56 protein-coding genes and 2 riboswitches (1 of these 58 only partly in view) are annotated in these 57,405 nt (G+C 49.2%); of the genes, 38 read left to right on the plus strand and 18 right to left on the minus strand.

The features are described 5' to 3' along the window. Positions 1-428 precede the first annotated feature (428 nt). From gcvPB to gcvT, 3 genes are read right to left on the minus strand one after another with little or no spacing between them, the layout of a single operon-like run. Complete coding sequence (gene gcvPB, locus AC0YNZ_RS17260) at positions 429-1,886, minus strand: aminomethyl-transferring glycine dehydrogenase subunit GcvPB (protein WP_475827970.1); 1,458 nt, start codon at positions 1,884-1,886, stop codon at positions 429-431. Further along, the gene (gcvPA, locus tag AC0YNZ_RS17265; RefSeq protein ID WP_475827797.1) at positions 1,883-3,235 is read right to left on the minus strand and encodes an aminomethyl-transferring glycine dehydrogenase subunit GcvPA; all 1,353 of its coding nucleotides are present in this window, start codon (positions 3,233-3,235) and stop codon (positions 1,883-1,885) included. Before gcvPA ends, gcvPB begins: the two co-directional genes overlap by 4 nt. Beyond that, positions 3,232-4,341, minus strand: coding sequence for a glycine cleavage system aminomethyltransferase GcvT (gcvT, locus tag AC0YNZ_RS17270; protein ID WP_475827798.1), 1,110 nt, complete (start codon positions 4,339-4,341; stop codon positions 3,232-3,234). Before gcvT ends, gcvPA begins: the two co-directional genes overlap by 4 nt. Positions 4,342-4,430: 89 nt before the next feature. Further along, a riboswitch (glycine riboswitch) is annotated at positions 4,431-4,538 on the minus strand. A gap of 3 nt (positions 4,539-4,541) precedes the next feature. Then, positions 4,542-4,639, minus strand: a riboswitch (glycine riboswitch). A gap of 353 nt (positions 4,640-4,992) precedes the next feature. Between gcvT and gcvH the strand changes: the two genes are divergently transcribed. Further along, entirely contained in the window at positions 4,993-5,382 is a 390-nt protein-coding gene (gene gcvH, locus AC0YNZ_RS17275; protein ID WP_475827799.1) for a glycine cleavage system protein GcvH, read from the plus strand. A gap of 92 nt (positions 5,383-5,474) precedes the next feature. On the opposite strand, the gene AC0YNZ_RS17280 is transcribed toward gcvH, so the two are convergent. The 6 genes from AC0YNZ_RS17280 to AC0YNZ_RS17305 all read right to left on the minus strand — a co-directional run bounded on the left by AC0YNZ_RS17280 (position 5,475) and on the right by AC0YNZ_RS17305 (position 12,565). Beyond that, a complete protein-coding gene (locus AC0YNZ_RS17280) occupies positions 5,475-6,347 on the minus strand; it encodes a tetratricopeptide repeat protein (protein WP_475827800.1) in 873 nt (290 codons plus the stop codon). Positions 6,348-6,374: 27 nt separating this feature from the next. Beyond that, positions 6,375-7,340, minus strand: coding sequence for an ATP-binding protein (locus tag AC0YNZ_RS17285; RefSeq protein WP_475827801.1), 966 nt, complete (start codon positions 7,338-7,340; stop codon positions 6,375-6,377). A gap of 247 nt (positions 7,341-7,587) precedes the next feature. Further along, a complete protein-coding gene (locus AC0YNZ_RS17290) occupies positions 7,588-9,993 on the minus strand; it encodes a beta-propeller domain-containing protein (RefSeq protein WP_475827802.1) in 2,406 nt (801 codons plus the stop codon). A gap of 22 nt (positions 9,994-10,015) precedes the next feature. Next, a complete protein-coding gene (locus AC0YNZ_RS17295) occupies positions 10,016-10,480 on the minus strand; it encodes a hypothetical protein (protein WP_475827803.1) in 465 nt (154 codons plus the stop codon). 118 nt (positions 10,481-10,598) lie between these two features. After that, positions 10,599-11,351, minus strand: coding sequence for a DNA-binding response regulator (locus AC0YNZ_RS17300; protein WP_475827804.1), 753 nt, complete (start codon positions 11,349-11,351; stop codon positions 10,599-10,601). 179 nt (positions 11,352-11,530) lie between these two features. Then, the gene (locus AC0YNZ_RS17305) at positions 11,531-12,565 is read right to left on the minus strand and encodes a SepM family pheromone-processing serine protease (RefSeq protein WP_475827805.1); all 1,035 of its coding nucleotides are present in this window, start codon (positions 12,563-12,565) and stop codon (positions 11,531-11,533) included. Between the two features lie 182 nt (positions 12,566-12,747). On the opposite strand from AC0YNZ_RS17305, the gene mutT reads away from it, so the two are divergent. Next, the gene (mutT, locus tag AC0YNZ_RS17310) at positions 12,748-13,134 is read left to right on the plus strand and encodes an 8-oxo-dGTP diphosphatase MutT (RefSeq protein WP_475827806.1); all 387 of its coding nucleotides are present in this window, start codon (positions 12,748-12,750) and stop codon (positions 13,132-13,134) included. 99 nt (positions 13,135-13,233) lie between these two features. Beyond that, complete coding sequence (locus AC0YNZ_RS17315) at positions 13,234-13,482, plus strand: hypothetical protein (RefSeq protein WP_475827807.1); 249 nt, start codon at positions 13,234-13,236, stop codon at positions 13,480-13,482. A 6-nt stretch (positions 13,483-13,488) separates the two neighbouring features. On the opposite strand, the gene AC0YNZ_RS17320 is transcribed toward AC0YNZ_RS17315, so the two are convergent. Next, positions 13,489-13,674: a hypothetical protein gene (locus AC0YNZ_RS17320; RefSeq protein WP_475827808.1), complete on the minus strand. Its 186-nt coding sequence runs from the start codon at positions 13,672-13,674 to the stop codon at positions 13,489-13,491. A 289-nt stretch (positions 13,675-13,963) separates the two neighbouring features. On the opposite strand from AC0YNZ_RS17320, the gene AC0YNZ_RS17325 reads away from it, so the two are divergent. Continuing rightward, a complete protein-coding gene (locus AC0YNZ_RS17325; RefSeq protein WP_475827809.1) occupies positions 13,964-15,865 on the plus strand; it encodes an ATP-binding protein in 1,902 nt (633 codons plus the stop codon). Between the two features lie 47 nt (positions 15,866-15,912). Here the strand turns inward: AC0YNZ_RS17325 and AC0YNZ_RS17330 are convergent, their stop codons facing one another. Next, positions 15,913-16,155, minus strand: a complete 243-nt coding sequence (locus tag AC0YNZ_RS17330; protein ID WP_475827810.1) for an NHLP leader peptide family RiPP precursor — start codon at positions 16,153-16,155, stop codon at positions 15,913-15,915. A gap of 343 nt (positions 16,156-16,498) precedes the next feature. Here AC0YNZ_RS17330 and AC0YNZ_RS17335 point away from each other — a divergent pair, with 343 nt between their 5' ends. Continuing rightward, a complete protein-coding gene (locus AC0YNZ_RS17335) occupies positions 16,499-18,400 on the plus strand; it encodes an ATP-binding protein (RefSeq protein WP_475827811.1) in 1,902 nt (633 codons plus the stop codon). A gap of 43 nt (positions 18,401-18,443) precedes the next feature. Here the strand turns inward: AC0YNZ_RS17335 and AC0YNZ_RS17340 are convergent, their stop codons facing one another. Both AC0YNZ_RS17340 and AC0YNZ_RS17345 read right to left on the minus strand, forming a co-directional pair. Further along, positions 18,444-18,689, minus strand: coding sequence for an NHLP leader peptide family RiPP precursor (locus AC0YNZ_RS17340; protein ID WP_475827812.1), 246 nt, complete (start codon positions 18,687-18,689; stop codon positions 18,444-18,446). Between the two features lie 100 nt (positions 18,690-18,789). Continuing rightward, positions 18,790-19,734, minus strand: a complete 945-nt coding sequence (locus AC0YNZ_RS17345) for a hypothetical protein (RefSeq protein ID WP_475827813.1) — start codon at positions 19,732-19,734, stop codon at positions 18,790-18,792. Between the two features lie 369 nt (positions 19,735-20,103). On the opposite strand from AC0YNZ_RS17345, the gene AC0YNZ_RS17350 reads away from it, so the two are divergent. The 12 genes from AC0YNZ_RS17350 (at position 20,104) to AC0YNZ_RS17405 (ending at position 32,821) form a co-directional block, all read left to right on the plus strand. Further along, positions 20,104-20,673: a hypothetical protein gene (locus tag AC0YNZ_RS17350; protein WP_475827814.1), complete on the plus strand. Its 570-nt coding sequence runs from the start codon at positions 20,104-20,106 to the stop codon at positions 20,671-20,673. Between the two features lie 82 nt (positions 20,674-20,755). After that, positions 20,756-21,838 (plus strand): Gfo/Idh/MocA family oxidoreductase, encoded by a 1,083-nt coding sequence (locus AC0YNZ_RS17355; protein ID WP_475827815.1) that lies wholly within the window; start codon positions 20,756-20,758, stop codon positions 21,836-21,838. A 96-nt stretch (positions 21,839-21,934) separates the two neighbouring features. Then, the gene (locus AC0YNZ_RS17360) at positions 21,935-22,948 is read left to right on the plus strand and encodes a substrate-binding domain-containing protein (RefSeq protein ID WP_475827816.1); all 1,014 of its coding nucleotides are present in this window, start codon (positions 21,935-21,937) and stop codon (positions 22,946-22,948) included. Between the two features lie 18 nt (positions 22,949-22,966). Further along, a complete protein-coding gene (locus tag AC0YNZ_RS17365) occupies positions 22,967-24,850 on the plus strand; it encodes a cache domain-containing sensor histidine kinase (RefSeq protein WP_475827817.1) in 1,884 nt (627 codons plus the stop codon). A 15-nt stretch (positions 24,851-24,865) separates the two neighbouring features. Further along, positions 24,866-26,086: a response regulator transcription factor gene (locus AC0YNZ_RS17370; protein ID WP_475827818.1), complete on the plus strand. Its 1,221-nt coding sequence runs from the start codon at positions 24,866-24,868 to the stop codon at positions 26,084-26,086. Positions 26,087-26,277: 191 nt separating this feature from the next. Then, positions 26,278-27,354: a multiple monosaccharide ABC transporter substrate-binding protein gene (gene chvE / locus AC0YNZ_RS17375; protein ID WP_475827819.1), complete on the plus strand. Its 1,077-nt coding sequence runs from the start codon at positions 26,278-26,280 to the stop codon at positions 27,352-27,354. Positions 27,355-27,445: 91 nt separating this feature from the next. Beyond that, positions 27,446-28,978 carry a multiple monosaccharide ABC transporter ATP-binding protein gene (gene mmsA, locus AC0YNZ_RS17380; protein ID WP_475827820.1) on the plus strand — a complete coding sequence of 511 codons (1,533 nt, stop codon included), beginning with the start codon at positions 27,446-27,448 and terminating at the stop codon, positions 28,976-28,978. A 5-nt stretch (positions 28,979-28,983) separates the two neighbouring features. Next, a complete protein-coding gene (mmsB, locus tag AC0YNZ_RS17385; RefSeq protein ID WP_475827821.1) occupies positions 28,984-30,147 on the plus strand; it encodes a multiple monosaccharide ABC transporter permease in 1,164 nt (387 codons plus the stop codon). A gap of 118 nt (positions 30,148-30,265) precedes the next feature. Then, positions 30,266-30,565: a lipopolysaccharide assembly protein LapA domain-containing protein gene (locus AC0YNZ_RS17390; protein WP_110772523.1), complete on the plus strand. Its 300-nt coding sequence runs from the start codon at positions 30,266-30,268 to the stop codon at positions 30,563-30,565. Between the two features lie 23 nt (positions 30,566-30,588). Continuing rightward, the gene (locus AC0YNZ_RS17395; protein ID WP_475827822.1) at positions 30,589-31,509 is read left to right on the plus strand and encodes a TRM11 family SAM-dependent methyltransferase; all 921 of its coding nucleotides are present in this window, start codon (positions 30,589-30,591) and stop codon (positions 31,507-31,509) included. Between the two features lie 32 nt (positions 31,510-31,541). Continuing rightward, positions 31,542-31,745 (plus strand): hypothetical protein, encoded by a 204-nt coding sequence (locus AC0YNZ_RS17400; RefSeq protein WP_181426255.1) that lies wholly within the window; start codon positions 31,542-31,544, stop codon positions 31,743-31,745. A 380-nt stretch (positions 31,746-32,125) separates the two neighbouring features. Then, positions 32,126-32,821: a lipase family protein gene (locus AC0YNZ_RS17405; RefSeq protein ID WP_475827823.1), complete on the plus strand. Its 696-nt coding sequence runs from the start codon at positions 32,126-32,128 to the stop codon at positions 32,819-32,821. Between the two features lie 104 nt (positions 32,822-32,925). Here AC0YNZ_RS17405 and AC0YNZ_RS17410 read toward each other — a convergent pair whose 3' ends face one another. After that, entirely contained in the window at positions 32,926-33,741 is an 816-nt protein-coding gene (locus AC0YNZ_RS17410; protein ID WP_475827824.1) for a lipase family protein, read from the minus strand. A 151-nt stretch (positions 33,742-33,892) separates the two neighbouring features. Here AC0YNZ_RS17410 and AC0YNZ_RS17415 point away from each other — a divergent pair, with 151 nt between their 5' ends. Continuing rightward, entirely contained in the window at positions 33,893-34,861 is a 969-nt protein-coding gene (locus tag AC0YNZ_RS17415; protein WP_475827825.1) for a Gfo/Idh/MocA family protein, read from the plus strand. Positions 34,862-35,004: 143 nt separating this feature from the next. Here AC0YNZ_RS17415 and AC0YNZ_RS17420 read toward each other — a convergent pair whose 3' ends face one another. Next, positions 35,005-36,189, minus strand: a complete 1,185-nt coding sequence (locus AC0YNZ_RS17420) for a magnesium transporter CorA family protein (protein WP_475827826.1) — start codon at positions 36,187-36,189, stop codon at positions 35,005-35,007. Between the two features lie 200 nt (positions 36,190-36,389). Here AC0YNZ_RS17420 and AC0YNZ_RS17425 point away from each other — a divergent pair, with 200 nt between their 5' ends. Further along, the gene (locus AC0YNZ_RS17425) at positions 36,390-36,944 is read left to right on the plus strand and encodes a hypothetical protein (RefSeq protein WP_475827827.1); all 555 of its coding nucleotides are present in this window, start codon (positions 36,390-36,392) and stop codon (positions 36,942-36,944) included. Positions 36,945-37,029: 85 nt separating this feature from the next. Here the strand turns inward: AC0YNZ_RS17425 and AC0YNZ_RS17430 are convergent, their stop codons facing one another. Both AC0YNZ_RS17430 and AC0YNZ_RS17435 read right to left on the minus strand, forming a co-directional pair. After that, positions 37,030-38,259 carry an NAD(P)/FAD-dependent oxidoreductase gene (locus AC0YNZ_RS17430; protein WP_475827828.1) on the minus strand — a complete coding sequence of 410 codons (1,230 nt, stop codon included), beginning with the start codon at positions 38,257-38,259 and terminating at the stop codon, positions 37,030-37,032. A 116-nt stretch (positions 38,260-38,375) separates the two neighbouring features. Continuing rightward, positions 38,376-39,245, minus strand: coding sequence for an AraC family transcriptional regulator (locus tag AC0YNZ_RS17435; RefSeq protein ID WP_475827829.1), 870 nt, complete (start codon positions 39,243-39,245; stop codon positions 38,376-38,378). Between the two features lie 203 nt (positions 39,246-39,448). On the opposite strand from AC0YNZ_RS17435, the gene AC0YNZ_RS17440 reads away from it, so the two are divergent. The 4 genes from AC0YNZ_RS17440 to AC0YNZ_RS17455 all read left to right on the plus strand — a co-directional run bounded on the left by AC0YNZ_RS17440 (position 39,449) and on the right by AC0YNZ_RS17455 (position 43,968). Beyond that, entirely contained in the window at positions 39,449-40,621 is a 1,173-nt protein-coding gene (locus AC0YNZ_RS17440; RefSeq protein ID WP_475827830.1) for a galactokinase, read from the plus strand. A gap of 45 nt (positions 40,622-40,666) precedes the next feature. Further along, entirely contained in the window at positions 40,667-41,653 is a 987-nt protein-coding gene (galE, locus tag AC0YNZ_RS17445) for a UDP-glucose 4-epimerase GalE (protein ID WP_475827831.1), read from the plus strand. Between the two features lie 32 nt (positions 41,654-41,685). Then, entirely contained in the window at positions 41,686-43,272 is a 1,587-nt protein-coding gene (locus AC0YNZ_RS17450) for a UDP-glucose--hexose-1-phosphate uridylyltransferase (protein ID WP_475827832.1), read from the plus strand. 243 nt (positions 43,273-43,515) lie between these two features. Further along, positions 43,516-43,968 carry a hypothetical protein gene (locus AC0YNZ_RS17455; protein ID WP_475827833.1) on the plus strand — a complete coding sequence of 151 codons (453 nt, stop codon included), beginning with the start codon at positions 43,516-43,518 and terminating at the stop codon, positions 43,966-43,968. A gap of 118 nt (positions 43,969-44,086) precedes the next feature. On the opposite strand, the gene AC0YNZ_RS17460 is transcribed toward AC0YNZ_RS17455, so the two are convergent. Then, a complete protein-coding gene (locus AC0YNZ_RS17460; RefSeq protein WP_475827834.1) occupies positions 44,087-44,314 on the minus strand; it encodes a DUF1128 domain-containing protein in 228 nt (75 codons plus the stop codon). Positions 44,315-44,504: 190 nt separating this feature from the next. Here AC0YNZ_RS17460 and yyaC point away from each other — a divergent pair, with 190 nt between their 5' ends. From yyaC to AC0YNZ_RS17535, 15 genes are all read left to right on the plus strand, one after another. After that, positions 44,505-45,041, plus strand: a complete 537-nt coding sequence (gene yyaC, locus AC0YNZ_RS17465; RefSeq protein WP_475827835.1) for a spore protease YyaC — start codon at positions 44,505-44,507, stop codon at positions 45,039-45,041. Between the two features lie 15 nt (positions 45,042-45,056). After that, a complete protein-coding gene (locus AC0YNZ_RS17470; protein ID WP_475827836.1) occupies positions 45,057-45,917 on the plus strand; it encodes an alpha/beta fold hydrolase in 861 nt (286 codons plus the stop codon). A 20-nt stretch (positions 45,918-45,937) separates the two neighbouring features. Continuing rightward, the gene (locus AC0YNZ_RS17475; protein ID WP_475827837.1) at positions 45,938-46,582 is read left to right on the plus strand and encodes a DUF6483 family protein; all 645 of its coding nucleotides are present in this window, start codon (positions 45,938-45,940) and stop codon (positions 46,580-46,582) included. Positions 46,583-46,640: 58 nt separating this feature from the next. Beyond that, entirely contained in the window at positions 46,641-47,828 is a 1,188-nt protein-coding gene (locus AC0YNZ_RS17480; protein ID WP_475827838.1) for a class I SAM-dependent methyltransferase, read from the plus strand. 124 nt (positions 47,829-47,952) lie between these two features. Continuing rightward, positions 47,953-49,629 (plus strand): histidine kinase N-terminal 7TM domain-containing diguanylate cyclase, encoded by a 1,677-nt coding sequence (locus tag AC0YNZ_RS17485; protein ID WP_475827971.1) that lies wholly within the window; start codon positions 47,953-47,955, stop codon positions 49,627-49,629. Positions 49,630-49,749: 120 nt separating this feature from the next. Beyond that, the gene (locus AC0YNZ_RS17490) at positions 49,750-50,832 is read left to right on the plus strand and encodes an HD-GYP domain-containing protein (protein WP_475827839.1); all 1,083 of its coding nucleotides are present in this window, start codon (positions 49,750-49,752) and stop codon (positions 50,830-50,832) included. A 101-nt stretch (positions 50,833-50,933) separates the two neighbouring features. Then, entirely contained in the window at positions 50,934-51,287 is a 354-nt protein-coding gene (locus AC0YNZ_RS17495; protein ID WP_475827840.1) for a hypothetical protein, read from the plus strand. 154 nt (positions 51,288-51,441) lie between these two features. Then, positions 51,442-52,311 (plus strand): YitT family protein, encoded by an 870-nt coding sequence (locus AC0YNZ_RS17500; RefSeq protein ID WP_475827841.1) that lies wholly within the window; start codon positions 51,442-51,444, stop codon positions 52,309-52,311. 57 nt (positions 52,312-52,368) lie between these two features. Then, complete coding sequence (thiL, locus tag AC0YNZ_RS17505; RefSeq protein WP_475827972.1) at positions 52,369-53,469, plus strand: thiamine-phosphate kinase; 1,101 nt, start codon at positions 52,369-52,371, stop codon at positions 53,467-53,469. 13 nt (positions 53,470-53,482) lie between these two features. Beyond that, a complete protein-coding gene (tsaE, locus tag AC0YNZ_RS17510) occupies positions 53,483-53,971 on the plus strand; it encodes a tRNA (adenosine(37)-N6)-threonylcarbamoyltransferase complex ATPase subunit type 1 TsaE (protein ID WP_475827842.1) in 489 nt (162 codons plus the stop codon). Next, positions 53,968-54,786, plus strand: a complete 819-nt coding sequence (gene tsaB, locus AC0YNZ_RS17515) for a tRNA (adenosine(37)-N6)-threonylcarbamoyltransferase complex dimerization subunit type 1 TsaB (RefSeq protein WP_475827843.1) — start codon at positions 53,968-53,970, stop codon at positions 54,784-54,786. Before tsaE ends, tsaB begins: the two co-directional genes overlap by 4 nt. Beyond that, positions 54,783-55,271 carry a ribosomal protein S18-alanine N-acetyltransferase gene (rimI, locus tag AC0YNZ_RS17520; RefSeq protein WP_110772549.1) on the plus strand — a complete coding sequence of 163 codons (489 nt, stop codon included), beginning with the start codon at positions 54,783-54,785 and terminating at the stop codon, positions 55,269-55,271. Before tsaB ends, rimI begins: the two co-directional genes overlap by 4 nt. Then, on the plus strand, positions 55,268-56,353 hold the full coding sequence (tsaD, locus tag AC0YNZ_RS17525) for a tRNA (adenosine(37)-N6)-threonylcarbamoyltransferase complex transferase subunit TsaD (protein ID WP_475827844.1): 1,086 nt from the start codon (positions 55,268-55,270) through the stop codon (positions 56,351-56,353). Before rimI ends, tsaD begins: the two co-directional genes overlap by 4 nt. A gap of 728 nt (positions 56,354-57,081) precedes the next feature. Next, entirely contained in the window at positions 57,082-57,327 is a 246-nt protein-coding gene (locus tag AC0YNZ_RS17530) for a hypothetical protein (protein ID WP_475827845.1), read from the plus strand. 52 nt (positions 57,328-57,379) lie between these two features. After that, on the plus strand, positions 57,380-57,405 hold the beginning of the coding sequence (locus tag AC0YNZ_RS17535; RefSeq protein ID WP_475827973.1) for a 2-isopropylmalate synthase. 1,528 nt of this gene lie beyond the right edge of the window; the window shows 26 of its 1,554 coding nt (coding positions 1-26); the start codon lies at positions 57,380-57,382; its stop codon lies off the right edge, out of view.

The following is a 57,405-nucleotide window of genomic DNA, read 5'->3' on the forward strand; positions in this document are numbered from 1 at the left end:
TTTTAGCTCTATTTATGCTGTTATGGTTAGTTTGGGGGAAATAGAGCTATTTTCTAGATCTATTTTTCTTCGTCGGCGTGATTGTGGCCCGTTTGAGGGTACGCGAGTGCACCATAGATCTAGTTTTTAGCTCTATTTATGCTGTTATGGTTAGTTTGGGGGAAATAGAGCTATTTTCTAGATCTATTTTTCTTCGTCGGCGTGATTGTGGCCCGTTTGAGGGTACGCGAGTGCATCATAGAGCTAGTTTTTAGCTCTATTTATGCTGTTTTGGTTAGTTTGGGGGAAATAGAGCTATTTTCTAGCTCTATTTCCAAAGCGGTTCCGCAGGCTACCTGCAGCACTGTCATTTACTGTTGAATTTTACAATCGGCTTGGTGAGCAGCTTACGCTCCAATCGAGCTTAAAGGTGCAGCTATAGTCCGGGCTCAGCCGCAGGTGCAGTTCAGCACCGGCTTACGCGCGGCGCTCGTCTCGTCGAGCCGTTTCACGACGGTCGTGTACGGCGCATTGATGACGAGCTCTGGATTGTTCTCCGCTTCCTGCGCGATTTGGATCATCGCATCGATGAAGCTGTCGAGTGTTTCCTTGCTTTCTGTCTCGGTCGGTTCGATCATGATGCATTCCTCGACGTTAAGCGGGAAGTAGATTGTCGGCGGATGATAGCCAAAGTCGAGCAGCCGCTTGGCGACATCCAGCGTGCGGACGCCGTACTGCTTCAGCTTCCTGCCGGACAGAACAAATTCATGCTTGCAGATGCCCGGATACGCGACCTCATAGTATGGGGCAAGCCGGTGCATCATGTAGTTGGCGTTCAGCACTGCGAGCTCGGATACCCGGCGCAGTCCATCAGGGCCATAGGTGCGGATATACGTGTAAGCGCGGACCAGTATGCCGAAGTTGCCGTAAAAGGCTTTGACGCGGCCGATCGATTGCGGCCGGTCGAAGTCAAAGTAGAAAGTGCCGTCTTCGCGTTTTCCGACAACCGGCTTCGGCAGAAACGGGATGAGCCGGCTCTTCACGCCGACCGGACCTGCCCCGGGACCGCCGCCGCCGTGCGGCGTGCTCATCGTCTTGTGCAAATTCAAATGCACAACGTCAAAGCCCATGTCGCCTGGGCGGGTAATACCCATGATCGCGTTGGAGTTGGCTCCGTCGTAGTAGAGGAGGCCGCCGGCCTCATGAACGATTTCGGCGATTTCCACGATTTTTTCCTCGAACAGGCCGAGCGTGCTCGGGTTCGTCAGCATCAATGCGGCGGTATCGCTGCCTACCGCAGCGCGCAGCGCATCCAGATCAACCATGCCGCTCCCGTCCGATTTGATGGTAATAGTGTCGAATCCGGCAACCGTCGCACTGGCCGGATTCGTTCCGTGAGAGGAATCCGGTACGATCACTTTCTTACGGACCTCGCCCCGGCTTTCATGGTAAGCGCGTATGAGCATTAGACCGGTCCATTCGCCGTGGGCGCCGGCGGCGGGCTGCAGTGTCACCTGGTCCATCCCTGTGAGCGAGGCAATGTCGTTTTGCAGCGTGTACAGCAATTCCAATGCCCCTTGAATGCTTTCTTCAGGCTGATACGGATGGATTTTGGCGAAGCCGGCAAACCGGGCGACGTCCTCGTTTATTTTCGGATTATATTTCATCGTGCAGGAGCCCAGCGGGTAAAAGCCGTTATCGATACCGAAGTTGCGGCGCGATAATTCCGTGTAATGGCGGATGACGTCGACTTCGTACACCTCCGGCAGCTCCGCAGGCTTGCTGCGAAGCAGTTCCGCAGGAATGAGAGCTTCCGCTTCAAGCTCGGGAACGTCGCATTCCGGCAGGGAGTAGGCAATACGCCCGGGTTTGCTTAATTCAAAGATCAACGCCTTCTCGGGTTTCATAGGCATGCCTCCAGTAGACTTACGAATCGGTCAATTTCATCCTTCGTTCTTCGTTCGGTTACGGCAATAAGCATGTGGCCCTTCAACTCGGGATATGCCTCTCCAAGATCGTAGCCTCCGATAAAGCCGGCCTTCAGCAGCTTGGAGTTAACGGCTTTCAAATCCGCGGCTTCAGGCAGCCGCACGACAAATTCATTAAAGAATGGCGAGGCGAAGGCGAGAGTGAAGGAGGCGCTTGCCGCTGCTTGATTCGCCGCATAATGTGACTTGCGCAAATTAAGCAAAGCCGCCTCCTGCATGCCGGCTTTGCCTAAAGTCGACATGTAGACGGAAGCGCACAGCGCCAGCAAAGCTTGGTTGGAGCAAATGTTCGATGTCGCTTTCTCGCGGCGAATATGCTGCTCGCGTGCTTGCAGCGTCAGTACGAAGCCGCGCCTGCCCTCCTGATCGACCGTTTGTCCGACGATCCGGCCCGGAATACGGCGCATGAGCGGCTCCGATACGGCGAAAAATCCGCAGGTCGGTCCGCCCAGCGAAGCGGGAATGCCGAGCGGCTGCGCATCGCCGACAACGACGTCGGCGCCAAGCCCGCCCGGCGATTCCAGCAGTCCGAGCGACATTGGATTTGTACTCAGCACGAGCAAGCCCTTCTTCACGTGTATGAGCGGCTCAACCGCCCGGATGTTCTCCACGCAGCCGAAAAAATTCGGCGTTTGAATCAGCACAGCCGCCGTTTCCTCCGTAATGGCTGCCTCCAGTGCGGCGAGGTCCGTAACGCCGTCTTTATAGCCGATTTCGATCACATCGAGATTTAAGCCATGCGCGGAGGTAATCAAAATTTCGCGCGCTTCCGGATGAACGGTGCGGGAGACGATAATCTGCTTCCGCTTGGTCGCCCCGGCTGCAAGCGCGGCTGCTTCCGCCAAGGCGGTGGCGCCGTCATACATGCTTGCGTTCGCAACTCTCATGCCGGTCAGCTCGCAAATATAAGACTGGAATTCGAATATCGCCTGCAGCTCGCCTTGGCTGATTTCAGGTTGGTAGGGCGTATAAGCGGTATAAAACTCAGAGCGTGAAATGATGTGATTAAGGACGACGGGGATATGATGATCGTACAGGCCCGCTCCCAAAAAGCTGGGATAGCGGTCGGAATCGGCGTTCCGGTCCGCCAACTCTCTCATATGCCTGAGCAGCTCGGGCTCGCCGAGGCGACTGGACATCGGCATCACGCCGGAATAGCGAACAGCTGCCGGAATATCGGTGAACAGCTCTTCAATCGATTCGGCGCCGATTACGGCCAGCATATCGGCTTGATCCTGCTCCGTCACCGGTAAATAACGATGCTTCATGATAGGCCCGCTCCCTTTTTGTAAAATGGCGTCTTCACAATTTTTGCTTTAAGCCGGTTGCCGCGTATTTCTACCCAAACCTCGGTATCCGGGCCCGTATAGGCGATATCGATGAGGGCTAGTCCGAGATTGCGCTTTAACGTCGGCGATTGCGTGCCTGTCGTCACTTCACCGATCAAGGCGCCGTCAGCGTAGACGGGATAATGCGGGCGGGGAATGCCGCGGTCGATTACCTCAAGACCGACCAGCTTGCGCTTCAGCCCTTCGCTCTTCTGCGTGGAAAGCGCTTCGCGTCCGAGGAAGTCGCCTTTATCCAGCTTGACGAAATAGCCAAGGCCCGCTTCCAGCGGCGATATATCTTTGGACAATTCTTGGCCGTACAAAGGGAGCTTGGCTTCGAAACGAAGCGTGTCGCGGGAGCCAAGGCCGGCCGGAATGAGTCCTAATGGCTCGCCTGCAGCGAGCAGCCCTCTCCAAATGACCTCAGCGTCACTGGAAGCGCAGTAGATTTCAAAGCCGTCCTCGCCGGTGTAGCCTGTACGGGAGACGATGGCGGGAACACCGTTTACTGTCGCCTTGTAAATAAAGTGGAACGATGGCAGCGACAGGATTGCGGCATCTGTCACCTTTGCTAAAATCGCGGCTGCTTCGGGGCCTTGAAGCGCTAGAAGCGCCGTCTCGTCCGACCGGTTTTCCAGAACGACATCGCCGATCAGGTGATCCTGCAGCCACTGCAGGTCTTTATCGATATTAGAGGCATTGACAACGAGCATGTATTGATCCGCCGAGAGCTTGTAGACGAGCAGGTCATCGACAACTCCGCCATCCTCGTAGCACATTAACGTATACTGCGCTTGGCCGATGGAAAGCCGGGAAACATCGTTGGTCGTCATACGCTGCAGGAACGTCTCCGCGTATTGTCCGGTTACGAGAAACTCGCCCATATGGGAAACGTCAAATAGTCCGGCGTGCAGGCGAACGGCATGATGCTCCTTTTGAATGCCGTAAAATTGCACCGGAAGCTCCCAGCCGCCGAAGTCGATACAACGCAAGGAAGGGAAGTCCGAGTATAACGGGTAGAGCGGTGTGCGCTTCAATGAACTCATCCTCATCACCCCTTATGGATATTAAAAAGGACAGGCAAAAGGAATCGATATGCGGGCAGAGTGAACCCCGCCGCATAAATATCCTCCTGCTCTGTCCTTTGTACCTGAGAGTTACCTCAACACATGCTGCAATCAATCATGTAATAAGTGTGTGAGTTTCCCCTTTGGTGATCCCATGCCTGGGATTCTCTCCAGAGATGCGTCCGGTAAAGGTCCTTTTGCCTGAGAGATTCACCCGTAAGGGTTTACTCCTTCGGCGTTACCTGTAATGCCTGGTAATCTCTCCCGCTACCATCATCCGCGTATTCAGTTTTTGTTTTACCTATTCTTAATTTCATTATAAACGCCTTAAGCGTAAGGGTGTCAATCATTATTTCGTGAAAATAATATTTTATTGTGAGGTATATTGACATAAATGTGCGGATTGTTTTATGCTCTGGGGGAAGAAAGCAATCGGATAAATGTATGACGATGGATGGGACAGCCCCCAGCTGCCAAGGACAAAGAAAAGACGGATACCTTTTCTCTGTCCTTTTCTCATTTTCAGGAGGTGGTAAGCATAGAGTTTGTTACGGATAGACGCTGAAATGTACGCCGCGAGTCCTTTACGCTATTTCTATGCGAATAAATCAAATGAAAAGAGGCGTTGCAATGAGTGAAATCAGAGAGCAGCTGGTATATAGCGACGAGCATGAATGGGTATTGAGAGTGGAGGGGCAAACCGTACGAATCGGCATTACCGATTATGCGCAAAGCCAGCTGGGCGATATTGTATTCGTTGAATTTCCCGAGGCGGGGACGGTAGTAACAGCGGGCGACAGCGTAGGGACAATCGAATCGGTAAAGACGGTATCCGAGTTGTACTGCCCGGTAACGGGAAAGGTTACGAAGGTGAATGGGCTGCTCGTCGACCAGCCGGAACTTGTAAATGAAGAACCGTACGAAGGCGGCTGGATTATCGAGCTTGAGGCGGACGGAAGTTTGGAGGAAGCGTTCAGCAAGCTGCTAACGGCTGATGCTTACCGGGCTCTTATCGATTAATATTTCGAAAGCAGGAAGAGTATGAAGCCTTTTCATAGATCTCTTGTGATGAAGCGGATAGGTTTAGAAAGAAGAAGGTGCGCGGAGTCCGCTCACCTTCTTCGCGTCCAGCCGAATATTTTGACATGCACAAGCAGTTTGGTTACCCAATGTGTAATGTAGTAGAGCACGATGAATAGGATTACGAGAGGTTTAAACAAAATCCATAGTACAATCCAGCTGATGATAATTTGCCATGGCTTCATTTTTTTCATGAGGTTGCTGGGCATAAGCATAATACGGTAGAGCTTATAGTTTTTCTGAAGGCCTTCGAGAAACTCCTGACGAATTTGCTTGTCATCAGGGTCCAGCCTTATGGCGTTCTTGAGCATGAGCAAATAGTCGTCGTAGTCATTACGTCTCTCCGCTGACCAAGCGAGGTACAAATAAACCAGATCTGACTCCACTTCAAGCCGCAAAGCCTTGTTTGCTAACATTTTGGATTCGGAGAAATTCCGCAGCAGCGCTTCGTTGTAGCTTAAATTTGCCAAATACAATGCATTTTCAGGAGAAATTTCAAGTCCCTTCAGCAATAGATCCCTTGCTTCATCGTACCTTCTTGTTTTATTTAATATATTGGCGTGCAAGAAGAAATAATGCGGCTCATAGGGATCGACACGCTGCCCTTCCTTAATTGCTTCCATAGCAGCCTTCCAGTTTTCCATCGTGTAATAGGTATTGGCCCGTACAAACCAGGCTAGCTCATTTTCCGGGTCGCGCCGAAGCGATTCCTCTGACCAATGTAGTGCTTTATCAAGGCTATCCATATGTAGACAAACATGCGCGAGCAGCGCATAAGCGTACGGATCCTCCGGTGTATCCCGAATGAGCGCCATAGCCTCGTTAGTGGCGTCTGTGTATCTCCGCCAATTCATGAGCTGCTCTATTCTCTCGTAACTTTGACGGCTAGTTTCTTCTTCTATCATGAATAAGGCTACCCCGCTCTTAATGAATTATTTCAAACCGCTTTGCTTCATATAATCCAGAACGATTTGATAGTCTTGGTTGACATCGCTGAACGTTGCATAGTTTTTGGCTGTGGCAAACCAGTCAAGCGTCGTCGCTTTCCGCTGCTTGGACGCTTTCTTCAAATCATCCTGCGAGATCGGCTGAATTTCACCGGTTTCAAGCGTTCTCTCCAGCGCACCTTCTACGGCATCCTTCACGATCTGCTCTAAATCCGCGCCTGAAAAATGCTTTGTTTCTTTAGAAATCCTGCTCAAATCGAGCGAAGAAAGAGGCTTCCCGGCAAGCTTCAGCTTTAAAATGGTTTCGCGTTCCTTCTCTTCCGGCGGCGGGACAAAGATCATATGGTTAAACCGGCCGGGCCTGCGCAGTGCCGAGTCGAGATACCAAGGCGTGTTCGTTGCGCCGATGACAAATACTTGATCATTAAACGTCCGGAGTCCGTCAAGCTCCATCAGAAGCTGATTGACGAGGATGCGGTCATGGTGCTGACGCATCTGATTGCGGCTGCCGCCCATCGCGTCGAGCTCGTCAATAAAGATGACACAAGGCTTGTTCTCGCGGGCCTTCTCAAAAATATCATGCAAATTGTTCTCGCTTTGCCCTACGTACATGCCAAGGATAGCCTGCAGCTCGATATGCATAAAGTTCGCATCAATTTCGCCGGCTACTGCTCTGGCAAGAAAGGTTTTGCCACAGCCGGGAGGCCCATACAGCAGCAGGCTTCCGCCCGCTTCCCTGCCGTAAGCGGCAAACAGCTCAGGCTGCTTCAGCGGCAAAATAAAGTTCATGCGAATTTTTTTCTTTACGTCCTCGAGTCCGCCGACATCGGCAAACGTCTCATCCGGTTTCTCGGATTCTACTAAGTCTTTACCGTTCGCATCAAAATGCAGCACCTTCAGCTTATTGCGCCGGCGGTCTGCAAGCTCATCGCGGTCGTTATGATCCGACATGGTCATCATCCTTCTACATACAATTTTGCTAATAGTGTAACAAATTTCGGTAGTTTATTGGGTGATTTTGTATGAAAACATGAAATATTAGAGCAAATAATGTAGAACAGGGGGTGCAGGGAGGATGTAACGGAACAGCAAAAGAAGCAGAAGAAGCAAAAGATGCAAAAGCAGCAAAAGCAGCAAAAGCAAAAGACCGCCATAAATCTATCTGCCTAGGATAGATTCGGGCGGTCTTATGATTGATTTATTGTACCGCAATCGGCATTGGCATCACCTGCGGGCCATCCGGATACACAGTGCTCTCTTTAGACTTTGCAGGATAGGTGAGCGAGCCGCTTGCCTTTAAGCTCGTCAGATCATTAGCTTTCAGCATGTGATCCGACAGCGTATAAAGCGTATTTCCCGCATAGAGGATGCGCCTTACGGCTTTATTGTAATCAAAGCCGTACTGCCCGCTCTTCGCGAGATCGTCCGCCGACAGATGCGTAATGCGGCCGCGCAGGGTGAAGCCCTTCTTCAGATCAATGCCATATACATAGGCGCCTTGATAAGTGAACTCGCCGTAAGCGGGAGAGTCAGAGGGCTTCAGCTTTTCTTTGTTTTTTATGGTCAGCAGCTCAACCGGGAATGCCAGCAGCCCTTTTTCCTTGGAGAAGAGCAGCGCCTTATGATCCTGCAGCAGTTCGGAATTCGTACCGCGATCACCAATCACCTCTTTAAACTTCTCTTTCGGATGACTAACGTCCGAGACGTCGAACAGGGCGATCTTCATCCCTTGGTAAAAGGCTGTCGTTGCATCGGCGCCCATTCCCTTATTCGGGAGCTCGATAGTTTCCTTGCCGAAGCCGATGATATGGTTCTCGTCATAAGGATGCAAATAGTCGCTGTAGCCGGGAATTTTCAGCTGTCCGAGAACAACGGGCTTAACGGGATTAGCAAGATTAATCGCAAACAACGGATCTACGTTGCGGAAGGTAACCATATAAGCGCGGCTGCCCATGAAGCGGACGGAATAAATGCGCTCACCAGGAGCAAGCCCTTCCAGCTTGCCGACAGTATTCAGTTTCTCATCCAGCACATAGAGGTTATTCGTAGAGCCTGCTTCGCCGTTTGCCCACATATCGCCCTTCGTCAAAGCGATACGGAAGTAGCCCTCATACTCATCCATCGAGAATTGGTTCAAAATCGTACCGGGAACCGTGCCTTCGCCGATATAGACGATGCGTCCCTGATCAAGGCGGAATTTATGAATCTGCGTCTTCTGCTGACCGTCAGCCTCATATTTGGCGATCGCTACGTACAAATGCTTTTCAGAGGCGTAAATCGTCTGGCCTGACCCGAGATAAGCTGATACTTGCAACGGCTGATCAGCAGCATCAAGATCGATCGCGCCGACGAGCATCATATTCGTATCGGGCGATTCGGGGAAATAACGAATAGAAGCAAGCGGCAGCGATTTTTGTTCGCTGGATACCGCCGAATCACGGTACACCGGCTCGAACGAGAGAGCAAGCGGCTGTTCGCTTGCAGCGCCTCCTTCATTTTTACTCATGTCATAGAGCTGGTATGAATAATTGTATTTATTCGTCACGATATACAAGGAGCTGCCGATTTTGCGCGAGGAGCTGTAGCTGCCCTCCTGCTCGGTTTCGCGCACGAGCTTCGGCTTACCCGCCTCATTCAGCTCGTAAATAAACGTCTTCACCGCTGTACGTGTCGGAACAAACAACCTTTTTTCGGCTATTATCCCGGAGGGAGTATCGTCTCCGCCAGTCACGGCGTCATATGGCAGACTGATTTGATGCTGGCCAATGACCACTAAACGCTTGTCATCAACATAAATTTCCTGTGGCGCAAAGCCGTCCTCAGGCGCATATTCAACCGTTGCCGCGAGCTTTGGTTTCGCTGGATTGGCGATATCCGTGATGAGAATGCGCAAGCCGCTAAGTTGATAAATGAAGCGCCCGTCTGTTTTGGCCCAATCGGCTTCATCTACCCCTCCAACCTGTACATTCGTTTGCGAATAGTCACCCTCGTTTTTTGATTCGGCAGAGGTGGGAGCAGCTGATTGGGCGCTGTCTGCTATGCTTTTCTCCTCTACAACTCCATCGAAGTTATTATATTGCCTATTCTGATTGCTAATCGCTTTCACAAGCTGAAGCAGCTTTTCCTCGGAACCGATAGTCGGCAGTTCGAGCGGATCGTCTATTGTAACGGTTCGCTGGGCGGCATCCCATGCTACGACTGCGCCCAGAGCCTCAGAAATCGCGCGAAGCGGCACCATCGTAACGTCGCGATGAAGACGGGCGGGTGCTTCTAATCGAATGCGCTTGCCGTTTGCGGTCATTTCGGCTGAACCGATCGTGAGCGAAGCGGTGCGGTCATCATGCATCAGCGTAATCATTTGCTTGTCGCCCGGCCCTGATTGATAGGTTACCTCTGCCCCCAGCGCTTCCGAAATTTCCCGCAAAGGAACAACCGTTTTGCCATTCTCGATAAAAGCCGGGGTTGATAAAGTCAGCTCCGTTCCCCGCACGACAATGTGAATATCCGGCTGTGCGGCAGCCTCGTTCTTGAATGGTCCCCCGGCAGCGGAAGTTAATAGCAGCATTACAGCCAGCAGCAAAGCAGTAAACGCTTTTCTTCGCATCCATAGCCCCTCCATTTCATCCTTAAGTTTTTTGGTTTCGAACAAGTCCGGTTACCCTCATAAACGAGCGGATTGCTGTAATGGTTGCGTGAAACGGAAGCTTTTTGCGAAAAAATATTACTCGTGCGGCAAGCTCAGCCGCATAACCCGCCAATCCGCCAATCCGCCAACCCGCCAACCTCAAAAGGACAGCTTTCTCAATAATAGATCTAGAAATTAGATCTAATTCTTCGAAACTAACCAAAATGACATAAATAGATCTAAAAACTAGATCTAATACGGCGCACACCACACCAATTCGCCTCAAAAGTACAGCTTTCTCAATAATAGATCTAGAAACTAGATCTAATTCTTCGAAACTAACCAAAATGGCATAAATAGATCTAAAAACTAGATCTAATACGCCGCATATACCAACCTGCCTCAAAAGCGCAGCTTTCTCAATAATTGATCCAGAAACTAGACTTAATTCTTCGAAACTAACCAAAATGACATAAATAGCTCAAAAACTAGATCTAGAAACTAGATCTAGAAACTAGATCAAATATGCTGCTTCCCTCACCAATCGCCCCTTAAATAGCGGCATTCAGTTATGAGTGTTTGGTTTAAAAATGTAATTGAGTAACTTTGGACGTTAAGCGATAGGTGCGAATACGTTTCCCTCCGGATGCTTGTTCAACTAATCCTAGCTGGAACAGCTGCTTTAAATATTTAAGCGCAGTACAGTGACTAACTCCAAGCATCTTCTCGACATCCTTCGGACTGAATGCTGTTACGCTCTCACGGCGCTGTGCCCAACGCAGAAGCTCCCGCGCGGACGAGGGCAATTGCAGATGAAGCGCGTCTGCACGTCCGAGCCCGTATAATTTGCCCAGCAGCTGCTGAATATACTGCTGACATTGTCTTGGTCTTTCCCGGAGATCGTCATAGGAAAAGCGCACTACAATCCAATTGTCCAGGACTAGCTGGTTTTGCCGAAAGCGATCATCCGAAAATTTCCGCCGTGAAGCATTTTTTTGATGCGGCCCAAAACCATCTATTTCAATGGAGATTCGAAAGGGATGGCGAATATAAGCAAAGTCGAGAAACCGGCTGCCATCGCGATAATCATTCACCTCATACTCCGGATGCAAATGTTCAAAGCTGCCTAGCACCTGCCACCAGATATCGATTGCAAAAAGTTGTTCGCCATGATCGTCACGCTCTACAAGCCGTCGTCTTCGCTCACTTGTAGGCTCACGCAGCTCCCTATGCTTTAGTATCCACTCCCTGTAGGCTCGTTCAGCAGTACTCAATTTACCAGCTACCCCCACATCCACGCCAACCAACGCCATCCGATCCACCATCCGATCCGCCATCAGACATCGCGCTCCCATCTTCTGTAAATAAAAAAACACCGCTCACTTCGAACGAATGTCCGAAGAACGAGCGGTGTGCTTCACCTCATACCATTGTAGTTGTGCTGCGAGCAGATGTCATCAGCCCAAACTAACCTTTTACGATGGATCGGCTTTAATATCAACGCGAGCAACTGTCTCTACGCTCCAAGCCTCTCCAAATAATTCACGGCTTCAGCAAGCGTATGAACGGGAACGATCGTAACTTTATAGCCTCTTTTGCGGGCCTCGTCAAAAATATCCTTTTCATTGCTGTCAGAAGCCTTCACATCCGCCGGACAAAAAAATATGTCTACACCAGCAAGCTCGGCAGCAATGATTTTGTCGCGTATGCCGCCGATTTGTCCAACATTGCCGCCCGCGTCGATCGTTCCGGTGCCCGCAATTAACTTGCCATGCGTCAGTTCGCCTTCAGTCAGCTGATCCAATATTTCCAGGGAAAACATGAGCCCTGCGGATGGTCCGCCAATTTCCGATTCCGTATAGGTCACTCTGACCGGCGGATTGATCGTATATTGATCCTCGCTTACAATTCCGATCCGCGGCACAGCTGCATCATCTCCATAAAGCTCAATAGAAAGAGTGAGTCTTTCCTTACCGCGCAGCACGGCCAGCTCCAGCTTATCGCCAATCTTTTTGTTTTTTACGATTACGCTGGCCAGCTCGTTAATTCGCGTCACCGGCTTGCCCTCTGCCTCAACAATTACATCTCCCGGAAAAAGCACTCCAGCTGCCTTGGATTCCGCATAAAGCGCCTGTACGAAAACGCCGGTATACGTCATAGGAACGGGCTTTCCCGCCGCTTCGAGCGATGCGGCGACCGCGTTATTTTGCGAGCTTTTCATCATATGTTCGAGCAGGATTCCGTACTCGGCATCGGTTAGCGTGCCGCGCACCTTTTCGGATTTCCGAATTTCAGTGTCTTTGGCAAACAAGCCGTAAAGCAAGGTTAACGCATTATTTGCTTTTATAGACAGCACGGTTGTAAGGTTGAAGCTGCCTTTCTCGGAGGCATGTCCGTTTTCAACATTTACAAAGTCCGCAAGCTTCTCAATCGTACCAGGCTGATAAATGTAATAGGGCAAGGGGATCAAGGTGAGCACCGCTAAAATAAGGATCAAAGAGAGCAGCGAAATTAGTCTTTTTTTATTGCTGGCATTCGTTTTTCTCGTCATGAAACAAGTCCTCTTTCTGTTTGGGTCGGTTTAGTATAAGATCATTTTAACAGAAGATGGTGATTTGTGAGTAAGAATTTGGAAGGATATGATGATGCAGGGCCAGAATCCTTTGTCAAAATAGCAAGTCGCCGCTGCCGCTAAATGGGTTACTACGTGCATCGTATAGGAGCTGAGCATCATTGATTCGAGTTGCTGCTGCAATTATTGAAAACGAGCAGGGATTATTGCTAATAGCAAGGCGTAAACCGGAGAAGTCACAGGGCGGGCTTTGGGAATTTCCCGGCGGGAAGCTGGAGGAAGGCGAGTCGCCCGAGGCCTGTCTGCGAAGAGAGCTAATGGAAGAGATGGGCATCGAGATCGCTGTACAGAAGCGCTTTGGCGTGAATGAACACAATTATGGCGCGATCCGTATTGAATTGACAGCTTATGAAGCTAAGCTTGTTGCAGGAGAAATTAAATTGATTGATCATGATGAGTATCGGTGGGTTCGAAAAGAGCGGTTAGCCGATTATTCATTCGCACCGGCGGATATTAAGTTTGTTGCTATGCTCATGCAAGGCCAATAAGAGTAACAAGAAGCTGTCCCATGAGGTCGATGACCTGGGGCGGCTTTTTTTATTCCTTAAAATCCATTTGCATGCTGCATATCTACTAAAATATTTCTAATGATCATCGGCATCCTGCTGACTCCCTTATCGCTGGCAAGCTTCGTCTCGAGCGGTGTGACGAGGCGTCATTTCATAGGTGGCGTCAGTATTGTCATTTCAGCATACGCCGCTATTTCAGCACTCATTATGACACTCGGTTACCCGATTGAACAGCTTATTTACGATATGAACGGTTGGCCGCAAGAGCTGCAAAACCCGCATCTGTTTACTTCCTCCTCCCAGCCTGGCTGGATCTTTTTCGAATAGTTCTGCTTATTCTTTGCTTACTTTGGCAGCGGATGGCTCATCGGTTCCGGATTTTATCGCTTTCATTGGGGGGGCGGCATCCTGCTCACGCTGACGGCACTTCTGCCGGCAATGGTGATGGAAGCTGTGTGATCCTCCGATTGGATCGGCAAGCTGCTGCAGACGGCACTTGAGGTTGAACGCGCCCCGCACGCAGTAGTTGTACTGCTTGCGATTATCGTTACGGCACTCGCGGTGGCATCGAACTTCCTAATGATTCGTCATGTGGCCATTAAGAAAAAGACGTTTTAATAGCAAAAGATGGCTGCTCCCCAAGGTCGCGATGATCTTAGGAGCAGCTTTATTTTTTTGGTGCTGCTATCTCATCGTCATATCATTAATTTTTTTTGTAAGCAGGTAATTTCTAGAAGGAGCCGTATCGAAGATTGTCGAAATATAGTAACGTAGAATGATTTGTATTTTTGACATTTTGAGGTGCCCTATGAAAGCTATACCTAAATTCGTAATCGTCCTTGTCTTATCGTTATTTATTGCCATTCCATTTCTAGCCGCGCCTTCCTATGCGTTTACGGATACGCCGACTACCGCGATTACAAAGTGGGAAATGAAGTGGGAGGAGGATTCTAACAATACGGTTCAAAATGTTATTTCCAACGATAAGCCTGATGAGTGGTATTCCTTCTCCTATGAAGACAAATTGCCTGTAAAACCGGCTAATATTCATTCGGCATGGCTCAGATTTCAGCTTCCTGAATTTGATTTAGCAAGGCCGGCGTTGTTAATAAGCAAGCTTACCGCCAAAGACGTCACGATATTTATTGACAATAAACTCGTTTATGAGTCTCATCGGAATTATCCGTATAATAAGAACGAGATTTTACTCTCATTAAGTCCAAATGAATCCAAACAAATGGTATATATTCTTTTGCATACGGATTCCGACTGGCTAGGCTTGAAGAAGCAGATTATTGTAGGTGAAAACCAGATTCTCAGTAAAGACTATCTGAAGAAAGATATACTTGATGTCGTTATTGGGGCGTCGCTTGTATTTGTTTCGCTCGCTATGTTTTTATGCTTCATTTTTTTGAATAAATCTTATTTGGTTGGTTTGAGTTCTCTTTGTGTCGTCATTTTTTCAATCGGACTGATGATTCTCACTCTAACCCCTTATTTACATACCGTTTATAAGGAATATGGACAGGTCATTTACTATCTGTTCGATGTCGGTTCAAATCTATTGATGCCTTCTATTTTTTTCTTTTTTGAGAAAATATTCGGAAGAGGTCCTTTTGGACTTGTTTCCCGATTTAGAAAGCTCCAAGTCGTTATTTCGACGGTGTCTATTTTATGGCTGTTGGCTACTTTTACTTCAGATAAAATCGGAAATCTATACACAACGGCTACAATCTTTACTTTCGGCGGATCGGTCATTATCGGCAATAGCCTACTCATTATTTTTCTTATTAAATATTGCTTGCAAAAAAATAAAGATGCGATTATTTTAACGACAGGATTTGGTATTTTTGCTGTAATTGGTGTCTCAGAAGTGGTTTGGTATTTTATTCAAGATATGAATTACGATCTGTTTTTTTGGAAATGGGGCATTCTTAGTTTTGTGGCATCGCTAATCATCATACTAGCAAGAAGAATATTGCAAAACTACGAGCAGGTTGTGAAATATTCCAAGCAGCTTGAGGTTTTTAATAATGAGCTTCAACGATCTGAGAAAATGGAGATCATCAGCCAATTGGCTGCTTCGGTAGCTCACGAGGTACGCAATCCCTTACAGGTTACAAGAGGTTTTCTCCAACTCCTTCGTGAGAAAACGACGAGCGATAAGGATGAAAGCTTCATGGTGCTGGCGATAGATGAATTAGACCGGGCATCGGAAATAATTACAGACTTTTTAACGTTCGCTAAACCCCAGCTTGAGCAGACGACAATTCTGAATGTTGCGGAGGAGATTCAGAAGATTGAAGGAATACTTGCTCCGTTAGCGATTATGCAAGGCGGAGTTATTAAGGTTGATGTAGCATCCAATTTATATGTACGCGGAAATTCATCTAAACTAAAGCAAGCACTTATAAATATTATCAAGAACAGTATCGAAGCGTTAAATAAAGAAGGGATTATCCATATTCGAGCTTACATGGATGACTCCGATCATGTAGTCATTTGTATAAGAGACAATGGTGAAGGTATGCACGAGGCAGATATAAAAAGACTGGGTGAGCCGTATTATTCCAAGAAAACGAAAGGAACCGGTTTAGGATTAATGGTGACATTCCGAATTATTGAGGTGATGCAGGGTAGAGTTAAGTTTATTAGTAACAAAGGGGTAGGTACGGAGGCAATCATTCATATCCCTTCAGTAAATAAATAGCGCTGGCTGCTCTTGGGTGAGTTGACCAGCGCTTGTTTTTTGTCATTTTATTGCCATGCGGCTCCCTCTGAATTGTTTGCGCTCGTAACCTCTTGAGGGCTCTGTGGAAGGACTAAATAATATTTATTGGCTGATTCTTCTAGTACTTCTACTTCGATTGTATCCGGTACATCAATGCCAAAAGCGTCTTTCACTGCTGCTTTAGGGTCTGCGATAAGCTTTTTCTTGAATTCGGCATCTTCCCATGCTTTTTGAATGATTTGTTCTTGTAACGTTTGCTCTGCGGTCACATTAATCACCCTTCCGAATATGTATAAGTTTACCATAATAAGTGTAACAGGTTTATTCGACAATATCTATATTAAATTCGTATATTCGACAAAAGATAGATTCTATAGCACCTTTCAAAATTATTTAAAATATGAAAGGCGGTTTTATATACCCGCTATTTCTGTCTTTGAATTAAGTCTAATGTCCTGATTTATACTCAATCTTATTATAACTAGTGCGTGAAACTTTGCTTTTGACAAATTTTTTTGAAAATAGGGAAATGTTAGAAGGAGCTAAATCGAAGATTGTCGAAATGTAGTAATGTGGAAGGATTTGCATTTTTGATAATTTGAGGTGTTCCTTATGAAACCGTTATGTAAATTCGCGATAGTCTTTGTCCTCTTTCTATTCATGTCCATTCCATTTGCTGCGTCCATCTATGCGTTATCTGATGCACCGACTACCGCTATTACAGAATGGGAGATGATGTGGGAGGAGGATCCTGACAGTTCGGTTCAGGATGTTTTGTCTAGCAAAGAGAGTGAATGGATCAAGATCGAATATGGGAATAAGTATCCACGAGTGCCGGATGGTATTCAGGCTGCTTGGATAAGATTTGATTTACCGGAGCTGACTTGGTCAGTTCCTGTTTTGTTAATAAATAAGTTATATGCTAAGAATGTGAAAATCTATATAAATGAGCAGAATGTGTTTGAATCTAATCGTGAATATGCTTTTGATCAAAATCATTTTTTACTGCCTTTAGATTCAAGAAATTCTCATACAACAGTGTACATGAAGGTAGACACCTTTACAGACCGCATAGGATTACAGGACCAACTGATAGTTGGAGAATATCAAGTTGTTGCCAAAGATTATATGAAGAGAGATTTGGCTGATGTCATTTTAAGCGCATCGCTCATTTTTATATCAATTTCGATGCTCGTTAGTATGCTTTTTCTCAATAAAACGTTTATTAAAGGCTGGAGTTCATTGGGTACGGTTATTTTATCCATTGGATTAATGATTCTTACTTATTCACCGTTTCTTTATACTAATTTTAGTCAATATGGTCGGATTAGTTATTATTTGTTTGATATTTCTTCCACTCTGTTAATGCCATCACTGTACTTCTTTATTGAAAAAATATTTGGGCGGGGTCCGTACGGTTTAATTACACGTTTTAGAAAAATCCAAGTTGTTTTTGCGATTACTTGCATAGTATGGCTATTCATCAGTTTTAAATGGGAAAGCTTATACGAGCTGTATACATATGTTGCAATATTTTCATTTGGAGTTTCAGTTATAATTGGCAATGGATTATTTATTAGCTCTCTTATTGTGTTTTGTCGAAAAGGTTACAAAGATGCTATTATCATGTCTACTGGACTGATTGTTTTTGCTGCAATAGGCGCAGGAGAAGTTTTATGGTATTTTGCAAGCGGTGGCTTGCATCTAATGTTTTATTGGAAGTTTGGTATACTTGGTTTTTTAACGTCTCTAATTGTTATATTAGTAAGACGTATCTCTCAAAACTACGACCAAGTCGTAAAATATTCTAAGCAGCTAGAAGTGTTCAATAACGAACTTCATCGTTCCGAGAAAATGGATGTGGTCAGTCAACTTGCCGCGTCAGTTGCTCATGAGGTACGTAATCCGTTGCAGGTAACGCGCGGCTTTCTTCAGCTTCTAAGTGCGAGAACAAGTAACGATAAAGATAAGAGTTATATGATACTTGCCATTAATGAGCTTGATCGCGCTTCTGAGATTATTACCGATTTTTTGACTTTTGCTAAACCGCAACTAGAGAATACGACATTGCTGAATATAAAAGAAGAATTACATCAGATCGAAGGTATCATTGTGCCATTGGCGACGATGCAAGGTGGGATAATTAATGTGAAATCTGGTGCTGATTTGTATGTGCGTGGTAACTCATCTAAATTAAAACAAGCACTAATAAATATAATCAAAAATAGTATTGAAGCTCTGGGTGAAGAAGGAGTAATAGATATCCATGCTTATGAGAACCAGGCAGAAAATCAGGTACTGATCCAAGTAAAGGATAATGGTGAAGGGATGAGTGAAGCGGATATAATGAGGTTGGGTGAGCCTTATTATTCTAAGAAGACTAAAGGGACCGGTCTAGGGCTCATGGTCACTTTTCGTATTATTGAAGTAATGCAAGGGAAAATTATGTTCAAAAGTACGAAGGGCGTAGGCACTGAAGTGATCATCTGCTTTCCGGCATCTATAGAGAAATAGCGTTTATGTCTCAAGGCATAAAACGCTATTTTTTTGTATTAAATTATAACCATTTAGGTACATCTACTTGGTTCTCATCTTCAATCTCAGCAGGATTTTGCGGAAGCACCAAATAATATTTATTAGCCGATTCTTCTACTACCTCTACATCGAATGAATCCGGTACATCAACGCCAAAGGCTTCTTTAACGGCTGCTTTCGGATTGGCGAGAAGCTGTTTCTTGAATTCGGCATCTTCCCAAGCTTTTTGAATGATTTGTTCTTTCAACGATTGTTCTGTGGACACCATGTTCACCCTCTCGAATATGTATAAGATTACCATACCCAGTTTATCATGGTCTTTCGACAAATTCTATATAAAATTACAAATATTCGACAATTAACAGAAACTATTCTACCTTCTTTGTTTCATAAGCAGACAAAAAGTACTCAAACCCGCCCTTAAGCAGCTGCTTCCTATTTGTATCTATCATCTCGGCAGCCTGGTTCAAATGATCTAGAAGAAAGGCGTGAAAGTCTAGTATTTCACCAGTGCTAATATCCATAGCTAGCAGCCTCTCATGGTTATCAAAAGCATATTGCACATATTGCGTCATGCATCCTCTAATATAAATAGCATTTTCTGCGTCTTTCTCAGTCAAAGGCTCACCCGAGGCTCGTCCCGCAGCAATCATCGCCAGTAGGCCGTTATAGCTGCCTTCCGCCAAATCTTCCTTCCAGTCCGCGTAGTCGTCAGCCATCTGAAGCGTCATCAGTACGAGATCGATGGCATGCTCAAGCTTATCTATTAATTCATCGCCTCCGGTTAGCAGCAGCGCGCCTGTGCTGGCGATTTTGACGGGACCGGCTTTTCCTGCTGTACGGATAGGTTCATTTACAAAGTAATCGTCGCGGTCCTCATTCATTACGCTATCGGCCCATGTTGTCACATAACGGTGATAATAACTCCAAAATGGCGAATCTGACGGGAATAACTCGCGAAACACGCTGAACATTTCAAGCAGAAGCAGATTGCCCAGTGCGAGCTGATCCTTCCATGTCGATGAAGGCGCGTTGTCCATTACATCATCCTGAATAAAAAAATAGAGCATTCCATATACATTAGCTAATGCCAGACGTTCACACTGCGAATCGCTTATCCCGGACAGTTCTTTCATCCAAAAAGGGAGCAGGCTGCAAATATAGTCTTTGCCGCTTTCATGCTTCACCGGGTTGAATTTGTCTGCATAGGCAAGACCAACGCTATTCAGCGGCCAGGGAAAAGCCGCAATGCGGACTTCGGCCTCCGTGTAAACTTGCTCCAACTGCTTTTTATAACGGTCATACCATTCCATTTCTCTGCCTCCGCCATCATCAGAAAGGATTAAATTACAATACTAAATTGCTTTTTGGAGCATATAAATAGTATACAAACGCTGTGAATCTTTTCCTACTATATCATTTTTCAAACATGAAAATCTTAACATTTTTTTGAGCATTAGGTAAAAAGGGCGAACTACTTATTGAGTAAACAGAAGAAATCCAGTAAAATGAAGTCAGATTACAATATTGAAAAGTTTGGTAGTCTCATCTTTGTCACACTATACTTACAAACTGGACTAAGGTCGGGGATAAACCTATTACCTGAGCAGGTTTAGAATTTAGTTCTCCTGCATTAAAGTTAATACCTAGATGAAAGTTCTTTAATGTGGAGGTAGTACGGCATGAATAGAGATGCAGAAATTTATGTGCTCTTGACGAATACGGGGACTCTATTTTCGAAGACAATAAGATGGTATACGAAGAATATGTTAAATCATGCATCGATAGCTTTTGACAGCGATCTGAATGAGGTATACAGCTTTGGCAGAAAGAATCCGAGCAATCCATTTTTTGCGGGGTTTGTTAAGGAGGACGTGCGCGGCGAGTTTTTCGAGCATTCGACTTGCGCGCTGTACAGATGCACGATCGACCACAGCGCCTATGTAAACATCAGGAATCAGATTCATCATATGGAGAAAAACCGGGATCAATACAAATACAATCTGCTTGGCATGCTTGGTATTATGCTTAATATTGAGATGAAACGGGAATATGCTTACTTTTGCTCACAGTTTGTAGCTTCGGTGTTTGAGCAAAGCGGCGTGAATTTAGTCGATAAGCCGTCGTTGTTCGTAACTCCTGCCGATTTGGAAAAAACAGCATTGCTCGAGTTAGTATACCACGGCAGGCTGCAAGCCTATACAGGCTGCCAAGAGGAAATTAAAGCGACAGGTACATTCCGGACAGCTTAAAGAAGATCTCTCATGGAGAGGTCTTTTTCTTTTTTAAAGAAGCAGTTAGCTCGTATATTACATCTGGGAGGCTGGTTATAACATGTCCATCATCAGTTTTGGTATTGTCGGCGGAGGCTGGCGCGCGGAGTTTTACATACGAATCGCGAAAGCGCTGCCGGAGCGGTTTCACATTCATGCGATGCTCGTTCGGGACGAGGAGAAAGGGCGGGCCATTGAGGCAAAATGGGGCATTCGGACCGTTCGCAATCTGCAGCAATTTACGGCGGAGGCAGCGAACTTAAGCTTTGCAGTCGTATCGGTGCCGCGAACGGCAGCGCCGGATGTGATACGCGAATTAACCGAACGGCGTATTCCCGTTCTTGCGGAGACGCCGCCAGCAGCCGATCTGGCTGCGCTTACCGCGCTCTGCGAATCATTGCCCAAGGACGCTAAAGTACAGGTGGCAGAGCAGTATTTGTATCAGCCGATGCATGCGTCCCGTATTCAAGTTGCCCGCTCAGGCAAGCTGGGAGAGGTGAATCATGCACAGGTTTCGGCCGCTCATGATTATCACGGCATAAGCTTAATTAGACAGCTGCTTGGCGTCGGCTTCGAGGAGGCTGTCATTAGCGGTGAGCAGTTTGAATCAACGATTATGCAGGGTCCAAGCAGACAAGGGGATCCGCTTGAAGAACGAATGGTCCAGTCGGTGCAGCGGATCGCAACGCTTCGTTTTGGCGACAAGCTTGCCGTATATGATTTTACGGGCGATCAGTATTTCTCCTGGATTCGGCGCAGCCGGATACTTGTCAGAGGCACGAGGGGCGAGCTTATGAATTCAGAATTGAACTATTTGAAGGACTATAGAACGCCTGTTTATACGGAGCTTCGCAGAGTGGATACGGGTCATCACGGCAATTTGGAGGGCTACTATCATCGCGGCGTTACCGCGGACGGGGAATGGCTGTACCGCAATCCTGTCGCTCCGGCAAGACTCAGCGATGATGAAATCGCGATAGCTTCATGCTTGCTGCGCATGGGCGAGTACGCCACTGGAAGCGGAGCCTCTTTCTATAGCTTGGCCGAGGCTGCACAGGATCATTATTTGTCGCTCATAATGGGACAAGCGATCGCGTCAGGCCAGTCGCTAAAGACGGAAAAACAAATTTGGATGAAGCCATAAATATAGAGTCATATTATAGATGCTTGTATGTTAAAATAATCGCAGCTCACGAAAGCGGGGCAGCGTTTATTTTTTTATGAAAGGGGTTACACCAGCGTGAAAAAAATACTGCTCATATATGGAATTCTCATCGTAACCTTCATGCTGTTCGTCTTTTATAACCAAAAAATCGGTTACCGCAATGCGGATCCGAACCCATGGGAGCAGATGGATGAAGGGCTGCGCGGCACCATTGACGAGAAATATGTTATGGTCACCTTTCTCTCTGGTATCGAGTATTGGAAAACGGCGATTAAAGGGTTCGAGGATGGCGCACAGGCGCTAAACGTATCGGTCGAGTATCGCGGCGCGACACAGTATGATGTGAATGAGCAGGTAACCGTCCTTGAGCAGGTTATCGCCAAAAAACCGGCAGGCATCGCATTGTCGGTCATGAATGCGAACGCATTGACCGGCTCCATCAATAAAGCAGTCGAGGCTGGCATTCCTGTCGTGCTGTTCGATGCAGGTGCGGACAAGAGCAAGGCGTATTCCTTCCTCGCTACTAACAATTATGATGCAGGGGTTACGGCAGCGCATAAAATGGCCGAGCTCATTGGACATAAAGGCAAAGTTGCTATCGTAACGCAGCCCAACCAATTGAATCATCAGGAACGGACGGTCGGGTTCCAAGAGACGATTTTTAAGCAATATCCGGAAATAGAAGTGGTCGCGATTAAAGACGGCAAGGGAGATCAGCTTGTGTCGGGGCAGATGGCGGCCAAGGTGATGAAGCAGCATCCCGATGTGCAGGGCTTTTTCGTGACAGAGGCGAATGGCGGCGTCGGCGTCGGCAAGATATTCGAGCATAATAACAAAGTAAAGATCATCAGTTTCGATACGGACAAAGGTACGCTGGATATGGTGAAAGAGGGCACGATCTCTGCTACCCTCGCTCAAGGAACGTGGAATATGGGTTACTGGTCCTTGCAGTTTCTGTTCCATCTCCATCACAATATGACGGAGCAGAGCGCCACTGCCGTTATGGGCGGAGCGCCACTGCCGAAATTTGTGGATACGGGCATAACCGTCGTCACGCAGGACAATGTCGACAGCTTCTATGCGAAATAACGGATAGCGTATGTTGAAATGAGAGGATGCCATTTGAAACAGCTGAAATTTTTTCAATTAAATAACTTGCCGATTCGTTACAAGCTGATCATTATGTTTTTGCTTATTTCCATATTGCCCTCAATAGGGCTCGGTCTGCTCATCGACTATACGGTCGAGCGCATTATTGGCAGGCAGGTCAATGAAAATACGCTTCAGCTAATTGGGAAAGTGAATAAGTCGCTGGAGTTTTACGTCAGCAATATGCAAAATATGACATACCTCATTGCTTTTGACCCTGGCGTTCAGCAATTTTTGAAAGGAAATAACAGCGGAGGGTCCGAGGCGGAACAGGAGGACAGCGTCTACAGCATGCATAAATTTTTGCAAGGCTTCACCACGCTGTATTCGGAAGTTGCCGGCGTAATGGTGGTTAATAGTAAAGGCGATTATATAAGCAACGAGCTGTATGCACGCAGTCCGCAGCCTCTGACGGAGGAAAGCTGGTTCAAGGAGGCGGTTGCGGGCAAAGGGATTTATAAAATTCTCGGCAAGCCGGGTCATCGCAATATTACGAGCCATGCGAATTACAAGGAGGACGAAGTGATTTCCGTTGTCCGCGCGATTCTTAATCCGAATACGCAGCAGGTAGAGGGCGTCGTGCTCATTGATTTAAAGCTCAGAGTCATCGCAGAGGCTGTGAAGGATGTAAGACTGGGGAAAACGGGCTATTTGCTGGTCATTGATCATGACGGGGGACATATTTATTCCCCAGCTAAACCTATTATTCGCGATATACCGAAGCAATGGGTGATGGAAGGCAGTACGGGCAATTTCTCGCAAACCGTGGATGGTGAAAAATTGCAAATTATTTACCGGAAATCATCGTTCACCGATTGGACGACGGTCGGCGTGTTTTCATCCAGAGAATCGGCGCTTGAAGTGCAGGAAATCCGCTTCTATGTCATCACTTTCGTATTCTTTCTCTGCTTGCTCAACATCGCGGCTGCCATTTATTTGGCGCATTCGATGTCCAGGCCGATCAATCAGCTGATGTCGTTTATGCAAAAAGCGGAGAACGGCGATCTGACGATCCGGTACTGGGGCGAGCGAGAGGATGAAGTCGGCAAGCTTGGCCGGAGCTTTAATACGATGCTGGCCCAAATGAATAAGCTGCTCAGCTTAACCGAGCTTCAGGGACGGCATAAGCGGGAGGCTGAGCTGCGCAGTCTGCAAGCGCATATTAAGCCCCATTTTTTATACAATACGCTCGATACGATTCATTGGATGGCGCGGAAAAAAGGAGCAGAAGACGTCGCGGAGGTCGTGCAATCGCTATCCAGGCTGTTCCGGATCGGTCTCAGCAAAGGCAATGACATCATTCCGCTTACAGATGAAATCGAGCATATTCAAAGCTATCTCGTTATTCAGAAGACAAGGTACAAGGATAAGCTGAATTATACAGTGGATATCAGTCCGGATGTTGGGCAGCTGTATGTAATCAAGCTGGTGCTTCAGCCTATTGTAGAAAATGCGATTTATCACGGAATTAAGGAACGGAGAGGTCCGGGTCATATCGCGATAAAAGCATATGTGGACGAAGGCTCGCTGCAGTTGTCTGTCAGTGATGACGGCGTCGGAATACCGCCCGAGAAACTGGAGCAGCTGCGGAAGCTGCTGAAGAGCACGGTAGCTTCGCCGAAGCTTTCGGAGCATGATCTTAAGGAACTTAGAGAACGGGAACATCAAGATGTGCTCCGTTCCAAAAAGCTGCAGGAGCAGCAGGGCTACGGCGTTCTAAACGTGCAGGCCAGAATACAGCTGACGTTTGGCGAACGATACGGCATGAGCATAGAGAGCGCGGCGGGTAAAGGTACGACTGTGACGATTGCACTGCCGATTTTGCGGGATATTCATGGGTAGAGAGGCGGATTACAATTGGATGGCCTATTGAAAGTATTAATTGCTGATGATGAGCCGATTATTCGGGAGGGTGTCCGGGATTCGGTCGATTGGACTTCGCTCGGCATGCGCGTGTGCGCGGAGGCGGAGGATGGCGAGGAGGCGCTGGAGCTGGCGCTTCTGCATCAAATTCACGTTGCGCTGGTCGATTTGAACATGCCGATCATGAACGGTATTGCGCTCATGAAGGAGCTGCGGCAGAAGCTGCCGCAATGCCGCATTATTATCATTACGGGCCATGATGAATTCGCTTATGCGCAGGAGGCGATTCGGCTTAGTGTGGATGATTATATTTTGAAGCCGGCTGATGGCGATCAGCTGCGGCAAGTGCTTACCCGGATAAGGCAGGATCTGGAGACGGCTCAGAAGCAGAAGGAGCATTTGCAGCAGGCCTCTAAACAAATCGTAAAAAACTTTCCGCTTATGCGGGAAAGGTTCTGTCTCGAGTGGATTGAAGGCACGCTGACGGAGGACGAGCTGCTGGAACAGCTGCAGTTTTTGCGGCTTCCGGCGGAGTCTCCCGCCCTGCTCAGCGTAATCCGTTGGCCCGAGCTTAATGCGAGCATGCCGCTAAGAAAGGAAAACGACCGGCAGCTCTTTTTATTTGCGATTGAGAACATCGTATCAGAAATGCTTGAGAGCTATGAAAAAGTATTATTTCGCGATCATGCCGACTTAATTGTCATGATTCTGTGGGGAACGGTGCCGGAAGCGCTTATTTCAGATATGCAGCATGCGGTTCAGGCTTACTTGAAAATATTGGTACATGTGTTTACCCAATCGGTTGAGGAAGGTCTGCTGTCTGTTCCTGCCGTCTACCGGCAATGCAAGGCGGGTATTTACAAAGAGACGGTCATGTCTCCGCTCGTACGCCGGGCACAGGACTATATTCGCGAGACGTACATGGATGCGGATATGAGTCTCGAAGCATTCGCGAACCTTATGCAGGTATCGCCCGTTTATATGAGCAGGATCATTAAGCAAGAGCTGGGCACTTCATTTGTCAGCCTTGTGACTCAGCTTCGCATGAACAAAGCGATCCAACTGCTTAATGCGACCGATTTGCCGATCAATGAAATCGCCGAGAAGGTTGGGTACGATACGCAGCATTACTTCAGCACCGCTTTTAAGAAGGCGGTCGGCGTCTCGCCTAACCAATACCGCAAAGGCGCAGCCTTCCAGGAGGATGAGCGTTAAATGTAGAGATAACCCTAAATTTGTATGCCCTGTCGGTGCCTTATCGCACTGATCGGGCATTTTTTTATTTACCTCGATGCAGGTTTAATTTTTATAAAAAAGGTAGCTTTATTGCAAAGACGATAGCCGCCCCCGAATGTATATTAATTAAGCAGAAACAAACTTGTTAGAGACGAAAGGGGACGGCACACATGAAAAAAGGGCTGGCTTTACTTGTTGTAACGGCACTTGTATTCGTACTTTCAGCATGCGGAGCATCAAATAACGGAGGCAGCGGCGACAGCGGCTACGTAGGCATCTCGATGCCAACGAAATCATCCGAGCGCTGGGTAGGCGACGGAGCGAACATGGTGAAGGAGTTCGAAGGGCTCGGCTACAAGACAGACCTTCAGTACGCGGAGGACGTTATTGAAAACCAAGTATCCCAAATTGAAAATATGATTACGAAAGGCGTCGATATTCTCGTTATTGCGCCGATCGACGGCGAGTCGCTGAGTGACGTGCTTGGCAAAGCGAACAAAGAAGGCATTGAGGTTATCGCTTATGACCGTTTGATCAAAAAAACGGAGAATGTCAGCTACTATGCGACGTTCGACAACTTTAAAGTAGGCGTGCAGCAGGCTTCTTATATTGAAGAAAAGCTTGGCCTTAAGGACGGCAAGGGCCCGTTCAACATCGAGCTGTTCGCAGGCTCTCCTGACGACAACAATGCTTACTTCTTCTTCGACGGTGCGATGTCCATTCTTAAGCCTTACATCGATAGCGGCAAGCTGGTCGTCCGGAGTAACCAGACGACGATGGATCAAGTCGCAACGCTCAGATGGGACGGCGCGCTTGCTCAATCCCGTATGGATAACCTGCTGAGCGCAAACTACGCAACGGAGAAGGTACACGCGGTATTGTCGCCATATGACGGCATCAGCATCGGTATTTTGTCCTCCTTGAAAGGGGTTGGCTACGGCTCGGGCAGCAATCCGCTTCCAGTAGTAACCGGTCAAGACGCGGAGCTTGCTTCCGTGAAATCGATCATATCTGACGAGCAGACGCAAACGGTATTTAAAGATACACGTGAGCTTGCGAAGAAAGCGGTAGCGATGGCGGACAGCATTTTGAAAGGCACCGAAGTGGAAGTGAATGACACCAAAACGTACGATAACGGCGTGAAGGTTGTTCCTTCGTTCCTGCTTGAGCCTGTTTCGGTCGACAAAGCGAATTACAAGACAGCACTCGTTGACACGGGTTATTACACCGAAGACCAACTTAAATAATTCGTATTTCAAAGGTGCTCCTGCGATTTAGTGATGGTTGCCCAGACTGTCACTAAGGCGTTTTTATTAACACTAAGGGCGTGATCATGACATGACGACAGGCATCATCCTCGAAATGAAAAATATAACGAAGACGTTTCCGGGCGTCAAAGCGCTGGAAAATGTGAACTTGCAAGTAAAAGAAGGTGAAATTCACGCGCTCATGGGAGAGAACGGCGCAGGCAAGTCAACGCTCATGAAGGTGCTCAGCGGTGTGTATCCGCATGGCTCGTATACGGGCGATATTTTGTACAAAGGACAAGTATGCGAGTTTAAAGATATTTCGCAGAGCGAGCAGCTCGGCATCGTTATCATTCATCAGGAATTGGCGCTGATCCCTCAGCTTTCGATATCGGAAAATATATTTTTGGGCAACGAGCAGTCGAGAAGAGGCATTATCAATTGGAACGACACGGTCATGAAGACGAAGGAATTGCTGCAAACGGTCGGTTTAAATGAATCGCCGGACACGCTCATCTCTTCGATCGGCGTCGGCAAGCAGCAGCTCGTCGAAATTGCGAAGGCGCTTTCGAAGAAAGTGAAGCTGCTGATTCTCGATGAGCCGACAGCCGCGCTGAATGAAGAAGACAGCGAAAATTTGTTGAACCTGCTGCTTGCCTTTAAGAAGCAGGGCATCTCATCCATCATGATTTCGCATAAGCTGAATGAAATTACGAAGGTTGCCGATTCCATTACCATTCTGCGCGACGGTCAAACGATTGAAACACTCGATATGGTGAAGGACCGTATCACGGAGGATCGGATTATTAAAGGGATGGTCGGCCGCGATTTGACGCAGCGCTATCCGGTGCGCGAGCCGAATATTGGAGATACGATTTTTGAAGTGAAAGCGTGGAACGTTTACCATCCAACGCAGCAGGACCGCAAGGTGATCGAGGATGTAAATATGCACATCCGCAAGGGTGAAATCGTTGGAATCGCCGGACTTATGGGCGCCGGACGGACGGAGCTGGCGATGAGCATATTCGGTAAATCCTACGGCAAACGAATAAGCGGAGACGCCCTTTTGAAGGGCAAGAAAGTGCAGCTAAATTCGATCAATCAAGCGATTGACCACGGCATTGCTTATGTGACAGAGGACCGCAAGCATTATGGGCTCATTCTTATCGATGACATTAAACGGAACATTACGTTGACCAGTCTGCACAAAATATCGCGGAATACGGTCGTGAATGCGAACCAGGAAATCGTCGAAGCGGAAAGATTCCGCTCGAAGCTTAATATAAAGACGCCAAGCATTTTGCAGAAGACAGGCAATCTAAGCGGCGGCAATCAGCAAAAGGTCGTGCTCAGTAAGTGGATCTTCTCGGAGCCTGAGGTGCTCATGCTGGATGAACCGACACGGGGCATTGATGTCGGCGCCAAATATGAAATTTATACGATCATTAATCAGCTTGCGTCGGAAGGCAAAGGCGTGCTGATCATTTCATCGGAGCTTCCGGAGCTGCTTGGCATGTGCGATCGCATTTATGTGATGAGCGAGGGCAGGCTGACCGGCGAGGTAACCAGGCAGGAAGCCACGCAGGAGCATCTGATGAAATTAATGACGAAGAGCAGGAGGTAAGGCAGATGGAAGCAATCAGCAAATTGTTCAAAAGCAATATCCGCCAATACGGCATGATTATCGCACTCGTATTAATAATGGTGCTGTTCCAGATTTTAACCGACGGCATTCTGCTGAAGCCGCTCAACATAACGAATCTCATTTTGCAAAACAGTTATATTCTCGTACTCGCAATCGGCATGCTTCTCGTCATCATTACGGGGCATATCGATTTGTCGGTAGGCTCGGTTGCCGCGTTCGTCGGCGCGATCTCAGCGATACTAGTCGTCAATATGCACATTCCTTATCCCATTGCGATCGTCTTATCACTTGTATTCGGTGGTCTGGTGGGCGCTTGGCAAGGCTTCTGGGTCGCTTATATACGAATTCCGTCGTTTATCGTTACGTTAGCGGGAATGCTGTTATTCCGCGGCCTGACGATGGTCGTCTTGAACGGTCAGTCGATATCGCCCTTTCCGGAAGGGTTTCAACGAATCAGCTCCGGCTTCATTCCGGATTGGTTCGGCGGCGGCGACATTCATGTGCTTACGATAATCATAGGGATTATCTTATCGCTCGTGCTTGTATTTACGGAGTGGCGCAACCGGTTAACGCAGCAGCGTTATCAATTCAGTGTAGCGCCGGCGCCGCTGTTCGCGCTGAAGCTGGTCGGAATCGTGGCGATTATCAACTTGTTCACTTATGTACTGGCAGCCTATGAAGGCATTCCGAATATTCTCATCGTCTTATTTGTACTCGTTGTTGTGTATACCTTTGTTATGAATAAGACAGTCATGGGACGTCATATTTATGCGCTTGGCGGCAATGAGAAAGCTGCTAAATTGTCCGGTGTCAAAACGAAGCGGATGACCTTCTGGGTGTTCGTCAATATGGGCGTGCTCGCTGCGCTGTCGGGATTATTGTTCGCGGCAAGGTTGAATGCGGCAACGCCGAAGGCCGGCGTTAACTTTGAGCTGGATGCGATCGCGGCTGTCTTTATCGGAGGCGCTTCGGCAACCGGCGGGATCGGTACGGTTATCGGCGCCATTATCGGCGGACTCGTCATGGGCGTTATGAATAACGGGATGTCGCTTGTCGGCCTCGGCATCGATTGGCAGCAGGGAATTAAAGGCTTGGTGCTGCTGCTCGCGGTAGCGTTCGACATTTATAACAAAAATAAAGCGGCATAATAGAGGACGGGCGTCCGGTTACACGGGCCCCGTCTTTTTTAATTTTATAAAGGATGGCGGGAAGATAGGCGAACCGATGAGGTTTATGGTATGATTTTTGGAAAAGGGAGGGATCGGCGTGAAGGGACAAGGTGTGCTAATATCCGCGTTAGTGTTCGCGCTTCTCATCGCGATTTTTGCCGTTATTAATGTTGAATCGGTGCAGGTAAACTTCTTATTTACGAAGGCGACGCTTCCGCTTATTCTCGTAATTTTGGCATCGACGCTGCTCGGAGGCTTGACGGTAGGCCTGCTTGGTCTGATTCGTCAAATCCGCTTGCAGCGGACGGTCAAGTCGCTTGAGAAGCAGGTGTCCGAGCTGACGGCTGAGGCTGAGCTGCTCGGCATATCGAAGGGAGCAATCCCGCAAGCTGAATAACCCACCCTGAGATAGCGAGGCCAATGATGTTTATTTATACGTATGCAAGCCATGAGGATGAGGCCGCTTTGTGCGGGCTTGAGCTGCAAACGCTGTTTGGGCAAAGGGCCTTTGGCGGCGTCATCAAAAGCTCACATGGGCTTTCGGTTGACCGCAGCCCGTTCGTGAAACGGCGTATCTCGGTCAAGGTGGAGGGAAACAGCCTAGAGGAGCTGGTTTTACAGCTTCCGTCGATCGAGTTGGGCGGCCAAACGTTTAAGGTGTTGTTTACTCCCGGCGACGAGGCGTTCACTTACGAGGAGCAGCGGCAGCTTGAGCGGGCGGCCGGCTCGGCCATTCGCGGCAAGGCGGACATGCGCAGGGCTGAGCGGCTGTTTGGCCTGACAAAGCTGAATGGGCGCTGGTACTTCGGGCCTTGCGAGGAGAACGGCGCCATATGGTTAAAGCATCAGAATAAGCCGCAAAATTATTCGACGGCGCTCCCGACAAGAGCGGCCCGGGCGATCGTTAATGTTGCGGCGGGGCAAGCCCTAGAGCAGCTGCGGCTAATCGATCCGTGCTGCGGAATGGGAACCGTCCTTATTGAAGCGATGTCGATGGGCATCGACATCGAAGGCGTTGATCTTAATCCGCTGGCAGTGAGAGGGGCGCGCGTAAATCTTGCTCATTTTGGCTATCCTGACCGGGTACGGCTTGGGGATATGCGGCTTATTGAAGGGCATTACGAGGCGGCGATCGTCGATATGCCCTACAATTTATGCTCTGTGCTGCCGGATGACGAGCAGCTTGTCATGCTGAAGAGCGTAAGGAAATTGGCGAAGCGGGCGGTTATCGTAACGACAGTACCGCTCATGCGGCAGCTGGGGCTGGCAGACTGGCGGATCACCCACAGTACAACACTGAGTAAAGCCTCTTTTACCAGATATATAAGTGTAGTAGAATAAGAACTATGTAGTGCATGAAACGAGGTGAACCTATGTCTACAATTGATCAAAACGAATCTGCGGAGCAGCCGAAACAGCTGACTCAAGCGGAGAAAGCGAAGCAGCTGCTCGCTCAGAAGAAGCAAGCGAAAGCAGGCGGAGCGCCTGGCCAAACGCACCTATCCACAGGGACGCAGGCACTAAAGAGCCAGAACACGAAGAAAGTAAACAATCAACGTAAAAAAATGGGTGTATAGCTGCAGGAGTCGATTTTTGCATGCAGCATTAGCAATGAGGAAGAGCGCCGGCTGGCAACAGCTGGGCGCTCTTTTGCGTTGGCACATGTAAAGGCCATTCAACGTAAAATAAAAGATGGACGGGGATCATAAAGAGAGAACTTACTTAATGTAACGGAAATTGCGCGCATGTTTGGGATACAAGGTAAATTTACACGGTAATAACAATTATATTTACGAATGAATCCAGCGTCTAACCCACATAATGAATATACGTCGAAATTAGCAAATGTAAGGGCCTAAAAGGCTCGAATGATGTCACACATGAAGTTTTTTACGAAACGGGCTGTGCTTCCAGAGGAAAGCGACTAACGTTTACGTTTATTACGGAGGGATTCGTTATGACGGCGACCAAACCATCACGAATGAGCATCTATTTGCTTGCCGGTGTGGCAACATCCAACAGTATTTTTACCGAATGCAAAGCGAAGCTCGAAAAGTTGTTTCAATTAGACGGCATCGAACCAGTCATCCATGTCATATTTCCTTATGGCGATGCCAGCCGCAGCTTGGTCAGGCAGGTGCTTGAAGTAAAGAGCGATTTGTCTAACCGCTTAAAAGCAGGACGTATCGGCGGGCAGCATGCGCTGGGCAAAATCAAACAGACGCTTACGAATGACCGCATACTGATGATCGGCCATAGCGGAGGCGGAGCGGCAGCATACCAAGCGGCGAAAATGTTGTATGAACAAGACAAAGTTGAAGATTTCCGCATCGTGCAGGTCGGATCGCCGCGAACGCCGATTGATCCTAAGCTGCAGGATCGCGTTAGTTATTTTCATTCTATCGATAGATCAGGCAGGCCCAATGATCCGATTAGCCGAATCGGCACTTGGGGAGGTTGGAGTAAAAACGGATATTCGGTGCCGAGATGGAACCGTATGAAATATGCTCCCGGCTATGTCGAAGGCATACCTACGATCGGCGGGCATGCTGATTATTTTCGCCATACGGAGGACTATGCCGATCAAGAGGCCGTCTGCAACTTGGATAAAACGGTTGACCGCGTGCGCGGCTGGTTAAAAGGTTGGGTATGACTGAAGGTGACTCCAATTAAAAATAGTGAGGATAATCTTGCGCGCCATGAACCAGCTTCATGGAGAATAGGATTTTCCTCACTATTTTTTTGTAATATATGCTGCTAAAGCTCAATCGCCGGACACCAGCCGGGCGGCTCGGAACAGACGGACAAGGCAAAAGCGGGGTCCTCGTTTGCAAGATTAGCGAAATAGCTCGGTAAAATATGGTTGCCGGCAACGGAGCCCATTCGGAACGAACGCTTAACCTCGCCCTTTACGTGCATATAGTAGTAGGTTTGTTTCGTATTTGGCGATTGGTAAACGAGTGTGGGCAGATGAGGGACGATATCAAATTCGTTCTGAAACCGCCAGTGTGTGGCGACCGTTGAATTATAGCTGCTGGCAAATTTGGGATCGCCGACTCGCGGAGCGCCAAATGTATACACGATGGGAGCCGTAAATGCGGAGTTGTTCGCCAGATCGATCGCTGCCAGCGTAGCGAGAGCGCCGCCCAGGCTATGCCCGGTAATGAACAACGGTTTTTCGGGCGGCAGCTGCTTCAATATGTCAAGAATTTGCATGCGCATGGACATGTAAATGTCGGTAAAGCCCTTATGGGTGAGACCGGTATTTTTGACGGGACGGTATGTCGTCTGCTGGGCAATGAAATCGGATACCCAATCAACGGCGGAGCCGCTGCCGCGGAAAGCAAGTACGGAAGCGAGTTCCGAAGTCAGCACAAAGCCGAATCTCTCCATGCTGTTATCGTATGCCTTTGCCTTAAATTCGCTCACTAAGCTGTATCCTCTAGGCACAAGAAACAGTCCGTCCTTGTTATTGTATTGCATATACGTTTGTCCGCAAACCGCAGCTAAAAACAGAGCAGTTCGAAGATCGAGCTCCTGCGCCGCTTGCGTGTTTCTCGTTTTTGCTCCCATATCATCCCTCCGCTCATACGATCCCGGCCATACCGATGTTGTATTGTATGACGGAATGGGCGGATGGGTACCAGCTGATAAAATATGGACTTCACGCTATGACTGCAAGTATAATCGTGAATGTAAGCCCATTCTGAAAGGGGATTCATTCATGTCACTTCAAATAGGTATTGTAGGTACAGGCTGGTTTGGCATGATGCACGCGGAGAAGCTGGCTAAGCGGGATGACGCCCGGGTGGCAGCCTTCGCAGCTACGAGCCGGCAAAAAGCGGATTTGGCAGCACAGCGGTTCGAGGGTGCCCGCGGGTATGATTCGATTCACACGATGCTGGACGACCGCAAGCTTGACGCAGTTTACGTATGCGTACCGCCGTTCGCGCATGGCGAGATTGAGACGGCGCTGCTTGACCGCAGCATTCCTTTTCTGGTGGAAAAGCCGATCGGATTAGACGCACAGCTGCCGTCCGCAGTTTTGAAACGAATTGAAGAGAAGAAGCTGATTACGTCGGTCGGCTATCACTTCCGCTATATGGACGGGACGGATCGCGCAAGGGAGCTGCTGCGCGAGCGCACAGCTTTGATGGCGCTTGGCTACTGGATGGGATCGATGCCGGGCGTTAGCTGGTGGCGCAAAATGGAAGGCTCAGGCGGACAATTCGTCGAGCAGACGACGCACATCGTAGATTTGCTCCGTTATACGGTTGGCGAAGTGAGTGAAGTGTATGCGGCCTACGGCGATCGTTACATGAGCAGTGCGGAGGAAGGCGTATCCGTTCCGGATGTAGGTACGGTTACCTTGAAGCTGGCGGGCGGCGCTGTGGCTACGATTAGCAATACATGCGCAATTCCTGCAGGTGACCGTGCTGGACTACATATTTATACGAATAAAGGCGTGCTTGAGCTGGGCCACAGCGGACTGATCGACGTGGAAGCGGGACGCAAGACGGAATATGCGAATCGAAACGATCCTTACGAGCTGGAGAACGATGCTTTTCTTCATGCGGTCAAGACCGGAGATACATCGCGAATCCGTTCAACCTATGCGGATGCAGTGCTTACGCATCAAGTGACCATCGCGGCGAATGAATCGGCGCGTACAGGGCTGCCTGTAAAACTGTAAGCAGCTGTCATTCCATTATGCATTACTTAAAAAACCGTCCTTCAAGGCTGCTGACCTTGAGGGACGGTTTTTTTGAAATAGAAGAAAGTATTTGCGGGCAATATCCGGGTTATCCGGGTGCTGTATACACTTGCTTCCACTCGTTATTTGCGTTTTCTTTTGGAACGCGTCTGCTCTTGAGGCTGCTCAGCAGAGGGAGGAACTTTGCTTTCCGACAAACTAGCCTTAGTGCGGCGGGATCTGTTCGATCTGGAAAGAGTGTTTCCCGCAACGATCTCTTTCGGGTTGCGTCCATGCAGCAAATCGCCGGTCCAGCCTTTCTTCCATAGCCATATATACAGGAAGATCGTAATGATGGCAATGGCTGTTACCATCGCCGTAAAGCTCCATTTGTATGTTCTGAACGGAAGGCTTTCGAAGTTGACACCCCATATGCCCCCTATGATCGTAGCAGGAAGGAACAACACCGTGAATATCGTGAGCGTCTTCATAATGTCGTTGCCGCGGAAGTTAGAGATGGCGTCATCCATTGAGATAAGGGTATCGATCTCCAGCGCGTAATGCTTGAGCAGCGCATCGATCCTCTCCAGTTTATGCGTAATCCGTTTGAAGCTGTCGGTATCGGTGAGCTGGTTCATGAACGCTTCCTTGGCGGCGCTGTGCAGCTCTCTGACCGGGATGAAGAGATGGCTCCAGTGGAGCAGCTCGTAGCGTCTTTCGAAAATGATGTCGATAAGACCGGTGTTGTTCTTCTTGCGCATCGTCGACTCTAGCTCGCCGAGCCGGTTTTCGAAGCCGTCGAGCCCGGCATGGAAGGTTTCCAGCATAATGCTGAGCATAATAAATAAACCTTCTGGAGCGGTTTCGCAGCTATCGAGCTTTGGAGTATGTTCTATGGATTGAAGCCTTAATGGAAGACGCATATCGTCATGCATCGTAAGGAGCTGCTGATCCGTCAGCCAGAAGTGAAATGGCTGAACGTCCGATTGGTCTTCCGTAACTTGGAGCATGAGCGTTCCGTAGAGACGCTTCTCCGAATGAGCTGTTACTCCAACCGATATGCTGTTTGTCCTTCTGCCCGTGCATTCGTCGACCCAGAAAGCGCATTCCGGAAAAAGCTGCTTCAGCTCATCCGTATGCTGCTCTAGAGCATCCTGTTCGATTTTCGCTATAGCTTTAGTGGCTCTTTGCTCCTCGCGTGATGCAGTTGCTTGTCTTTGCGCATCTTTCCTGCTTGGCAAGGGTTCTTTCCTTAAAGTCTGCCCCTTCAATTGCTGCAGAACATGCCATTCCCATCCTGCGGGATAGCGAAGCATCCGATGAATCATCGCTTTGCCTCCTGCTTGTCCGAATTTCCAATATCTATTTGTCCATCATACCGCGAACTGCAATGTTGCACAACCTGATCGTCGGATTAGATAAATCCGTAGAGGTTTCGTATCTTCAAACCTGCAAAGTTCGACTTATTCCGTCAAAAATAGGGCATACCAAGATTAGCTTGTAACATGAGGCGCAGGAGGGAAATAAGATGGCAAGAAAGATTGGCATATTCGATACTGAACAGCAGGCAATTACGGCTATTGAGCAGCTTGAGCAAGCGGGATTCGTGCAAGGCGAGCTTCAGGTGCTGGCGAAGGATACCGAACATTCAAGGCGCATAGAGGCAGAGAGCGACGTACATGTGGACGAGCTCAGACAGCTTGAAGATACGCCGGACCGGCATGGGGTGGGAAGTCTTGGCATGGCAGTGGCAGCCGGTTTTGCCGGTGCCGGCTTAAATGCCGCATATGGAGTGGCAGGCTATGGAGCAGCGCCCTATGCTGCGGCAGGTTTTCCTTTTGCAGCGGCTGTGCTGCTGAATGAGGATGAGCATAGCAATACGCTGCAAGCGCTGGGGCTTGATGATGATGAAGCGCAGCTGTGCAGTCAGGCGCTGCGCAGCGGATCACTAATTGTTATTGTAGAAACCGATGAAAGCAAATCACTGCTCGATAAGGATGGCGGCCCGGATTTGTCGAGGCTTGGTACGGCTGAGGCCGTCTTTCGTTCGTGTAACGCCTCAGCAATAGCGGACGGAGCCTAGCCGAAGGGCTTAACGGATAGAAATGGAAGAAGCCTCATATATGACGCAGGAGGAGTCCCTGCGGCTTGATGAGGCTTCTTATTTTTTACACATTGGCCAACGATTTGCGGTCAAGCTTTACGATGTAGGTTAACGGATGTTCATCGCCGCGGATGAGATCACGCAGCAGATGGGCTGCGATCATGCTGTACACCGAGCCGTTTCCTCCGTAGCCTAAGCAGTAATAGACGTTTTTCCAAGCGGGATCGGCGCCGATAAAGGGCAAACCGTCCCTCGATTCGCCAAAGGTAGCGCTCCACTCGAATTCAATAGGAGCTTGCAGCTCGGGAAATAACGCTTTGAACTGATTATACAGATTTTCGCTTCGCTTATGCCGCTCTTGCCCGCTGTGCAGAGGCTGCTCGATTTTCTCATCCAGGCCGCCGACGACGATGCGTCCGTCAACCGTCGTGCGCATGTATAAATAGGGACGCGCCGTTTCCCATATCAGAAACCGCTCATGCCAGCTTTGAAGATTTTGCAAAGCGCCGGTGACAAGTGCGAAGGATCGGTTCAATTCCGCTTTGATCAGCTTGCCGCGAAGCTCCTCGGGCTCATAGCCGACGGCATAAACGACATGCTCGGCCTCAATCTCATAGCCATCCGCGGTACGCAGACGATGAAGGCCGCCCGGCAGCGTATCATGCGCCACGATATCGGTTTGCTCATGAATTTCGAGTCCGGCATCGGCAGCGGCGTTTGCTAATCCGTTAACGAATTGATAAGGATTCACCTCGGCATCGCCGTGCGTGACGATAGCGCCCGGTTTCCGGAACGGAAAATGTTTTGCAATATCGTCCGCCGACCAAAATTCAACATCGAGCCCGCAAGCTTTTAACGTCTCGTATTCTTTTTTGAGTTTCGGCAGATCCTGCTCGGAAGATGCATAATAGAGGCTGTTTCTTCTTCTGAAGCCAACATCTGCGGAGAGGGAGTCTGCTGTCATCGCAATCATATTGACGGCATCCTTACATGCCCTGTAGAAGGCTTGCGCATCCCGCTCCCCGATTTGCCTGATTAAATCGCAAAGCATGATGTCGTTTGAAAACTGCAGCAGCCCGGTATTTGCTGACGTGCTGCCGCCTGCTACCTTTCCGCGTTCCAGCACGATGGTCGATAAGCCGCTGCGATTGAAGACGTAGCTGCAAATCGTCCCGGACATGCCTCCTCCTACGATGGCGACCTGCGTTTTTTTGTTTTGCCGCACGGGCGCAAACTCCCGGGTGCTGCCTAGTGTGACCGGCCAATATAGATTGCCGGTATGTAGCTCCTTCATTGGTCATCACTCCCTAGGATAGTATTACCCGAAATTACGAATATGAAGCTGAGGGCAACGGATACTAACGACAGGAATGATTGACTTTATGATGACAACATGGAATTTACAGCTCCCTATTCCCCCAAGCTCCTCATCGCGTCGCGATAAGCTGTAGGGGACTGGCCGTGAAGACGGCGGAATTGCTTGGAGAAGTACAGGGCGTCCTGCAGTCCGACGGAAGCGGCAATTTGTTCGACGGTTAGCTCAGGCCGCTCGCGCAGCATTCGGCGAGCTTTGTCGATACGCAGCTTGAGCAGGAACGTAACGGGCGATACGCCGGTTCTCTGCTTGAACAAGCGAGACAAATACGCTCTGTTGTAGCCGAGCGACTCTGCCATTTGCTCAATGGAGACGGGATGCGCGTACTGCGTCGATAAGTAATGGACGACCTTCTGGAGCAGGCGGTCTCCCTCTGCTTGCGCGGTGCGCAGCGTGCTGCCGCTTAGGGCATGCAGCACGCTTTTGTATTCGGCTAGCAGCAAGTGCAAATAGCCTGCAGCCTTCATATCCGCCGCCGCGCCGCCGCGCCGGAAAGTCTCGTGAATTTGGCGGAACAAGGCGCCCGCCCGCCGTTTATCCTCCGTGAACACGACCTGCTGCGCGGTCTTAAAGCCGGTTTCGGTGACGAGCTCCGCCGCATGCGTGCCATTAAAGGCTACCCAGCGATACCGCCACGGCTCGTCGCTGTCGGATTCATAGCTGATCAGCTGCTCCGGCTCGATCAGAAAGGTGTGGCCGGCGCGCAGCTCATGTCTAGCGCCATCGCAAATAAAAAGGCCTTTGCCCTCCAGCACGATGTGCATCAAATAGAAATCGTAAACCTTCGGCCCAAGCCGGTGAAGCGGCTTCGTCTGGCTCTCGCCGGCAAACAATACGTTAAGAGACGCATTCTCCCCGCCCACGATAACCGGGTTTGAGGCAACCGTATACATATCCTGCGGCATTTTACTTTACACCTGCTTTATATTCGAATGGAAAGATGAGAAATTGTAGGGTTTGCCATATCATAGCATGTCCTGCGAGACTTAGAGAAGTCACATTAGTCCATATAAAAAGCACTTACCGCCATTTTGTTTTAAAACCGGTTACTTTATACTGAAGTTGACAATAAACGATACCAATTTGATAAAAAGGAACGTGATAGCAAATGGCAAACATTGACGCGCTAACACAGCAATTTATACAACAATACGGCGGAGAAGCTGGCGATATCGCTGTATTCCATGCTCCGGGCCGTGTAAACCTGATCGGCGAGCATACGGACTATAATGGCGGTTATGTATTTCCGGCCGCATTAACATTCGGTACGACCTTGCTTATCCGCAAGCGTTCTGATAAACAGCTAGGCCTGGCAACAACAAACTTCCCTTCCTCAAAGCAATTCTCCATCGATGCAATCGTATATGATGAGGCTGACGACTGGATGAACTATCCAAAGGGAATCGTATATGAGCTTCAGCAAAGCGGCATCCAATTCTCGAGCGGCTACGACTTGTTGTACCATGGTGAAATTCCAAACGGCGCGGGCTTATCCTCTTCTGCATCCATTGAGGTCGTAACGGCTTACGCGCTTCAATCGCTTGAAGGTCTCCCGACAGACACGGTGAAAATCGCTTTGCTTTCGCAAAAATCAGAAAATGAGTTTAACGGCGTGCAATGCGGCATCATGGACCAATTTGCTGTGGCGAACGGCAAGAAGGATCATGCGATCCTGCTGATGTGCGATACGCTTGAGTATGAGCTCGTTCCTTTCGAATCAGGCAGCTACAAGCTAGTTATTGGCAATACAAACAAGCGCCGCGGCCTTGTCGACTCTGCTTATAACGAGCGTCGCTCCCAGTGCGAGCAAGCGGTCCAAGATCTACAAGCGGCATTCCCGGAGCTCACGCTGCTTGGACAAATCAACCTGGAGCAATTCAATTCGGCCAAACATTTAATTAAGGACGAAACGGTTCAAAAGCGTGCGCAGCATGTAGTAGAAGAAATCGACCGCGTTCTGCAATCGATTAAGGCGCTGAAGGAAAACGACCTCGTACAATTCGGTCAGTTGATGAACGGATCGCATGATTCGCTGCGCGATCTTTACGAAGTAACGGGTGCAGAGCTTGATGCGATGGTTGAGGCTGCCCGCCAAGTGCCGGGCGTGCTTGGTTCCCGTATGACGGGCGCTGGCTTCGGCGGCTGTACGGTTTCTCTTGTGCACGAGGATAGCGTTGAAACATTTAAGGATGAGGTAGGCCGCAAATATAACGAAGCGACCGGTTTGACGGCTGACTTCTATGTATGCACCATCGGAAACGGCGTAGAACGTCTCGTATAAACAGCATCCGTAAAGCGGTGCCCAAATGGAGAGGGGAAATCATCAATGGCAGTATTAGTAACTGGTGGAGCAGGATATATCGGATCGCATGCCGTAGCGGCATTGCAGGAGCGCGGCGAGGAAATCGTGATCATCGATAATTTGCAGCAGGGACACCGTGCGGCTCTTCTCGGAGGCAAGCTGTACGAGGGCGACCTTCGCGATGCGGCGTTCATGGATACCGTCTTTCAAGAAAACGAGATTGACGCGGTCATTCACTTTGCGGCAAATTCACTTGTCGGCGAGAGTATGAAGGACCCTGGAAAATATTATCACAACAACGTTTTTGGCACGCTATGCCTGCTTGAGAAAATGAACGAATACAATGTTCGCAAAATCGTTTTTTCGTCAACAGCTGCTACTTACGGCGAACCGGAAAACGTGCCGATCGACGAGTACGACCGCACGCTTCCGACCAATGCTTACGGCGAAACGAAGCTGGCGATGGAAAAAATGATGAAATGGTTCGATGTTGCGCATAACATCAAGTTCGTTTCGCTTCGATATTTCAATGCGGCAGGCGCGCATGAGAGCGGAAAAATCGGCGAAGACCACAGCCCGGAAACGCATCTGATTCCGATCGTGCTGCAAGCGGCGCTTGGCCAGAGACCGCATATCTCCGTGTTCGGAGAAGACTATGATACGCCTGACGGTACCTGTATCCGCGACTACATTCATGTAAGCGACCTTGCCGATGCGCATGTGCTTGCGGTTGACCGTCTTCGCGGCGGCGCGGAAAGCTCCGTATACAACCTTGGTAACGGAACGGGCTTTTCGGTAAAACAGGTAATCGATATCGCGCGCGCCGTAACCGGCAAAGAAATTCCTGCCGTGTTCGAGGCTCGCCGCGCCGGAGACCCTGCCGTTCTAGTCGCATCCTCCGATCGCGCCCGCAAGGAGCTTGGCTGGAATCCGAAACGCGACAAGCTGGAGGATATCATTAAGAGCGCTTGGAGCTGGCATGAGGCTAATCCGAATGGCTACAACGACTAACGTCGCCGCATAATCGAAAGGAGCTGCATCACGTGGCAAATGAACAACAAGTGACATCAGCAAACGATGCGCTGATTCTTATAGAACGCTTGCTGCAATTCGCATTGCAGCGCAAGCTGATCGATCAGCTTGATACGCATGCGGCTAGAAACGAGCTGCTGGATCTGTTCCGCTTCACGGAGCCGTACGAAGGCCAGGTAGCGGAGGAATGTCTGGATAGCGCGGTAGAGCTGCTTGAGCCTTTGCTTGATTATGGCTATGCAATCGGTCTAATTCCGGATAACACGACGACTTATCGTGATTTGCTCGATGCCCGCATTATGGGCTTCCTGCTGCCGCGGCCTTCCGAGGCCAGCGCTGCATTCCAGCGTCAGGCGAAGGAGGAAGGACTGAAAGCGGCAACGGATGCCTTTTACAATTTGAGTATCGATTCGAATTACATCCGGATGGACCGCATCCGCAAAAATCAGTATTGGCTGCATGAGACTGAATTCGGCAAGCTCGAAATGACGATCAACTTATCGAAGCCTGAGAAGGATCCGAAGGAAATCGCGCTGCTCAAAACGATGCCGCAGGCGAAGTACCCGAAATGCTTGCTATGCGTAGAAAATATTGGATACGCCGGACGTCCCGATCACCCGGCACGTCAAAACTTGCGCGTATTGCCGCTTACCCTGCAAGAGGAGCAATGGTTTTTTCAATATTCTCCGTACGTGTATTACAACGAGCACAGCATTATATTCAAAGGCGCTCATGAGCCGATGGTTATCTCCCATTCGTCATTTGCGCGGCTGCTCGATTTCGTGGAGCAGTTTCCGCATTATTTCATCGGTTCTAACGCCGATTTGCCGATTGTTGGCGGCTCCATTCTAAGCCACGATCATTTTCAAGGCGGCCGTCACGTATTTCCGATGGAGACTGCCACCACGAATACGCAGTTTGTCGATCCTAAGCTGCCGGGCGTACGCTTTGGCATCGTGAACTGGCCAATGTCTGTCGTTCGGGTTAACGGTACGTCCAAGGCTGACGTACACCGCGCCGCTTGCCGTCTATTGGATGAATGGCGCGCTTACAGCGATGTTTCGGCAGACGTGCTGGCCTTTACCGGGCAAGAGGACGGCACGCTTACGCCGCATAACACGATCACGCCGATCGCGCGGCTGCGGGACAACGGCGAATATGAGGTCGATTTGGTGCTGCGCAACAATCGTACGAGCGGCGAGCATCCGGACGGCATTTTTCATCCGCATCAGCATTTGCATCATATTAAGAAAGAAAATATCGGCTTGATCGAAGTGATGGGTCTTGCGGTATTGCCAGGGCGCCTCAAGGATGAGCTGGAGCAAATTGCGGCCTATTTGACAGGCGAATCGGTTGCTTCCGCCGAGGATCTTCATGCTGCCTCGCATCCCCTCCATAAGCATGCGGAGTGGCTGTTGTCTTTAACCGGGCGCTACGGCACGTCCAATACTTCGGAACAGGCGAAATCGATCGTGGAATCCGAAACGGGCGATAAGTTTTTAGAGGTGTTGAAGGATGCAGGCGTGTACAAGCATACGGCAGACGGAACCGCAGCATTTGAACGGTTCTTAACATCGGTCGGACTTGAGAAAGCATAAATTAGCAGAAGTTAACAGTACCTCCATTTGCGCTGAGCGTTCAGCGGTCGAATGGAGGTTTTCTGCTAGTAAGCGGCTTATTATCAAATGACATAAAATCAAACAACTACATAACCGTTTATGCATTGTGAAATTATATTAATTTGTAAACAGCCAAAATTTATGGTATTTTTTATATTATAAACAAAGCATTTTGAATTATTATTTTATAACTCTATAAACTATTTATCCGGAGGGGTCAAGATGTCCGAAAAAATGCTACCGCTTGACGACTTTTTGCTGCTGAGCACCGATGAACAAGTCGAGAAGCTAAAGCGCTGGAAGATGGATTACACGCTTAAAGATATTCGGGAGGCTTGGAATTTCAAGCATTCCGCGCAATATTACATGCTGCTGAAGAAGCTGCGCATCTATGAAAGAGTAGTAAATAAATCAGATAAATTTTATCCCGTACAAGAGCAGCTGCTGACTAGAGCGAATGCGGGCGGAGATCGGGGCTGGGGAGGCCAGAACGCATTTGCGGACCGGAAGCTGCCCTCGGACAGCTTCGATTACCACTTGAATACGACGCTGAGCGGCCCTGAGCTTGCTGATAAGCTGGAGAGAATTGCGCATTTCCTTAAGGGAGAGCTTAAGGAAGTATCGATTAAGCTGTCTATAGTAGCGGCAGAAGCGGAAGCGGAAGAACAGGAATAACTCATACGCGCAGATAAGAAGAACCGAGCTCGGCGAAGGTGCCAGGCTCGGTTCTTCTTATGTAGAAAAATGAAAATAAATGTCTGATACTGGAATAATTTACTTTAAAAAAAGCACTTTATTGCATGCGCAGCCTGCCAAGCTCGGATACGAGTGCTTCCACCTCGCTGATGCTGAATTTTTCCTTCGATGCAACTACCTCGTACAGATCTTTTATATCCTCATATTTACTGAGGTCGAAGTTGGAAGCCTGCATGGCTGCAGCGGAAGCCATTTTCAGCTTTGTTTTGATGACTTCAATCATAAATTCCACATTTTCTTGCGTTTGCAGCTGTAAATCGTTCATAGGGCGCCTCCTAAATTTTTTGAGAGCCGAAAGCGGCCTCTAGGCTTATTTGTGCTTTTTGCTTTTTTGTAATTGTACCATGTTTCAAATAAGAATAACCATAAATTGAACAGCATCTTGAAATTGGATACAATTAATAGTAGACATGGACAGCAATCGAACACAGGGCAGGTGCAGGGCAACGGAAAAGTTGGCGAAGAGTGAAATCGAACAATTTTTTGAAACGATTGCGGATAGGCATATGAACCGCAGCGGCATTGTGTTTATTTGCATTGGAAGCGACCGGTCTACCGGCGATTCCTTCGGCCCCCTGGTGGGTACAATGCTGCAAGAGAATGGCTGGCCGAATGTGGTCGGCACTTTAGAGAAGCCGTGCGACGCGCATGCCGTTGAGCGCGCGGTACAGGAGATACATAAGGATGCGATCGTGATTGCGATCGATGCTTGTCTTGGCAAGCAGGCTTCGGTCGGCCGCTTCATCGTAACGGAAGGTCCGCTGCAGCCGGGCAAGGCAATCGGCCGCAGGCTGCCGGCAATCGGGCATTACAGCATTGCCGGCGTTGTGAATACAAACGGCCCGAAGGCTTATTGGATGCTGCAAACGACCTCCTTATATCAGGTGATACAGATGGCAAAAGAAGCGGTAAGCGCAATCCATTCCGCATGGAGCAGGCAGACGGATAAGCAGGAAACACGAAATCATCATTCACAAATCCCATATGTATAGAGGAGCGTGCATCAAATGACAAGAGAAAATGCCGGAAAAGGTTACTCGATCGCGCAGCGCAAGCTGTTTTTGGATAATGGCGTTGAGATTGCTTATTATGATTCCCATCCGCATGACGGCGGCGCCGAGGACGGCATTACCGAGACTGTCGTTTTGCTTCACGGCTATTGCGGCAGCTCCGCGTATTGGGAGCATGTCGTGGAAGAGATGGAGCAATCGGTGCGTATAATTGCTCCTGACGCACGGGGACACGGGAGAAGCTCTGCGCCGGGTGAAGAGATCTATTCCATGGAAATGTATGCAGAGGATGTCGCCCATATACTCATCAGGCTGCAGATACATAATGCCGTGCTGCTCGGCCACTCCTTAGGCGGTTACATTACGCTTGCTTTCGCGGAGAAGTACGCGAAGAAGCTTTCTGGCTTTGGCCTTATTCATTCGACAGCGCTCGAAGACAGCGACGCGGCCAAGGAAAACCGGGATAAAGCTGTTGCGGCGCTTGAACAGAACGGCATTGAACCGTTTGTCGGCGGACTTATTCCTAAGCTGTTTGCCCCGGCCAACGTGGAAGCCATGTCAGACGAGGTTGAACGCGGGAAGCAAATCGGCTACGGCACGTCGCTGCAGGGGGCGATCAGTACGGCAAGAGGCATGAAAGCCCGGGTAAACCGCGCGCACATTATTGAGCGCTCTGAGCTTCCCGTGCTGCTCGTTGCCGGTGCGAGCGATAAGGTGATTCCGACGGAGAGTACGTTCGCGGCCGTTAACGATCTAACGGTGAAGGTTGAGCTGGATAGCGCCGGCCACATGGGGATGATTGAGCAGCCGAAAGAGCTTATCGCGGCCATTCTGGGCTTCGTGAAATCTAAGCAGTAGCATGCGGAGAGGAGTGGGGTATGTTTCAGCGCGATTATTTCATGAGAATGATTGAGCAGATGACGGAAGCGGTTGGCCAAATTATGAATATGAGGCAGGCCCGCAAGCACGAGGAGGCGCTTCTTTACATCGATGAGCTGCTGAATAAGCGGTTTCGGCTGAGCAGCAAGCTGATCCGCTCCTTATCGGATGAGGATTTGATGAAGGTAATGACGACGAATGGCATACTGGAAACCGATCACCTGCAGGCCATTGCAGTATTAATGAAGCAGGAGGCTGAGCTGTACAGCGAGCTGGGCCGCAAAGATGAGAGCTACTACGCGCACGTAAAGTCGCTGCATCTGTTTTTGCGGTTATCGCTTGCGGGTGCGGAGCCGACGATCGTGGAGCCGCGCGGGCAAATTAAGGTGCTGCTCGATCGGCTTCGTCCGTATGAGCTGCCTGTGACCGCTAAGCGGCTGTTGATGGAGTGGCATGAGGCGGAAGGGCGTTATGATTTAGCGGAAAATGTAATGTACGAGCTGCTTGACGATAAAGCTTTAAATCCGTCAGAAGCAGTGGACATTTATCGACGAATGCTGCTGCAGCATAATGAACGGCTTGCGGCAGGCGGCTTGCCGCGCGAGGAAATTGAGCAGGGGCTTAAAGCCCTTTTGAAGGAATAAACAAAGTCTCATAGCAAATGCTTAGCTTCAAATACTTTTTAGAAGTGAGAGGTACGTCATGACGGAACAATGGCAGCAAGACATCACTAACTGGATCAGCAACGGAGAACTGCTGCAGGCAACGCTCAGCCAGCCAAAGCGCAAGGACGCTGCGGCGGCGCCAAAGACGGTCATTCGTCCTATCGAACTGAAGAACGGATTGTTTTATCAGTTTGAATATCATTTTACGAACAAGGTTACGCATGATAACGTTACGGGGCCTCAGGCTGCCGAGCGGGTCATCGGCCTGCTTCAGGAAAACTACCGTCAGGCGCTTGTGAAGACGCCAGAGGCCGATGTTCAGCTGCTCTTCAGCAAGAAGGGCAAGGCGGCAATTCTTAAGAAGCCTCCAACGGGGGGATCGCGCCCGGCAAGTCTGCAGCATAACAGGCAAAAGCAGCGCGTGCTCGCAGAGGGCAAAGCGGCGCCATTTCTTGTCGAGCTAGGCATCATGACGCCGGAAGGTCTCGTCCACGCGAAAAAGCAGGATAAATACCGGCAGATCAATCGTTTTCTAGAAATGGTCACCGATGTGCTGGCGTATTTGCCAGTGGACCGGGAGCTTACAATCGTTGATTTTGGCTGCGGAAAATCTTATTTGACGTTCGCGTTGTATCATTTGCTGGCAGTTGAGCAGCAGCGGAAAATCAATATTGTCGGACTTGATTTGAAAGCCGATGTCATTGCGTTCTGCAAGGCGCTCGCGGAGAAACTCGGCTATGACAAGCTGCAGTTTCTTGTAGGGGACATTGCGGAGTATGAAGAGCTGCAGGCTGCCGATATGGTCGTTACGCTGCATGCATGCGATACAGCTACGGATGCCGCGCTTGCCAAGGCGGTTAACTGGGGGGCCTCGGTTATTATGTCGGTGCCATGCTGCCAGCATGAGCTGTTTAAGCAGGTTAGCAGTGACGCGCTTTCGCCGCTTTTATCCCAAGGCTTGCTGAAGGAACGCTTTGCCGCGCTGGCGACCGATGCGGCAAGGGGAAACCTGCTTGAGGTGCTTGGATACAAGGTTCAAATGCTGGAATTTGTAGATCCGGAACATACGCCCAAAAACCTGCTTATACGCGCTGTACGTTCAGAGCAGCAAGGGCTTTCGATGAAGAAATGGGAGCAGTACGAGCAGTTCCGCCAGTTTTTGAACATTTCTCCGTCACTCGAGCATATGCTTTCCGGGCGATGGCCGAGTCGCGCCTCCCAATAAGAAGCGTTAAGCGCGGCTGCTAAACTTTTTAGTTTTTGAAGTTAAGTAATTGTCGATGCAATTAACATTTGCTACAATGGAAGAAGATGGCTGTCAAATGGATGGGTGAACCGTATTGGAATGGATGATCTGGCTGGACTTTAGTATGTTTCTAGTGCTGCTCTGCTTATTTTTTTACGTGATAGCCTCGAGCGCCATTACGGTACTGCATCGTATTTACCTGTCTCTTCATATTGTGTTTATGGTATGGACACTCTCTCAGTTTGTTTCACAGACAACGACTTCCGCTCTCTATAGACTATTCTACCTTTCGGTTTCCTACACAGGGCTTTCGCTGCTTGGAATCGGCTGGTTCGTTTTTGTCGTTTTTCTTACCGGACAGTCTTATGTGATCCGGAAAAGCCGGTTGTTCCTATTGGCGACGCCCGCGCTTATTTCGGTCGCTGCGGTCGTTATTAATCCGAGGGGCATGTTTCTTCGGATAAATGAACAGCTTGACCCGCTTAAGCAGCTTCAGCATGGACCGTTGTACTGGATCATGATTACGCAATTGATCCTTTATATGATCGTCTCGTTTACGATTATGTTTTATAAGCTGCGGGGGGAGAACTCCATCCGGCAGCGGACATTGATTAAGACGGCGTCAAACGGCATGCTTGTGCTGGTCATATTCGCTATCTCGGATTTGATTATCAACGTATTAGTAATCGAACATTTTAATCAATATATTCCGCTTATTTCGGTTGGAATGGCGTTTGCGGCTGTTTATTTAGTGTACGCCATAACGCATAACAAGGTACTCGATATTATACAAACCGTCCAACGGGACGTTATGAATACGATGTCGATGGGCATTATCGTGCTCGATGAGAACGATATTATTATTGAAGTGAATAAAGTGATAAAGCCGATCATTCGACTTCGGATAGGTGACAAATTTAATCCTGCACTACTAAACTCTCAATTCAAGACAGAGACTTCGAGAGAGTTTGCGGCTTTTTTTGAAGCCCAGAGCACGCGTCCGATGGACAGGCTCGAAATAGAGATTGCGCTCCATTATGACAAGTACCGCCACGTTATCGTTCAGTCCGCTCCCATTCTAAATAATAAGAAAACACCTGTCGGGAGGTTGCTCACCTTCCAGGATGTAACGGAGCTAAGATTGCTGGTGGAAGAAACGAATTATCAGAACGAGCTGCTGCAGGATCGGAACCGCGATTTGCTTATTATGCAGGACGAGCTGTTTCAAGCGAATAAGAAGCTGGAGAATATGGCGATTACCGATGGTTTGACAGGCTGCTTTAACCGCCGTTATTTGCTGCATCAATTGGAACACGAAGTCGTGACCAACATTCGTTACGGCATTCCCTTCTCTATTTTTTTATTTGATCTTGATCATTTCAAATCTATCAATGACAATTACGGTCATTTAGTAGGCGATGAAGTGCTTTGCAGCACGGTGGATGCGGTACGGGGCTCGCTTCGGTTTACGGATATTTTGGCGCGCTATGGCGGAGAAGAATTTACGGTGTATTTGCCGCACACGAACCGGGATCATGCCGCGCAAATTGCCGAGAGGCTTAAGGAAGCCGTAGAGCAGAATCAGGTGAATACGGGGCTGGGGGAGCAAACGATATCGGTTACGATAAGCATGGGCGTGATCTCGATCGAGCATTTTGAGCCTTCTGATCTTGCGGATCCGAAAGCTTTCTTGCGGGAGCTGCTTGCTGAGGCGGATGCGGCATTGTATGAAGCGAAGTACAGCGGCCGCAATCGGATCGTCAAACGAAAATTAGCCTAAAAGCCTGAACGTTCAGGCTTTTTTTTAATGCTCCTTGCATAGTCAGTCCGAGATAGTTCTGATAAAATAGAAGCTATCCGGTTACTAGAGCTACAACTATCGAAAGCGGGAACTAATCTAATGAGAAAAGTACAAATTGGAATGGTCAAGCCGGGAGACAAGGTGGCAAAACCCATTTTTCAAGAAAACGGAAACGTGCTCCTGGGAGAAGGGGTTGAGCTAAATGATCGTTACATCGATCGATTGCGCAACTTGGGCATCGATTTTGTGTTCATAGAGGACGGATTGACAGCGGATCTGATTCCAGAGGATACGATCCGGGAAGAAACCCGTAAGCAAGCGGTCGATACCATCTATAAGACGATGAACTCCTTCAAGGATCAGACCGTAACGAAGGGACGAACGATTGCGCCTGATATGGGCCGGAATTTCCGGGCGGTATTCGGGCAAATTATGCAGGACTTGGCGACAAGACCTAATATGCTCGTCAATTTAACCAGCATTCATGCTATGGATGCCTATTTGTTTCAACATTCCTTTAATGTGGCGGTGCTCGCAGGAATTATGGGCATAGCGAAGGGCTTCAACCGCAACCAACTGGAAGAGCTCGGCATCGGCGCGCTTCTCTTCGACATCGGGATGACCAAGGTGCCTGCAAAGCTGCTTACTCACCCGGGCGGCTTATCGGCGGATGAACATACAATCGTTCGAAATCATACCAAGGAAGGATTCGATATATTACGCAAGTATCATGATATATCTATCGTTTCCGTTCACTGCGCACTGCAGCATCACGAACGCTTTAACGGATCGGGCTATCCGCGGGGGCTTAAAGAAAATGAAATACATATGTATGCCCAAATCGTCGGTTTAGCGGATACATTTGATGCGTTGACCTCGCCAAGGCCGCACCGGAAGCGTTATACGGCGAGTGAAGCAATCGAGTTTCTGTTCGCTGCCGGCGGGACCTTTTTTGATCTGGAACTCATTAAGCTCTTTTGTCGACATATATCGATTTATCCGATTTCCACCTCGCTCCTGCTCAGCACCGGTCAGGTCGGCGTCGTATCGGAAAACAACGAGCTGGCTGTCCATCGTCCCCGCGTCCGCATCATTATGGAACCGGATGGAACGCAGCCCGCATCGCCTTATGAGATCGAGCTGAAGGACGAGCTTTTTATCACTATAGTAAAAGAGCTGTAGTTTCGTTTTGATAGAAATAGATGCATTAAGCATAGGAGCTTAACTATACCGCGCCGCATTCTCTCGCATATTCTAATAGAAATGCAGGAGGGAGTGACGGCATGGCGTATCAGGTTAAACCGCCAATTTTTGGTCCTAAGACTACTAACCATTTTCTGCTTAAGAGAACGAAGGCCTCCAAGCTGCAAAGCGGTCCGACATTTAATCGGTTGACCGTATTGTGGGTAGACAGCAATGGAGTTCCTTTCAGTTCGGCAGGATTTAACGCGGCATTGTTTAGAGGCAGCGAGCTTGTTCAGACCGCAGCTTTCGATCGTTTCGGTGCCGTATTTTTCAGTCTGATACCGACTTTAACGACTGTGAATTATACGATTCAGGTATATGACAGCTTTGGCAGAGTGTATCGTACCAAAACGATTCCGGCAGGCGTAGAAGCTTTCTCGGTGATCGGTTAATCAGGAAACAGAAGAAATCTTCCCAATTGGCGGCAGTTTTGCTGCTGGAATGGAAGGTTTCTTTTTTTGCAATAATGGCAGACTTGCTTTCTATCTGATAGCGTTTAAGGTAAAATAATGAGAAATAGAGCGAGTAGGGGATGTGCGTTCATTTATGGGAACATTACAGCACCACAAGCTATCGAAGCTCGAAGTGCTGCGAAGAGTGCTTTTTATTACACTCGGCGCGGTGCTCGTATCGGTTGCACTGGAAATTTTTCTTGTGCCAAATCACATTATTGATGGTGGTATTGTCGGTATATCGATTATGGCATCCCATTTATCTTCCTTGCCGTTAGGCCTCTTTCTATTTCTATTAAATCTTCCTTTTTTGTTTCTCGGCTATAAGCAAATCGGCAAAACGTTCGCCCTGTCGACGCTGTATGGCGTATCGGTTATGTCGGTTGGAACGTTTCTGCTTCATCCGGTGCCTCCCCTTACGGTAGAGCCTTTTTTGGCCTCTATTTTTGGCGGTGTAATTTTGGGTATTGGCGTAGGGATGGTTATAAGGTTCGGAGGCTCGCTTGACGGTACCGAAATTATTGCGATTTTGTTTAACAAGCGGCTCCCGTTCTCGGTAGGCGAGACGGTTATGTTTTTTAACTTATTTATACTCGGCAGCGCTGGCTTTGTGTTCGGCTGGGATCGGGCGATGTATTCACTTATCGCGTATTACATCGCGTTCAAAATGATTGACATCACGATCGAGGGCTTCGATGAATCGAAGGCAGTCTGGATCATTAGCGACGAAGCGAAGGAGATCGGCGCGGCTATTATGAGCCGGCTTGGCCGCGGCGTCACTTATTTGCACGGTGAAGGCGGCTTTTCGGGGGGCAGCAAACGCGTTATTTTCTGCGTGATTACGCGGCTTGAGGAAGCGAAGATGAAATCGATCGTTCATGAGCTCGACCCCGTGGCGTTTCTCGCAGTCGGCAACATTCACGATGTGAAGGGCGGACGGTTTAAGAAACGGGATATTCACTAATGATGGTAGTAGGAGAAGCTCGTGTATAGACAGCGGGCGGCCGATAATGGCTTTGGAATGAAGGAGATCAGCGTTTTGGATGAGTTTGCGAGAATTGGGCATTGGACGGCGGGCAGGCAGGAAGGCGAGTGGCAGCGGCAGCGCGGCGTTGTCGTCGGGATAGGCGATGATGCCGCCGTGGTTGATCCAGCCGCGGCTGCGGATGGCGTAGCTTCGCCGAAGCGGCTGCTGCTGGCGGTCGACACGATGGTGGAGACCGTCCACTTCAAGCAGTCGACGATGCGGGACGAGGACGTCGGCTATAAGGCGCTTGCCGCTAACATAAGCGATATTGCCGCGATGGGAGGCGTGCCCTTGCATGCGCTCGTCTCGGTCAGCGTACCGCCCGCGTTTACGCCGGAGCGAATGCGGAGGCTGTATGACGGGCTGTACGAATGCGCCGAGCGCTATGGGGTTGCCATTGCGGGAGGCGATACGACGTCGGCGCCGGAGCATCTGGTTGTCGCCGTAACGGTGACGGGAACCGTTGAGGCGGGGCGCGAGCTGCGCCGCTCGGGCGCTAAGCCGGGCGATGCGGTGTTTGTGACCGGCGCCGTAGGCATGTCGGCGGCGGGATTGCATGCGCTGCTTGCCAAGGAGGCGCGTGGGGGGGCGGAGGGTCTTCCGCCCTTGCAGGAGCTTGCGGCGCTTGTGCAGGCGCATCAGCGGCCAATTCCATCGGTGCGGGCAGGCCGGCTGCTGCTTGAGCGGGGAAGCTGCCGCTCGCTTAATGATGTAAGCGATGGACTGGCGAGCGAATTATGGGAAATTGCGGAAGCATCAGGGCTGCGTCTTGTTGTTAGGGAGAAGCATTTGCCGAAGAGCGGCAGCATGGCGGCTTACGCTTCAAGCGTTGGCATTGATCCGCTGGAATGGATGCTTTACGGCGGAGAGGATTACGTATTGCTAGGCACGATGGCTTCTGAGGAGGCCGATGCAATGCGGGTTGTTTTTCAGCAGGAGGGCATTCCTTTTTTTATAATCGGGGAAGCCGAAGCGGGTGAGCCATCAGTAGAGCTCATACGCCATGATCAGGCTTTTGAAGGAAACGGATCACAGTCCAGGTCAGCGAAGCGGGTTAAGCTTAAAAAGCGCGGATACAATCATTTTTCGTCATGAACGGGTGAATAGCATGCAACAACAGGTAGGCCATGCCATATGGCTGGCGCAAACGGAGCAGGATACAATTGCCTTGGCCAAGCAGCTTGCTGCAAGGGTAATGCCGGGCGCGCTGCTCGCGTTAGACGGCGATCTCGGCGCAGGCAAAACTAGATTTTCTCAGGCCTTTGCCGAAGCCATTGGCGTGAAAGGCATTGTGAATAGTCCAACTTTCACGATTATAAAAGAATACGAAGGGGAACAGCTTCCCTTTTATCATATGGATGTTTACAGGCTGTCGCTGGAGGAAGCGGACGAGCTGGGTTTGGATGATTATTTCTATGGCGATGGGGTAACGATCGTGGAATGGGCAAGCTTGATAAAAGAGCTGCTGCCAAACGAGCGTTTGGAGCTGTATATCGAGCATCTTGGCGATGAATCGCGGCGCATACAATTGACCGGCTTCGGAGAAATTTATGCTGGCTGGTGCGAAGCCGTGAATGAGATAGGAGCGGGCAGATGAGAACGGAGCAGAAGCATCAAGCTGGGCCGATTTTGGCATTAGATACGTCAACGGCATCGATGGCGGCCGCAATCGTTAGCGGTCATGACGTGCTGGCTGAAATTCAAACGTTAGCGGAAAGAAACCATTCGGTTCATGTCGTGTCGCATATCAAGGAAATGCTGCTCGGCAGCGGCGTTACGGCTGCGGATATCGAAGCAATTGCCGTTGGAAACGGGCCGGGGTCCTACACGGGAATGCGTATCGCAGTGTCTGTGGCCAAGACGCTTGCATGGGTGTGGAACAAGCCGCTGGTAGGCGTATCCAGTCTGGAGGCGCTTGCTTACGGTGCATGGCATCAGACTTTAGACACGCAGGCGGAGAAGACGAAAGCTCTTGAAGGCGGGCACTGGGTGCTCCCGATTATGGATGCTAGACGCGGACAGGTTTACTCTTCCGGCTTCATGATGACGAATAAGGATCAATGGAGCCGCTGGTCGGATGATGGCGTGCGGCTTATGATGGATTTTATGGATCAGCTGGAGCAGCGATTAGCAGGGCAGCGGGCGGGAGCCGTCCGGAGTATTTCGCTAGTAGGGGATTTGTCGCTTCACGAACAGGGGGCGCAGCGTCTGCAGCAGATCGGCGATTCGGCAGGCGTGATTGTCCGGCTGCAGCCATTTATCCAAGAGGGCAAATGGATTGCTAGTCTTGGCCGTTTACGATTGGAGGCAGGCCTGACTGAAGACCCGCATACTTTCATTCCTAATTACACGCAGCTCACCGAAGCTGAAGTCGTATGGAAGGCGAAACAGGAAGGTGAAGCGAAGGTATGAATATAGACGTGAATAAGCTTATTTTTCGTGCGATGACGATGGCTGACATTTCTGCAATCGTTGCTATCGAGGAAGAAGCGTTTTCGAGTCCATGGACGGTGGAAGCGTTCACGAATGAGCTGATAAACAACTTATTTGCCAAATATATGATTATGGAATACGAGGGTCAAATTATCGGTTATGGCGGTATGTGGGTTATTATGGACGAGGCGCATGTGACGAATATTGCGGTGCGGTCGGATGTTCGGGGACAAGGGCTGGGCAGCTGCCTGCTGATGGAGCTGCAGCGGACGGCGGTCTTTTTTGGCGCAGTCAAAATGACGCTCGAGGTACGTCCATCTAATGAAATAGCACAGCGGCTTTACCGGAAATACGGCTTTGAACCATCCGGTATTCGTCCTCGTTACTACTCGGATAACAATGAAGACGCGCTTATTATGTGGGCGGAACTTGACCATGAGCGGTTGAAGGCAGGGGAGCAATGAACGTGAGTCAGTCAGAACAGGCAGCAACTACTAAGCGATCGAACGGTATTATTTTGGCGGTGGAGACAAGCTGCGACGAGACATCGGCAGCCGTTATTCGCGGAGGCAAGCAAATCCTTTCGAACGTTGTATCTAGTCAAATAGAGATTCATGAGCGCTTCGGGGGCGTCGTGCCGGAGATTGCTTCGCGTAAGCATGTGGAGTCGATTACGCTGATCATCGAGCAGGCTGTTAAAGAATCAGGCCTCTCCTTGAAGGATATGTCGGCCATTGCAGTTACGCAGGGCCCAGGACTCGTAGGCGCATTGCTCGTAGGTATCGTAGCTGCCAAAAGCTTGTCCATGGCACTGGATATTCCGTTGATCGGAACGCATCATATTGCGGGACATATTTATGCGAACGAGCTTGTGCATGACATTGTATATCCTTGTATGGCGCTTGTCGTATCCGGCGGTCATACGGAATTGGTGCTGCTGGAGAGCGAGGGTGAATTCCGCGTTGTAGGCCGCACAAGAGATGATGCAGTCGGTGAAGCTTACGATAAAGTGGCACGTGCGCTTAAATTGCCGTACCCAGGGGGACCGCATATCGACAAGCTCGCAGTAGAAGCGGAGGAATCCATTACTTTGCCTCGTTCCTGGCTGGAGGCGGATAGTTACGACTTTAGCTTCAGCGGCTTGAAATCGGCCGTGCTCGCGGTTATTAACCAGACGAGAATGAAGGGGCAGGTGCTAAATGAGGCGGCTTTGGCCCGCGGTTTTCAGGAGTCGGTTACCGAGGTGCTCGTTACGAAAGCGCTGCGCGCTGTTCGCGAGTTCGGCGCGAAGCAGCTGCTTCTGTGCGGTGGAGTAGCGGCCAACCGGGGCTTGAGAGCAGCTTTAACGGCCCGCTGCGAGTCAGAACGGGTGCCGCTGCTTATTCCGCCGAGTTCACTCTGCACGGATAATGCCGCTATGATTGGCGCGGCAGCCTATCTTAAGCTGAAGCGGTCACAATTTACCAATCTCGACATGAAGGCGGACCCCGGCTTTTCGCTGGAGAGCTGGTCAGTGAGCAATATGCCGCTTCCGAGTGGCAAATAGCGGTCCGTTTACTGCTAAATTTCAAGATGCACATCTTTATTCTGGAAAAAAATTTGAAAAATAGTTGGGAATTGAATTGACAGACTATTTTCAAGAGCCTATAATAAGCAACAATACTTCAATTTCATACGTTTCAAACGCAAGGAACAGGAATAGTAAAGCTTGTCCGGGATTGTCGGCAGCGCGGTTGTGAGTGAGTCTCATTCATACGTTGCTGTGACACAGAGAGCTGCGGGGTGGTGCAACGCAGTCGAAGGATGCTTGAAGCTCACCTGGGAGCGGAACAGTGGAAACGATGGCGGCAGTTTTCAAATGCTGATCAGCCATGCAGGTACATTGTTACGGTTAACCACCGTAATCGGGTGCATGTGAGTCAACATCCGGAGTTGGCCATATGCTTAAGTTGGGCGTCCCTGCTCGTTTGCGAACGTATGGGTGTCAACAAGGGTGGTACCGCGCGGGTCTATTATAGCCTGTCGTCTCTTGATTCAAGAGACGACAGGCTTTTCTTGTTGACTGGGAAGTAAATGAAATGACCTTTAGACGAATAGTAATAAACAATATAGAGTGGAAACGCTATGATCAGGAGCAGTAGAACAATAGGCTGGCAAAGCGAATTTCGAGGAAACTCATCGTAAATCACTGAGTAAATCGAAATCGTGCAGAGAGCTGCGGGGTGGTGCGACGCAGTCGAAGCTGAGGTTTGAATCTCGCCTGGGAGCGGAACAGTGGAAACAGGTTGTTTTGTAACAGCCGGAGCCTACACTGTTACGGCTAGCCGCCGTCATCGGGCATTTAAGCGGGCTCGGATCCCCGCAGCAAGCAGCAAGGATGCCTTTTTGGAGGCAGCTTTGCCAAGCTTCTGCAGAAGGACCGGTCAATTAGAGTGGTACCACGGCAGCGTAAAGCTCGTCGTCTCTTACAAGGAGACGACGAGCTTTTTTTGTACAAATTTAAGAGCGTATAAATTTTAATCTTTTATAATAACCAACCAACCTTTAGGAGGCAATTACCATGACAAACGAAATGAAAAAAATCCAAATTTTCGATAC

Source organism: Paenibacillus sp. J2L1-98 (genome assembly GCF_056269405.1).

Excerpts from the sequence above, each read along its gene's own strand:
- AC0YNZ_RS17475 (WP_475827837.1), top strand. The coding sequence starts at position 45,938 with ATGTTTCAGCGCGATTATTTCATGAGAATGATTGAGCAGATGACGGAA.
- AC0YNZ_RS17395 (WP_475827822.1), top strand. The coding sequence starts at position 30,589 with ATGATGTTTATTTATACGTATGCAAGCCATGAGGATGAGGCCGCTTTG.
- galE (WP_475827831.1), top strand. The coding sequence starts at position 40,667 with ATGGCAGTATTAGTAACTGGTGGAGCAGGATATATCGGATCGCATGCC.
- AC0YNZ_RS17280 (WP_475827800.1), bottom strand. The coding sequence starts at position 6,347 with ATGATAGAAGAAGAAACTAGCCGTCAAAGTTACGAGAGAATAGAGCAG.
- AC0YNZ_RS17460 (WP_475827834.1), bottom strand. The coding sequence starts at position 44,314 with ATGAACGATTTACAGCTGCAAACGCAAGAAAATGTGGAATTTATGATT.
- tsaE (WP_475827842.1), top strand. The coding sequence starts at position 53,483 with ATGCAACAACAGGTAGGCCATGCCATATGGCTGGCGCAAACGGAGCAG.
- AC0YNZ_RS17440 (WP_475827830.1), top strand. The coding sequence starts at position 39,449 with ATGGCAAACATTGACGCGCTAACACAGCAATTTATACAACAATACGGC.
- AC0YNZ_RS17365 (WP_475827817.1), top strand. The coding sequence starts at position 22,967 with ATGAGAGGATGCCATTTGAAACAGCTGAAATTTTTTCAATTAAATAAC.
- AC0YNZ_RS17420 (WP_475827826.1), bottom strand. The coding sequence starts at position 36,189 with ATGATTCATCGGATGCTTCGCTATCCCGCAGGATGGGAATGGCATGTT.
- AC0YNZ_RS17325 (WP_475827809.1), top strand. The coding sequence starts at position 13,964 with ATGAAAGCTATACCTAAATTCGTAATCGTCCTTGTCTTATCGTTATTT.
- AC0YNZ_RS17500 (WP_475827841.1), top strand. The coding sequence starts at position 51,442 with ATGGGAACATTACAGCACCACAAGCTATCGAAGCTCGAAGTGCTGCGA.
- gcvPA (WP_475827797.1), bottom strand. The coding sequence starts at position 3,235 with ATGAAGCATCGTTATTTACCGGTGACGGAGCAGGATCAAGCCGATATG.
- AC0YNZ_RS17340 (WP_475827812.1), bottom strand. The coding sequence starts at position 18,689 with ATGGTGTCCACAGAACAATCGTTGAAAGAACAAATCATTCAAAAAGCT.
- AC0YNZ_RS17315 (WP_475827807.1), top strand. The coding sequence starts at position 13,234 with ATGATCATCGGCATCCTGCTGACTCCCTTATCGCTGGCAAGCTTCGTC.
- AC0YNZ_RS17455 (WP_475827833.1), top strand. The coding sequence starts at position 43,516 with ATGTCCGAAAAAATGCTACCGCTTGACGACTTTTTGCTGCTGAGCACC.
- mmsA (WP_475827820.1), top strand. The coding sequence starts at position 27,446 with ATGACGACAGGCATCATCCTCGAAATGAAAAATATAACGAAGACGTTT.
- thiL (WP_475827972.1), top strand. The coding sequence starts at position 52,369 with ATGAAGGAGATCAGCGTTTTGGATGAGTTTGCGAGAATTGGGCATTGG.
- AC0YNZ_RS17300 (WP_475827804.1), bottom strand. The coding sequence starts at position 11,351 with ATGGCGGATCGGATGGTGGATCGGATGGCGTTGGTTGGCGTGGATGTG.
- AC0YNZ_RS17495 (WP_475827840.1), top strand. The coding sequence starts at position 50,934 with ATGGCGTATCAGGTTAAACCGCCAATTTTTGGTCCTAAGACTACTAAC.
- mmsB (WP_475827821.1), top strand. The coding sequence starts at position 28,984 with ATGGAAGCAATCAGCAAATTGTTCAAAAGCAATATCCGCCAATACGGC.
- tsaD (WP_475827844.1), top strand. The coding sequence starts at position 55,268 with ATGAACGTGAGTCAGTCAGAACAGGCAGCAACTACTAAGCGATCGAAC.
- AC0YNZ_RS17350 (WP_475827814.1), top strand. The coding sequence starts at position 20,104 with ATGAATAGAGATGCAGAAATTTATGTGCTCTTGACGAATACGGGGACT.
- gcvH (WP_475827799.1), top strand. The coding sequence starts at position 4,993 with ATGAGTGAAATCAGAGAGCAGCTGGTATATAGCGACGAGCATGAATGG.
- tsaB (WP_475827843.1), top strand. The coding sequence starts at position 53,968 with ATGAGAACGGAGCAGAAGCATCAAGCTGGGCCGATTTTGGCATTAGAT.
- AC0YNZ_RS17470 (WP_475827836.1), top strand. The coding sequence starts at position 45,057 with ATGACAAGAGAAAATGCCGGAAAAGGTTACTCGATCGCGCAGCGCAAG.
- AC0YNZ_RS17405 (WP_475827823.1), top strand. The coding sequence starts at position 32,126 with ATGACGGCGACCAAACCATCACGAATGAGCATCTATTTGCTTGCCGGT.
- chvE (WP_475827819.1), top strand. The coding sequence starts at position 26,278 with ATGAAAAAAGGGCTGGCTTTACTTGTTGTAACGGCACTTGTATTCGTA.
- AC0YNZ_RS17345 (WP_475827813.1), bottom strand. The coding sequence starts at position 19,734 with ATGGAATGGTATGACCGTTATAAAAAGCAGTTGGAGCAAGTTTACACG.
- AC0YNZ_RS17425 (WP_475827827.1), top strand. The coding sequence starts at position 36,390 with ATGGCAAGAAAGATTGGCATATTCGATACTGAACAGCAGGCAATTACG.
- rimI (WP_110772549.1), top strand. The coding sequence starts at position 54,783 with ATGAATATAGACGTGAATAAGCTTATTTTTCGTGCGATGACGATGGCT.
- AC0YNZ_RS17485 (WP_475827971.1), top strand. The coding sequence starts at position 47,953 with ATGATCTGGCTGGACTTTAGTATGTTTCTAGTGCTGCTCTGCTTATTT.
- AC0YNZ_RS17400 (WP_181426255.1), top strand. The coding sequence starts at position 31,542 with ATGTCTACAATTGATCAAAACGAATCTGCGGAGCAGCCGAAACAGCTG.
- gcvPB (WP_475827970.1), bottom strand. The coding sequence starts at position 1,886 with ATGAAACCCGAGAAGGCGTTGATCTTTGAATTAAGCAAACCCGGGCGT.
- AC0YNZ_RS17490 (WP_475827839.1), top strand. The coding sequence starts at position 49,750 with ATGAGAAAAGTACAAATTGGAATGGTCAAGCCGGGAGACAAGGTGGCA.
- AC0YNZ_RS17430 (WP_475827828.1), bottom strand. The coding sequence starts at position 38,259 with ATGAAGGAGCTACATACCGGCAATCTATATTGGCCGGTCACACTAGGC.
- AC0YNZ_RS17355 (WP_475827815.1), top strand. The coding sequence starts at position 20,756 with ATGTCCATCATCAGTTTTGGTATTGTCGGCGGAGGCTGGCGCGCGGAG.
- gcvT (WP_475827798.1), bottom strand. The coding sequence starts at position 4,341 with ATGAGTTCATTGAAGCGCACACCGCTCTACCCGTTATACTCGGACTTC.
- AC0YNZ_RS17335 (WP_475827811.1), top strand. The coding sequence starts at position 16,499 with ATGAAACCGTTATGTAAATTCGCGATAGTCTTTGTCCTCTTTCTATTC.
- AC0YNZ_RS17410 (WP_475827824.1), bottom strand. The coding sequence starts at position 33,741 with ATGGGAGCAAAAACGAGAAACACGCAAGCGGCGCAGGAGCTCGATCTT.
- AC0YNZ_RS17435 (WP_475827829.1), bottom strand. The coding sequence starts at position 39,245 with ATGCCGCAGGATATGTATACGGTTGCCTCAAACCCGGTTATCGTGGGC.
- AC0YNZ_RS17480 (WP_475827838.1), top strand. The coding sequence starts at position 46,641 with ATGACGGAACAATGGCAGCAAGACATCACTAACTGGATCAGCAACGGA.
- AC0YNZ_RS17285 (WP_475827801.1), bottom strand. The coding sequence starts at position 7,340 with ATGTCGGATCATAACGACCGCGATGAGCTTGCAGACCGCCGGCGCAAT.
- AC0YNZ_RS17305 (WP_475827805.1), bottom strand. The coding sequence starts at position 12,565 with ATGACGAGAAAAACGAATGCCAGCAATAAAAAAAGACTAATTTCGCTG.
- AC0YNZ_RS17290 (WP_475827802.1), bottom strand. The coding sequence starts at position 9,993 with ATGCGAAGAAAAGCGTTTACTGCTTTGCTGCTGGCTGTAATGCTGCTA.
- AC0YNZ_RS17415 (WP_475827825.1), top strand. The coding sequence starts at position 33,893 with ATGTCACTTCAAATAGGTATTGTAGGTACAGGCTGGTTTGGCATGATG.